At 70.5% G+C, this 55,704-nt stretch carries 54 protein-coding genes and 1 pseudogene (1 of these 55 only partly in view); 28 read left to right on the forward strand and 27 right to left on the reverse strand.

The genetic code is table 11. From position 1 onward, the window contains the following. Positions 1–164 precede the first annotated feature (164 nt). From KGA66_RS10540 to KGA66_RS10560, 5 genes are all read left to right on the forward strand, one after another. Positions 165–1,409, forward strand: a complete 1,245-nt coding sequence (locus tag KGA66_RS10540) for an extracellular solute-binding protein (protein WP_211467241.1) — start codon at positions 165–167, stop codon at positions 1,407–1,409. Positions 1,410–1,509: 100 nt separating this feature from the next. Beyond that, positions 1,510–2,754, forward strand: a complete 1,245-nt coding sequence (locus KGA66_RS10545) for an ABC transporter ATP-binding protein (RefSeq protein ID WP_211467331.1) — start codon at positions 1,510–1,512, stop codon at positions 2,752–2,754. Then, positions 2,751–3,686, forward strand: a complete 936-nt coding sequence (locus KGA66_RS10550) for an ABC transporter permease (protein ID WP_211467243.1) — start codon at positions 2,751–2,753, stop codon at positions 3,684–3,686. The genes KGA66_RS10545 and KGA66_RS10550 overlap by 4 nt, the downstream gene beginning before the upstream one ends. Further along, a complete protein-coding gene (locus KGA66_RS10555; RefSeq protein ID WP_211467245.1) occupies positions 3,683–4,576 on the forward strand; it encodes an ABC transporter permease in 894 nt (297 codons plus the stop codon). The genes KGA66_RS10550 and KGA66_RS10555 overlap by 4 nt, the downstream gene beginning before the upstream one ends. Positions 4,577–4,677: 101 nt before the next feature. Next, positions 4,678–6,120, forward strand: coding sequence for a glycoside hydrolase family 28 protein (locus tag KGA66_RS10560; protein ID WP_211467247.1), 1,443 nt, complete (start codon positions 4,678–4,680; stop codon positions 6,118–6,120). 66 nt (positions 6,121–6,186) lie between these two features. Here KGA66_RS10560 and KGA66_RS10565 read toward each other — a convergent pair whose 3' ends face one another. After that, on the reverse strand, positions 6,187–6,807 hold the full coding sequence (locus KGA66_RS10565; protein WP_312886847.1) for a LysE/ArgO family amino acid transporter: 621 nt from the start codon (positions 6,805–6,807) through the stop codon (positions 6,187–6,189). Positions 6,808–6,877: 70 nt separating this feature from the next. Between KGA66_RS10565 and KGA66_RS10570 the strand changes: the two genes are divergently transcribed. Next, a complete protein-coding gene (locus KGA66_RS10570) occupies positions 6,878–7,936 on the forward strand; it encodes a LysR family transcriptional regulator ArgP (RefSeq protein WP_246507425.1) in 1,059 nt (352 codons plus the stop codon). Positions 7,937–7,949: 13 nt separating this feature from the next. Here the strand turns inward: KGA66_RS10570 and KGA66_RS10575 are convergent, their stop codons facing one another. The 3 genes from KGA66_RS10575 to KGA66_RS10585 all read right to left on the reverse strand — a co-directional run bounded on the left by KGA66_RS10575 (position 7,950) and on the right by KGA66_RS10585 (position 10,551). After that, positions 7,950–8,621 carry a class F sortase gene (locus KGA66_RS10575; RefSeq protein WP_211467249.1) on the reverse strand — a complete coding sequence of 224 codons (672 nt, stop codon included), beginning with the start codon at positions 8,619–8,621 and terminating at the stop codon, positions 7,950–7,952. A gap of 10 nt (positions 8,622–8,631) precedes the next feature. Then, positions 8,632–9,525 carry a DUF4397 domain-containing protein gene (locus KGA66_RS10580; protein WP_211467251.1) on the reverse strand — a complete coding sequence of 298 codons (894 nt, stop codon included), beginning with the start codon at positions 9,523–9,525 and terminating at the stop codon, positions 8,632–8,634. Positions 9,526–9,651: 126 nt separating this feature from the next. Then, positions 9,652–10,551 (reverse strand): ABC transporter permease subunit, encoded by a 900-nt coding sequence (locus tag KGA66_RS10585; protein ID WP_211467252.1) that lies wholly within the window; start codon positions 10,549–10,551, stop codon positions 9,652–9,654. Between the two features lie 34 nt (positions 10,552–10,585). Here KGA66_RS10585 and KGA66_RS10590 point away from each other — a divergent pair, with 34 nt between their 5' ends. Together KGA66_RS10590 and KGA66_RS10595 are read left to right on the forward strand one after the other, a co-directional pair. Further along, on the forward strand, positions 10,586–10,834 hold the full coding sequence (locus KGA66_RS10590; RefSeq protein ID WP_211467254.1) for a histidine kinase dimerization/phosphoacceptor domain-containing protein: 249 nt from the start codon (positions 10,586–10,588) through the stop codon (positions 10,832–10,834). Positions 10,835–11,019: 185 nt separating this feature from the next. Further along, positions 11,020–11,448 carry a CBS domain-containing protein gene (locus KGA66_RS10595; RefSeq protein WP_211467256.1) on the forward strand — a complete coding sequence of 143 codons (429 nt, stop codon included), beginning with the start codon at positions 11,020–11,022 and terminating at the stop codon, positions 11,446–11,448. Positions 11,449–11,799: 351 nt separating this feature from the next. Here KGA66_RS10595 and KGA66_RS10600 read toward each other — a convergent pair whose 3' ends face one another. Together KGA66_RS10600 and KGA66_RS10605 are read right to left on the reverse strand one after the other, a co-directional pair. Beyond that, positions 11,800–15,252: a lectin gene (locus KGA66_RS10600; RefSeq protein WP_211467258.1), complete on the reverse strand. Its 3,453-nt coding sequence runs from the start codon at positions 15,250–15,252 to the stop codon at positions 11,800–11,802. A gap of 311 nt (positions 15,253–15,563) precedes the next feature. Next, positions 15,564–16,967, reverse strand: coding sequence for an amidohydrolase family protein (locus KGA66_RS10605; RefSeq protein ID WP_369015848.1), 1,404 nt, complete (start codon positions 16,965–16,967; stop codon positions 15,564–15,566). Between the two features lie 304 nt (positions 16,968–17,271). On the opposite strand from KGA66_RS10605, the gene KGA66_RS10610 reads away from it, so the two are divergent. From KGA66_RS10610 to KGA66_RS10635, 6 genes are all read left to right on the forward strand, one after another. Next, complete coding sequence (locus tag KGA66_RS10610; RefSeq protein ID WP_211467262.1) at positions 17,272–18,078, forward strand: IclR family transcriptional regulator domain-containing protein; 807 nt, start codon at positions 17,272–17,274, stop codon at positions 18,076–18,078. Between the two features lie 244 nt (positions 18,079–18,322). Further along, a complete protein-coding gene (locus KGA66_RS10615; RefSeq protein ID WP_312886848.1) occupies positions 18,323–19,501 on the forward strand; it encodes a CaiB/BaiF CoA transferase family protein in 1,179 nt (392 codons plus the stop codon). Next, positions 19,494–20,330 carry a citryl-CoA lyase gene (locus KGA66_RS10620; RefSeq protein WP_211467264.1) on the forward strand — a complete coding sequence of 279 codons (837 nt, stop codon included), beginning with the start codon at positions 19,494–19,496 and terminating at the stop codon, positions 20,328–20,330. Before KGA66_RS10615 ends, KGA66_RS10620 begins: the two co-directional genes overlap by 8 nt. Beyond that, positions 20,323–21,186 (forward strand): DODA-type extradiol aromatic ring-opening family dioxygenase, encoded by an 864-nt coding sequence (locus KGA66_RS10625; RefSeq protein WP_211467266.1) that lies wholly within the window; start codon positions 20,323–20,325, stop codon positions 21,184–21,186. Before KGA66_RS10620 ends, KGA66_RS10625 begins: the two co-directional genes overlap by 8 nt. Then, complete coding sequence (locus KGA66_RS10630) at positions 21,183–21,548, forward strand: hypothetical protein (protein ID WP_211467268.1); 366 nt, start codon at positions 21,183–21,185, stop codon at positions 21,546–21,548. Before KGA66_RS10625 ends, KGA66_RS10630 begins: the two co-directional genes overlap by 4 nt. A gap of 26 nt (positions 21,549–21,574) precedes the next feature. Then, positions 21,575–22,828 (forward strand): DUF445 domain-containing protein, encoded by a 1,254-nt coding sequence (locus KGA66_RS10635; RefSeq protein ID WP_312886849.1) that lies wholly within the window; start codon positions 21,575–21,577, stop codon positions 22,826–22,828. 35 nt (positions 22,829–22,863) lie between these two features. On the opposite strand, the gene KGA66_RS10640 is transcribed toward KGA66_RS10635, so the two are convergent. The 4 genes from KGA66_RS10640 to KGA66_RS10655 form a co-directional block, all read right to left on the reverse strand. Continuing rightward, a complete protein-coding gene (locus KGA66_RS10640; RefSeq protein WP_211467270.1) occupies positions 22,864–23,517 on the reverse strand; it encodes a DUF1345 domain-containing protein in 654 nt (217 codons plus the stop codon). A 268-nt stretch (positions 23,518–23,785) separates the two neighbouring features. After that, positions 23,786–25,615 (reverse strand): discoidin domain-containing protein, encoded by a 1,830-nt coding sequence (locus KGA66_RS10645; RefSeq protein ID WP_211467272.1) that lies wholly within the window; start codon positions 25,613–25,615, stop codon positions 23,786–23,788. Positions 25,616–26,039: 424 nt separating this feature from the next. Beyond that, on the reverse strand, positions 26,040–26,915 hold the full coding sequence (locus KGA66_RS10650) for a hypothetical protein (protein WP_211467273.1): 876 nt from the start codon (positions 26,913–26,915) through the stop codon (positions 26,040–26,042). Further along, positions 26,912–27,511: an RNA polymerase sigma factor gene (locus tag KGA66_RS10655; RefSeq protein ID WP_312886850.1), complete on the reverse strand. Its 600-nt coding sequence runs from the start codon at positions 27,509–27,511 to the stop codon at positions 26,912–26,914. The genes KGA66_RS10650 and KGA66_RS10655 overlap by 4 nt, the downstream gene beginning before the upstream one ends. Positions 27,512–27,982: 471 nt before the next feature. Here KGA66_RS10655 and KGA66_RS10660 point away from each other — a divergent pair, with 471 nt between their 5' ends. The 5 genes from KGA66_RS10660 (at position 27,983) to KGA66_RS10680 (ending at position 31,468) form a co-directional block, all read left to right on the forward strand. Then, positions 27,983–28,396, forward strand: coding sequence for a BlaI/MecI/CopY family transcriptional regulator (locus KGA66_RS10660; RefSeq protein WP_211467277.1), 414 nt, complete (start codon positions 27,983–27,985; stop codon positions 28,394–28,396). Then, complete coding sequence (locus KGA66_RS10665; protein WP_211467279.1) at positions 28,393–29,337, forward strand: M56 family metallopeptidase; 945 nt, start codon at positions 28,393–28,395, stop codon at positions 29,335–29,337. Before KGA66_RS10660 ends, KGA66_RS10665 begins: the two co-directional genes overlap by 4 nt. Positions 29,338–29,595: 258 nt before the next feature. After that, on the forward strand, positions 29,596–30,273 hold the full coding sequence (locus tag KGA66_RS10670) for a DedA family protein (RefSeq protein WP_211467281.1): 678 nt from the start codon (positions 29,596–29,598) through the stop codon (positions 30,271–30,273). Then, positions 30,273–30,842, forward strand: a complete 570-nt coding sequence (locus KGA66_RS10675) for a phosphatase PAP2 family protein (RefSeq protein ID WP_211467283.1) — start codon at positions 30,273–30,275, stop codon at positions 30,840–30,842. The genes KGA66_RS10670 and KGA66_RS10675 overlap by 1 nt, the downstream gene beginning before the upstream one ends. Positions 30,843–31,033: 191 nt before the next feature. Beyond that, complete coding sequence (locus tag KGA66_RS10680) at positions 31,034–31,468, forward strand: NUDIX hydrolase (protein ID WP_211467286.1); 435 nt, start codon at positions 31,034–31,036, stop codon at positions 31,466–31,468. Positions 31,469–31,509: 41 nt separating this feature from the next. Here the strand turns inward: KGA66_RS10680 and KGA66_RS10685 are convergent, their stop codons facing one another. After that, positions 31,510–31,854 carry a VOC family protein gene (locus KGA66_RS10685; RefSeq protein ID WP_211467288.1) on the reverse strand — a complete coding sequence of 115 codons (345 nt, stop codon included), beginning with the start codon at positions 31,852–31,854 and terminating at the stop codon, positions 31,510–31,512. A gap of 172 nt (positions 31,855–32,026) precedes the next feature. Next, a complete protein-coding gene (locus KGA66_RS10690; RefSeq protein WP_211467290.1) occupies positions 32,027–32,920 on the reverse strand; it encodes a phytanoyl-CoA dioxygenase family protein in 894 nt (297 codons plus the stop codon). A gap of 365 nt (positions 32,921–33,285) precedes the next feature. On the opposite strand from KGA66_RS10690, the gene KGA66_RS10695 reads away from it, so the two are divergent. The 3 genes from KGA66_RS10695 (at position 33,286) to KGA66_RS10705 (ending at position 37,810) form a co-directional block, all read left to right on the forward strand. Then, complete coding sequence (locus KGA66_RS10695) at positions 33,286–34,005, forward strand: acyl-CoA-like ligand-binding transcription factor (protein WP_211467292.1); 720 nt, start codon at positions 33,286–33,288, stop codon at positions 34,003–34,005. A gap of 26 nt (positions 34,006–34,031) precedes the next feature. Further along, positions 34,032–35,771, forward strand: a complete 1,740-nt coding sequence (locus tag KGA66_RS10700) for an ABC transporter ATP-binding protein (protein WP_211467294.1) — start codon at positions 34,032–34,034, stop codon at positions 35,769–35,771. Positions 35,772–35,911: 140 nt separating this feature from the next. After that, positions 35,912–37,810, forward strand: coding sequence for an ABC transporter ATP-binding protein (locus tag KGA66_RS10705; protein WP_211467337.1), 1,899 nt, complete (start codon positions 35,912–35,914; stop codon positions 37,808–37,810). A 141-nt stretch (positions 37,811–37,951) separates the two neighbouring features. Here the strand turns inward: KGA66_RS10705 and KGA66_RS10710 are convergent, their stop codons facing one another. The 3 genes from KGA66_RS10710 to KGA66_RS10720 all read right to left on the reverse strand — a co-directional run bounded on the left by KGA66_RS10710 (position 37,952) and on the right by KGA66_RS10720 (position 40,475). After that, positions 37,952–38,566 carry an antibiotic biosynthesis monooxygenase gene (locus KGA66_RS10710; protein ID WP_211467296.1) on the reverse strand — a complete coding sequence of 205 codons (615 nt, stop codon included), beginning with the start codon at positions 38,564–38,566 and terminating at the stop codon, positions 37,952–37,954. Positions 38,567–38,851: 285 nt separating this feature from the next. Beyond that, positions 38,852–39,094, reverse strand: coding sequence for a ricin-type beta-trefoil lectin domain protein (locus KGA66_RS10715; protein ID WP_211467298.1), 243 nt, complete (start codon positions 39,092–39,094; stop codon positions 38,852–38,854). A 247-nt stretch (positions 39,095–39,341) separates the two neighbouring features. Continuing rightward, a complete protein-coding gene (locus tag KGA66_RS10720; protein WP_211467300.1) occupies positions 39,342–40,475 on the reverse strand; it encodes a helix-turn-helix domain-containing protein in 1,134 nt (377 codons plus the stop codon). Between the two features lie 74 nt (positions 40,476–40,549). On the opposite strand from KGA66_RS10720, the gene KGA66_RS10725 reads away from it, so the two are divergent. From KGA66_RS10725 to KGA66_RS10740, 4 genes are read left to right on the forward strand one after another with little or no spacing between them, the layout of a single operon-like run. Beyond that, entirely contained in the window at positions 40,550–40,858 is a 309-nt protein-coding gene (locus tag KGA66_RS10725) for a hypothetical protein (protein ID WP_211467302.1), read from the forward strand. Between the two features lie 7 nt (positions 40,859–40,865). Continuing rightward, on the forward strand, positions 40,866–41,093 hold the full coding sequence (locus tag KGA66_RS10730) for a hypothetical protein (protein WP_211467304.1): 228 nt from the start codon (positions 40,866–40,868) through the stop codon (positions 41,091–41,093). 4 nt (positions 41,094–41,097) lie between these two features. Then, positions 41,098–41,340 (forward strand): hypothetical protein, encoded by a 243-nt coding sequence (locus tag KGA66_RS10735; RefSeq protein ID WP_211467306.1) that lies wholly within the window; start codon positions 41,098–41,100, stop codon positions 41,338–41,340. After that, positions 41,325–41,696: a hypothetical protein gene (locus tag KGA66_RS10740; protein ID WP_211467307.1), complete on the forward strand. Its 372-nt coding sequence runs from the start codon at positions 41,325–41,327 to the stop codon at positions 41,694–41,696. The genes KGA66_RS10735 and KGA66_RS10740 overlap by 16 nt, the downstream gene beginning before the upstream one ends. On the opposite strand, the gene KGA66_RS32450 is transcribed toward KGA66_RS10740, so the two are convergent. Further along, on the reverse strand, positions 41,671–42,312 hold the full coding sequence (locus tag KGA66_RS32450) for a hypothetical protein (protein WP_211467309.1): 642 nt from the start codon (positions 42,310–42,312) through the stop codon (positions 41,671–41,673). The genes KGA66_RS10740 and KGA66_RS32450 overlap by 26 nt on opposite strands. 193 nt (positions 42,313–42,505) lie before the next feature. Between KGA66_RS32450 and KGA66_RS10750 the strand changes: the two genes are divergently transcribed. Beyond that, complete coding sequence (locus KGA66_RS10750; RefSeq protein ID WP_211467311.1) at positions 42,506–43,762, forward strand: ROK family transcriptional regulator; 1,257 nt, start codon at positions 42,506–42,508, stop codon at positions 43,760–43,762. A 197-nt stretch (positions 43,763–43,959) separates the two neighbouring features. Here the strand turns inward: KGA66_RS10750 and KGA66_RS10755 are convergent, their stop codons facing one another. From KGA66_RS10755 to KGA66_RS10790, 9 genes and pseudogenes are all read right to left on the reverse strand, one after another. Then, on the reverse strand, positions 43,960–44,775 hold the full coding sequence (locus KGA66_RS10755) for a GNAT family N-acetyltransferase (RefSeq protein ID WP_211467313.1): 816 nt from the start codon (positions 44,773–44,775) through the stop codon (positions 43,960–43,962). A gap of 47 nt (positions 44,776–44,822) precedes the next feature. Next, positions 44,823–45,248 (reverse strand): TIGR03667 family PPOX class F420-dependent oxidoreductase, encoded by a 426-nt coding sequence (locus KGA66_RS10760; protein ID WP_211467315.1) that lies wholly within the window; start codon positions 45,246–45,248, stop codon positions 44,823–44,825. A gap of 38 nt (positions 45,249–45,286) precedes the next feature. Beyond that, positions 45,287–45,784: a MarR family winged helix-turn-helix transcriptional regulator gene (locus KGA66_RS10765; RefSeq protein WP_312886852.1), complete on the reverse strand. Its 498-nt coding sequence runs from the start codon at positions 45,782–45,784 to the stop codon at positions 45,287–45,289. Positions 45,785–45,814: 30 nt separating this feature from the next. Further along, positions 45,815–46,591: a phosphate ABC transporter ATP-binding protein PstB gene (gene pstB, locus KGA66_RS10770; protein WP_211467317.1), complete on the reverse strand. Its 777-nt coding sequence runs from the start codon at positions 46,589–46,591 to the stop codon at positions 45,815–45,817. 40 nt (positions 46,592–46,631) lie between these two features. Continuing rightward, positions 46,632–47,027: a winged helix-turn-helix domain-containing protein gene (locus tag KGA66_RS10775; RefSeq protein WP_211467319.1), complete on the reverse strand. Its 396-nt coding sequence runs from the start codon at positions 47,025–47,027 to the stop codon at positions 46,632–46,634. Beyond that, complete coding sequence (gene pstA, locus KGA66_RS32455) at positions 47,027–48,022, reverse strand: phosphate ABC transporter permease PstA (RefSeq protein WP_438822032.1); 996 nt, start codon at positions 48,020–48,022, stop codon at positions 47,027–47,029. Before pstA ends, KGA66_RS10775 begins: the two co-directional genes overlap by 1 nt. 21 nt (positions 48,023–48,043) lie before the next feature. Further along, a pseudogene (pstC, locus tag KGA66_RS32460) lies at positions 48,044–49,096 on the reverse strand (phosphate ABC transporter permease subunit PstC); the annotation flags it as partial. Positions 49,097–49,212: 116 nt separating this feature from the next. Continuing rightward, a complete protein-coding gene (gene pstS, locus KGA66_RS10785) occupies positions 49,213–50,349 on the reverse strand; it encodes a phosphate ABC transporter substrate-binding protein PstS (RefSeq protein WP_312886853.1) in 1,137 nt (378 codons plus the stop codon). 337 nt (positions 50,350–50,686) lie between these two features. Next, on the reverse strand, positions 50,687–51,241 hold the full coding sequence (locus KGA66_RS10790; protein WP_211467323.1) for a SixA phosphatase family protein: 555 nt from the start codon (positions 51,239–51,241) through the stop codon (positions 50,687–50,689). 158 nt (positions 51,242–51,399) lie between these two features. Here KGA66_RS10790 and KGA66_RS10795 point away from each other — a divergent pair, with 158 nt between their 5' ends. Continuing rightward, positions 51,400–53,739 carry a heavy metal translocating P-type ATPase gene (locus KGA66_RS10795; RefSeq protein WP_246507428.1) on the forward strand — a complete coding sequence of 780 codons (2,340 nt, stop codon included), beginning with the start codon at positions 51,400–51,402 and terminating at the stop codon, positions 53,737–53,739. A 138-nt stretch (positions 53,740–53,877) separates the two neighbouring features. Here the strand turns inward: KGA66_RS10795 and KGA66_RS10800 are convergent, their stop codons facing one another. Together KGA66_RS10800 and KGA66_RS10805 are read right to left on the reverse strand one after the other, a co-directional pair. Continuing rightward, on the reverse strand, positions 53,878–54,936 hold the full coding sequence (locus tag KGA66_RS10800; protein WP_211467325.1) for a threonine aldolase family protein: 1,059 nt from the start codon (positions 54,934–54,936) through the stop codon (positions 53,878–53,880). A gap of 85 nt (positions 54,937–55,021) precedes the next feature. After that, positions 55,022–55,704 carry the 3' end of a DUF6421 family protein gene (locus KGA66_RS10805; RefSeq protein WP_211467327.1) on the reverse strand. It continues 706 nt past the right edge of the window, so 683 of the gene's 1,389 nt are visible here — the last part of the coding sequence; its start codon lies off the right edge, out of view — the gene reads right to left on this strand; it ends in the stop codon at positions 55,022–55,024.

Raw genomic sequence — 55,704 nt, forward strand, 5'->3', positions numbered from 1 at the left:
GACCCGCACTGATCCCCGCCCCGGCGCCCTCTCCTTCCAGGCGGCCGCCGCACTCGGCCGCCCGGAAGCCACCTCCCGCTCCGACCGCACGGCTCGTTCCCGCGTCCCGCTGTGACCGTACGGCTCGTTCCCTTGTACGACGACGTAGAAGGTGTGGAAAACCGATGTCCGCTCAGCTTCCCCGAATCAGCCGCCGTACCCTGCTCGGCACCCTCGCCGCCGGCGCCACCGCCCCGGTGGTCGCCGCCTGCGGCGCCCCGAGCGGTTCCACCTCCGACAACTCCGCCTCCTCCAGCGGCAGCGCGGCGCCGTCCCTGGCCTCGACGCCCGGCAAACCGGTCACGCTCAACATCCTGGACGTGGCCGGGAACCTGGCGCTGACCAAACCGGCGATCGAGGCGTTCAAGGCCGCGCATCCCGAGATAGTCGCCGGGGTCACCTACTCCATCGGCACGGCGCCGCAACTGGCCTCGAAGATCCAGGCCCAGCAGCAGGGCGGCAACGTGCAGACACACCTGGTGCTCACCGGCACCGACGGCCTGGCCGCCGGCATCAAGCTCGGCCTGTGGCAGAACCTGAAGACCTACTACGCCCCGTTCTTCCCGAACCTGATGGGCAACTACCGGACCGGCGCCGTCGGCATGGCCGAACTGGCCCAGGACCAGGGCATCGAACTGGTGTGGTATCCCTCGGGGCCGCTGATCGAGTACAACCCGGCGAAGGTGGCCACGCCCCCCGACTCCGCGGACGCGCTGCTGGAGTGGGCCAAGGCGCACCCCGGCAAGTACCAGTACGCCAACCCGCGCAACTCAGGGCCCGGACGCACCTGGCTGATGGGGCTGCCGTACCTGCTCGGCGACTCGGAGCCGGGCGACCCGACCAACGGGTGGTCGAAGACCTGGGCGTACCTGACCGAGCTGAACAAGTACGTCTCCAGCTACCCGAGCGGCACCACCACCACGATGAAGAACCTCGCCGCCGGCACCGTGGACATGATCGCCACCACCACCGGCTGGTACATCAACCCCCGTGCGCTGGGCACCGTGCCGGCCTCGGTCAAGGTGGCCAAGTTCCAGAGCTTCAGCTGGGTCACCGACGCGCAGTACGGCGTCATCCCCAAGGGCGTGTCCGACGACGAGCTGATCGCGAACCTGCGGCTGCTGCAGTGGGTGCTGACCCCCGAGCAGCAGGCGGTCACCTTCGACAAGGGCTACTTCTATCCGGGGCCCGCGGTCAAGGACGTGCCGCTGAGCGCCGCCCCGGCCGCCTCACGGCAGGTCGTCAAGCAGTACGGCGTCCCGGAGTTCGACACCTGGATGAATCAGTACCCGATGAAGAACTCGCTGCCCGCCGACGCGCAGGTCACCGCGTTCGACCTGTGGGACAAGAACATCGGCTCGACCAAGTAGGCGATGGCGCGTGACCCGTGATCGAGCGGACCGCGGAGCGTCCACGGTACGCAGTTTGCCTGATAGAGACCGACCTGCCGAGGCGGACCTGGTGAGCACCATGACCGACACGATCGAGACCCCGCAGCCCTCCGGCGGTACCCGGGCCGAGGCCCGGGACCGCGCCGGGCACTTCAGTGAGCTGCGACTGAACGGGATAAGCCGTGCCCACGGCGCGCACGTCGCGCTGCACCCGCTCGAGCTGACCATCACCGGCGGCGAGTTCATCGCCCTGCTCGGGCCGTCCGGCTGCGGCAAGACCACGGCGCTGAGCTGCATCGCCGGGCTGCTGCCGCTCACGGCCGGCTCGATCGAGCTGGACGGCAGGCGGATCGACACGCTGCCGCCGGAGAAGCGCGGCTTCGGGATGGTCTTCCAGAACTACGCGTTGTTCCCGCACCTGACCGTGCGCGCGAACGTGGCCTTCGGCCTGAAGATGCGCAAGCGCCCGAAGTCCGAGATCAAGGCGCGGGTCGAGGAGGTGCTGCGGCTGGTGCGGCTGACCGGGCACGCGCACAAGCACCCCGGTCAGCTCTCCGGCGGCCAGCAGCAGCGCGTCGCGATCGCCCGCGCGATCGTGCTGGAACCGCCGCTGGTGCTGATGGACGAGCCGCTGTCGAACCTGGACGCCGCGCTGCGCCTGGACATGCGCGCCGAGATCCGCCGCATCCACCAGGAGTTCGGCCTCACCACGCTGTACGTCACGCACGACCAGGAGGAGGCGCTGTCCCTGGCCGACCGGCTGGTGGTGCTCGACTCCGGGCACGTGGCGCAGATCGGCACGCCGGCCGAGCTGTATGAGTCCCCTGCCAGCGCCTACGTGGCCGCGTTCATGGGATATCGCAACATCCTGAGCCTGGAGGTGGAGTCCGCGGACGCCGAAGCGGTCACCGCGGCCGGCCGCGGACTGCGCCTGCCCGGCAGGGTGAGCGCAGGCGCGCGGCTGAAGCCGGGCGACCGGGTGCAGGTGGCGATCCGGCCCGAGGACGTGCGGGTCGCCGCCGAGGACACCGGCGGCACTGGCGGCTCTGGCGGCTCTGGCGGCTCGGGTGGTTCGGGTGGCTCCGGCGCGAGCGGCGAACCGGGTCTCTTCGACGCGGTCGCCGAGGTCGTCGAGTACCACGGCCGCGGTTTCCACATCGACGCGCTCACCCCGGCCGGCGACCGGATTCACCTGCGCACGGACCGGCGGGTCGCGCCGGGTGATCCGCTGCGGCTGACCGCGCCCGCGCAGCGCGTCCTGGTCTTCCCCGGCGCCGCACCGCCGGCCGGCGCCGCGGTGTCCCGGTCCGGGGCCGCCGCATGAGTACCCTGACCGGCACGCCGGCTCCCGCGGCCGCGCCCGCACCGGACCGCACCGCGCTGCGCCACCGCCTGGCCGAGCGCGGCGTGGATCGCACGCTGCTGCTCCTGCTGCCCGGGCTCGTCGCGGTCATCGCGCTGTTCCTGTACCCGTTCATCTACGGGCTCGGACTCTCCTTCCAACCGCAGGGCGCCAACGCCGGACACGGCGTCTTCGCCTCCTACCGCGCGTTCTTCTCCGACAGGTTCGCCCGCGGCTCGATCGGCACCACCTTCGACCTGGCGCTGCCGGCCGCGCTGCTCAACGTGGGCTTCGCGGTTCCGATCTCGTACCGGATGCGCGCCCAGTTCCGCGGCAAGCGGCTGCTGCTGACCATCCTGGTGGTGCCGATCACCCTCGGCACGGTGCTGACCGCCGAAGGCATCCTGGAGTACTTCGGCCCGGTCGGCTGGTTCAACTCCACGCTCGAGTGGCTGCACCTGACCGACGGCCCGGTTACCCTGGTCGACAACTACTGGGGCGTGCTGCTCTCGCTGATCATCAGCGGGTTCCCGTTCGCGTTCCTGCTGACGCACTCCTACCTCTCCGGCATCCACCCCTCGCTGGAGAAGGCCGCCGCGACGCTCGGCGCCGGCTGGTGGCAGCGCTTCCGGCACGTGACCTTCCCGCTGCTGCTGCCCGGGCTGCTGACCACCTTCTGCCTGACCTTCGTGCTGGCCTTCACCGTCTTCCCCTCGGCCATGATGGTCGGCGACCCGGACGGCAGGACGCACGTGATCTCCATCGAGGCGTACGAGCAGGCGCTGCAGAAGTTCAACTATTCGCAGGGCTGCGCGATCGCGATGGTGATGACGGCCCTGATGTTCGCGGTGATCGGCGTCGCGATGGCGCTGCGCTCGCGCCTCTACACCGGATCCACGGGAGGTAAGGGATGAGCGCCGCGATCGTCGACCCGGGCCCGGTTCCCGCGCCGGGCACCGGACCCCGGGACACGGCGGTGCGCCGCCGAGCCGTCGCGCTGCGGCCGGGCGCGTGGCTGGTGTGGGCCGTGGTGGGCTTCTTCCTGATCAACCTGTTCGGTGTGATCGCCACGGTGGTGCTCGACTCCTTCGGCCGCACCTGGTTCGCCGGCTGGCTGCCCAAGGGATACACCGGCTCGAACTACTCGGACGCGTGGCACGAGTTCTCCCTCGGCCAGGTCATGACCGTCACCTTCGAGCTGTCCTTCCTGGTCGTCGGGATCTCGCTGGTGCTGGGCGTCCCGGCGGCGTACGCGCTGGCGCGGCGCGACTTCCCGGGCAAGAAGGCGGTGATGCTGCTGTTCGTGCTGCCGATCCTGGTGCCGCCGATCGCGTACGGCATCCCGCTGGCCACGGTGCTCTACAAGTTCCACCTGGCCGGTTCGCTGACCGGAGTGGTGCTGGCGAACCTGGTGCCCTCCGTGCCGTTCGTCGTGTACACCATGACGCCGTTCATCGAGCAGGTCGACCCGCGGCTTGAGGCGGCCGCCCGGATGTGCGGCGCCCCGACCCGCGCGGTGCTCGCCCGGATCATCGCGCCGCTGCTGCTGCCCGGCATGCTCGCGGCCGGGATCCTGGTGCTGGTGCGCACCTTCGGCATGTTCGAACTCACCTTCCTCACCGCCGGGCCGACCAGCCAGACCCTTGTGGTGAGCCTGTTCTCGGCGGTCTTCTCCGCGGGCATCCGCAGCGCGCAGTCCGTCGACGCGATGGCCGTGGTGTATACGGGCTCGATGCTGGTGCTGCTCGTTGTGGCGCTGCGTTTCGTCAACCCCACGCAGTTGGTCGCCCGCACCCGCGATTAGCCGTTGCGCGCCGAACGGCCCGCGGACAACCGAACACCGTGCCCTGAAACACCCAGTTCCACCTACCCTCATCCGCCCCGACACCGCGGAGGAACTGACTCATGTCCACTCCCTTCGACCGGCGTGCCTTCCTGCGCGCCACCGCCGCCGTCTCGGCCCTGGCCGCGGTGCCGCTGACCGGCGCGGCCGCCCGCGCCGCGACCGGGCCGTCCTGCCCGCCGACCCCCGCCCCGGACCCCGACCGGGACCTCGACCGGGCGGCCGACGCGATCGTGCGCAGTATTCGCAGACCCCGAATTCCCCGCCGCGACTTCCCGGTGACCCGTTTCGGTGCGGTCGCTGACGCGGCGGCGGACAACACCGCGGCCATGGCGGCCGCGATCGACGCGGCGGCCGCGGCGGGCGGCGGCCGGGTCGTCATCCCGGCCGGCCCCACCGGCGCCGCCTCCTACGCGACCGGCCCGATCCATCTCAGGTCCCGGATCGAACTGCACGTCGAGGCCGGCGCCACGCTGCTGTTCTCCACGGACCCGAACGCGTACCTGCCGGTGGTGTACAGCCGCTGGCAAGGCATCGAGTGCTACAACTACTCGCCGCTGATCTACGCCTACGGATGCCACGACATCGCGGTCACCGGCGGCGGCGTGCTCGACGGCCAGGCGTCCACCGCCGACTGGTGGTCCTGGAAGAAACTCGAGGACCCGGACTTCAACCAACTGGTCGCGCAGGCCGACGCCGGGGTTCCGGTCGCCCAGCGCATCTACGGCGCCGGATACCACCTGCCGCCGGCCTTCGTCGAGCCCTACAACTGTCAGCGGGTGCTGATCCAGGGCGTCACCCTGCGCAATTCGCCGTTCTGGCACCTGCACCCGAGCCTGTGCAGCGAGGTGACCATCGAGGGCGTCACGGTCAACTCCACCGGCCCGAACACCGACGGCTGCGACCCCGAGTGCTGCGACGGCGTGCTGATCGACGCGGTGACCTTCGACGTCGGCGACGACTGCATCGCGATCAAGGCCGGGCGCAACACCGACGGACGCCGGGTGGGCGTGCCCAGCCGCAACATCGTCATCCAGAACTGCTCCTTCGCCGCCGGGCACGGCGGGGTGACCATCGGCAGCGAGATGACCGGCGGTGTGAAGAACGTCTACGCCCGCGACCTGACCATGAACAGCCCGATCCTGCAGTCCGGGCACCGGCTCAAGACCAACTCGGTGCGCGGCGGCTACATCGAGAACAGCAACGTCTACCGGGTCACCGCCGGGCAGATCGGCGGCCCGGCGCTGCTGATCGACTACAACTACGGCGAGGGGAACACGGGCACGTACCCGCCGACCGTCACCGGCATCACACTCAAGCACTGGAGTGTGAACACCGCCAAGGCGGGCTGGACGGTCGCCGGCTACGCCACCGACCACATCGGCTCGCTGCTGCTGGACGACATCACCATCGCCACAATGACGGGCGCGAGCTCCTCCCAGTACGTCGACGACTTCGCACTGGTCGACGTGACGATCAACGGGCAACAGGTGACGACCCCGTGAACCGGTCGCTGACGATCGCGGCGGCCTCGTACACGATCCGCGACTACTTGGGCGACCGGCGCCCGCTCACGCTCTGGTGAGCATCGCCGTACCCAGCACGGTCATCGTCACCGCGATGACCCCGTCCAGCAGGGACCAGGCGCGCGGCCTGGCGAAGAACCGGGCCAGCCGCCGCGCGCCGAACCCCAGCACGCCGAACCACAGCGCGCTGCCGGTGGCCGCCCCGGCCGCGAAGAACCAGCGTCCTGATCCGTAGCTGTTGCCGGCCGAGCCGAGCAGCAGCACCGTGTCCAGGTACACGTGCGGGTTCAACCAGGTCAGCGCGAGACACGCGAGCACCGCGCCGCCGAGGGAGCCTGCGCCGGCTCCCTCGGACCGCGGGTTCAGCGCATCCGGCCGCCGCAGCGCGCGCAGCGCCGCGCGCAGGCCGTAGCAGATCAGGAAGACGCCGCCGACCCCCGCCACGGCGGCGACCGCGTGCGGCCACCGCCGCACCAGCGCGCCGAGCCCGCCGATGCCCGCCGCGATGAGGACCGCGTCCGAGGCGGTGCAGATCGCCACGATGACGCCGACGTGCTCGCGACGCAGCCCCTGCCGCAGCACATAGGCGTTCTGAGCGCCGATCGCCACGATCAACGACATGCCGGTCCCGAGTCCGGCCAGCCAGGCAGTCACGCTTCCAGTCACGCAGCCGATGCTAAGAACCGCCGCGGCCAACAGGCCAGCTAAAGTTTCTTACCTATCATGAGCGATTGTGATGGAAGACCTTCCGCTGGACCAGGTTCGCACGTTGCTCGCGGCCGTGGACGAGGGCACCTTCGAGGCGGCAGCCAGGGCGCTGCACGTCACGCCGTCCGCGGTCAGCCAGCGGATCAAGGCGCTCGAACAACGCACCGGGCGCGTGCTGCTGGTGCGCTCGAAACCGGTGCGGCCGACCGAGTCCGGCCTCGCCGTGGTCCGTTTCGCCCGGCAGCTCGCCGCCCTGGAGCGCGGCGCCGCCGCCGAGCTCGGGCTCCGCGGTGCGAACGGGCCGGCCATCCTGGCCATCGCGGTCAACGCCGACTCCCTGGCCACCTGGTTTCTCGAGGCGCTCGCCGAGGCGCTCGCCGGGAACCCGGCGATCTGCTTCGAGCTGCATCGCGAGGATCAGGACCACACCGACCAACTCCTGCGTCAGGGCCTGGTGATGGCCGCGGTCTCGTCATCGCCGCATCCGGTTCAGGGATGCACGGTGCGTAAGCTCGGCCGGATGCGTTACCGCGCCATGGCGACGCGGGAGTTCGCGGAACGCTGGCTGACCGGCGCGCCGCTGACGCAGGCCCTCGCCGACGCGCCGGTCGTGGTCTTCAACCGCAAGGACGAGTTGCAGGACCGCTTTCTGCGCAGCTTGGGGCCGCGCCTCACCTCCGGGCCGCGCCACCACGTGCCGGCCTCCGATGCCTTCTTCGGGGCGGTCGCCGCCGGTTTCGGCTGGGGCATGCTCCCGGACCTCCAGGTCGCCCAGCGCGGCGCCGGCGACCCAGTGCCTGTTTCGAGTTCGGATCATGATCAGCGAATCGGCTCAGCGACGAGCACGGGCGTGCGCCCGGAGCATCCTCGTACCGGGTCGTACTCGGATGGTTCGGGCGTGCGGCCAGGCGACGTCGATCAGCCGATTCGCCATGATCCGAACTCGAAACAGGCACTGGTCGAGATCGCCCCCGACCATCCGGTGGACGTGCCGCTGTACTGGCAGCAGTGGAAGCTGGGCTCCCCGGCGCTGGCCGCGGTCGGCGAAGCCGTGATCGAGACCGCCGCGCGGGTGCTGGCCCGGTGACGGCGGCCCGCGATCATTTCGACAGCGCCGCGTAGACGACCACGTTGTCGATGTAGTGGCCGTTGGCGAATGCGCCGCCGCAGGTGATCAGGCGCAGTTCGGGGTCCGGCCGCGCGCCGTACACGTCCTGGGTCGGGAACTGGTCCTTCGGGTAACGCTGCACCAGCATGACCTGGAACTGCACGCTGTGCCCCGAACTGAGCCCGACCGTGATCCGGTCGCCGGCGGTGAGCGACTTGAGGTTGAAGAACACCGCCGGACCGTTGAAGGAGTCTACGTGTCCTGCGATCACCGAGGGTCCGGGGCTGCCGGGGACCGGGCTGCCGCTGTACCAGCCGGCCTGGGTCAGGTTCGTCGGCGGCTCCAGCGCGCCGGAGGCGTCGAGCGCGAGCTGCTGCAGCGTGGTGTGCAGGTTGATCGCGGGAATGTCGAGGGACACCGGCTGCGCGTCAGTGGCGGGCGACGTGCTCGGGCCCTGGCCGCCGCCGCCCGGCGGCGAGGCGACCGGGACGATGACCGGCGTCTGCGCCCTGCCGCCCGGGGATGACGCGCCCTGCGCGATCGCCGCCGTGACGCCGACGATCGCGGTCACGCCCAGCGCGGCGGCCAGGACGCGGGGCAGCGAGGGCCGCCCGTCCTTGACGAACCAGTGGCGCGGGCGTGCGTGCTTGGGATGCCATCTCATCGCGGGCCGCTCACCTGATCCGTGCCCGCCGGTGCCGCCTGACCTGAACGGTCGCCAGGAGGCTGATCAGCGAGAACACCCACGCGAGTTCCACGGCCGGTGCCGAGTAGCCGTGTTCCTGCGCCATGCCCGCGCCCGCCGCGCCCGCCCTCGTGCCGCCGAATCCGGTGTTCACGCCGCCCTGCGGTATCGCGCTCATCCCGCTCGCGTCCGCGACCGTGACGACCTGCGGCACGCCGCCGGCGCCGTCGAGCACGAGCACGGTGTACGTGCTGTTGGGCGCGAAGGTCACGGAGACGGTCTGCGTCGACCCGCCGGGGGGTGTGACCAGCAGCGCGGCCGCACCAGAGCCAACGCTCTGATATGCGGCGATGGTCGGGAACCGCAGCCCCGGGGCGATCGCGCCGTCGCCGACCGCGATCGAGACGGTCGGGTCGTGTTGTGACGCCTCGATCGCGCGCACCGCGCTCCTCCCGGCGGGCGCGGTGAGCTGGTCGGTGAGCACCTGGAGCTTGACCACCGACGGCGGCCCGATCGCGGCGACGGTATACGCCTGTCCGGCTGTCACCGTGACCTGCGCCGTCGTCACCGGGTCCGCGCTCGCGGCGTTCCCGGCCGAGCGCATCGCGACGATGTAGTCGCCCGGCTTCACCGTCTGGTACGGCGAGACGGTCCCGTACGCCAAATGCGGCAGGACGCTCTGGCCGCTCTGCGCCCCGGGGCTGTTGGCGGGGGAGAGATAGAGGTCCACCGGCGGCATGCCGGGGGCCAGGTGCGCGAGCCTGATCCAGCCCAGCGTGGAGGTGGCGTCGGCGCTCGCGGCGGCCGGCCTGGCGGCGACCGCGGCGCAGGCGATCAGCACGGCGGCGGCGACCGCCGGGACTCTACGTATTCGGATGCGCACCGCTTGGCTCCTCGCGTGGCCGTCGGCGACCTTGCCCCCCGCCTCGCCGCGAATCCGCGGGCGCCCGACGTCTGATCGGTGCTCGGGTTCGTCGCGAGCCACGCACAGATTGTCAGTCAGCGCGACTCAAGGGAAGAGTGTGGTCAACTCTCGCCGTCCTAAGTCACCAAGACCATCCGCTTCGAACGCGGCCGCGCAGGCCGGCTCCTCGGCCGCGGCCCTCGCTTCACGCTGGTGCGCTGCGCCACGGCCGCAGTCGAAGGGGAGGGAGAGCCAGACGTCCCGGCGCCGTAACACGTATCCCGCGACGCCGAGCAGCACCGCCGGATACGCCACCAGCACCACGAACGACCACGGCCGGGTCAGGTCAGCGGGGTGCGCCTGCTGGGAGAGCAACCGCCCGATGCAGTTCGTCGGCAGGAACCTCCCGATCCGGTCGCTCCACGGCTGCGGGAACGCGGAAACCACCCCGGGCAGAATGAACCCGAGCCCGAACAGCGCCGCGATCGCCCCGGCCGTGTGCCGCAGCAGCGCCCCCAGCGCCAGGCCGATCAGGGCGACCACCGCCAGATGGAAGCCCGCCGACAGTACCGCGCGCAGTGCGCCCGGCGACCGGATCGACAGCCCGGCGCCGACCCCGTGCATGATCGCCTGCACCGGGAAGAACGCGGCGAAGGCCAGCACCTCGCCGCACAGCAGCGCGGCCGCGCCGAGCTCAATGCGCCCCCGACGACGACGCAGGAGCCTCCCGTCGACGAGGCTCGGCACGCCCTCCCGCTCGTCGTGGACGGCGCGGCGGGCGCCGTACTCGCCCTGTTGCTGGTCAGGTCGGCGCTGATGCCGGAGAGCCTGCGTGCCCTGACGCTGCCGACGGCGGCCGGTGTCGCCGCATCCGTAGTGGAGGGCCTCGCGACCGCGCTGCGCCGCCTCGCCCCGCTGTCCATGCTGGTGCTCGCGTTCGCCGCCTGCCTCGTCTCCTACCTCGGCGGCTTCCAGCGCGATCCCTTCATCGCGGTCGCTGCGCATAGCCCGCGAGCTGCACGACGTGGTGGCGCACAGCATGAGTGTGATCACCGTGCAGGCCGGGGTCGGGCGGCACGTGCTCGACCGGCAGCCGGAGCAGGCGCGCTCGGCGCTGGCCGTGATCGAGACCACCGGCAGGGAAGCCCTGCAGGAGCTGGGCCGGCTGCTCGGGGTGCTGCGCGAGGACGGCTGCGGCCCGGCGCGCGCTCCGGCACCACGCATCGCAGACCTTGACGATGTCATTCGCGCCGCGTACGAGAGCGGGCTGCTTGATCGACAGCGCTGACCGCCGCCCGCGTGCCCTCCCGCGTCCGCCGGCCCGCCCGCGTACCTGCCCCGCCCCGCCATAGCCCGGCGACCTGCGGCATTCGCCCGCTCGCCGAAAGGTCCCGGCGTGGGGACTGGCGCGGTGCCTGTTTGTGAGCGACGGTGATAGCTACCCAGGCCGGACTCCAAAGGCGGAGGAAAACCATGAGGGTCAGAGACGTATTGGCACACAAGGGTGGCGATGTGGTCACCATCGGGCCGGATGCCAGTTGCCGCGAACTGCTCGCGCTGCTGGCGCAGCACAACATCGGCGCGGTCGTGGTCTCCGCCGACGGGATCACCGTCGCCGGGATCGTCTCCGAGCGCGATGTCGTGCGCCGCCTGCACGATCTCGGCGCCGAGGTGCTCAACGCCCCGGTGGGGCGGATCGCCACGCTGCACGTGCGCACCTGCGACCCGGAAGATCCACTGGACGATCTGCGCGAGACGATGACGTTACACCGCATCCGGCACATCCCCGTGGTGTCGCAGGAGCGGCTGGTCGGGATCGTCAGCATCGGAGACGTGGTCAAGAGCACCATCAGCCAGCTCGAAGACGAACGCCAGCACCTGATCGACTACCTGCAGGGCTGAACGCATGCCGGACACCTCGCGTACTTGACCGATTTCCTTCTGTGATCGGCATCTCGTGCATTAGCGCGGAAGAACGCCACCCGGCCGCCGCGCACTCGCTAAGCTCTGTAACAGGGTTCTGCGAACCCCGCTGGCCGGTTCTTCGTGGGTGGAGCCGGGAGGTGAGGGAGGGGCGACGGGCACTGGCGGCCCGCCGTCCCTCCCGCTCGCAGGACGGCGGGCCGCGTGCGCGGACTCATGCGGACTCATGCGACGCACTTGCGGCGGATTGCGGGTCGCGGCAGTCGGCGCGGCGCCCGAAGGACCACGCCGGCCGCCGTCTCGCCCCTGGTCAGGCGGCGCTGCCGGCCGCTACGGCAGCGTCCACTTCTGGGCGTTGGTCCCGTTGCACGTCCAGATCTGCAACTGGGTTGCGGTCGTCGTGGTGGAGTTCGGATCGTCCAGGCACATGCCCGAGTTCGGGTTGTACAGGGAGCCGTCGGAGCGGGCCTGCCACTGCTGGGCGGCCGTGCCGTTGCACTGCCAGTACTGCACCTTCGTGCCGGCCGCGGTGCCCGCGTTGCTCACGTCCATGCAGCCGCCGAGGACCCGGAGCGTGCCGTCCGGTTCGACGGTCCAGTTCTGCGCGCCGGTGCCGTTGCAGGTCCAGAGCTGGACGTGGCTGCCGTTCGCGGCGGCGCTGTTGGAGTCGTCCACGCAGAGGCCGGAGGAGACCGCTGAGACGATGGGCCCGGTCGGCGCGGTCGCGCCGGCGGCTGCGAACGCGATGCTGAACACGTGCAAAGCGCCCTGGTTCGCGCTGGCGGGCAGTGTGACGCTCACGGCCGTCTTGCCCGACGCCAGCGCGACCGGAGCCGTGGCGAAGACATACGCCTTCACCTGGTCCGCCGTTCCGCTCTGGCTGTTGCGGTACGAGGTGGTCAGCGCGACCGTGTTGCCCGGCTCGGCCGACGCGCTGCCGCCGTTGAGCGTCCAGTCGGAGAAGCCCAACGGTACGGACTGGGTGCTGCCGTCGGTGTACGTGACCAGGGCCGTGCCGTTGGACGGGCCGTTGGTCGCCGCACCGAGGAACGCGATCGATCCCGAGCCGGAGACCGGGATTTGCTGGCCGACCGCCTCGTAATTGTCGGGCTTGGCGCGGTACAGCGCGGCCGGCGCCACGTTCGGCCAGGTGAAGACCGATCCCGCCGCGGTGATCGTCGAGCCCGGATTCGCCCCGGCGGCGGAAAGGGCGTTGGCCGAGTACGAATACCCGACGCCGTCGAAGTCCGCTGCGGTCGTCGCCGAGTCGCTGGAAACGCCGACATCCGTGTACTGCGGGCCGTTTCCGCCGTAGGACGGTGGCGCGGCGCTCGCGCCCGACGCCCAGCCGGTGTTGGCGGTGGTGCCGAGCGTGAAGGAGAGTGTGCCGCCCGACGTGATCGCGGACGCCGGCATGTAAGCGTTATTCCACGCCGCGCCGTTCCACGTCGCCGACTGGACGTACGGCGCGTCGTCCGCCGCGCCCTCGCCGTTGATCGTCAGGGTGTTGCCGGTCGGCAGCGTGATGACGATCTGGGTGAACAGCGGCGAGCCGAGCGCCAGGTCGGCGGTCCCGGGAGTCTCCGGGTACATGCCGATCGCGGACCAGACGTACCAGGCGCTCATGGTGCCGAGGTCGTCGTTTCCGGCCAGGCCGCCGGGCGCGTCGGTCCAGATCTGGTCCTGCACCTGCCGCACCGTCTTCTGGGTGTTGTACGGCTGCCCGGTGTAGTCGTACTCCCACGGGATGTTCAGGCTCGGCTCGTTGGTCAGGTCGGTGTACCCGTTGCCGCCGGTCAGCGAGGAGAGATCGGTGTTCAGGAACTTGTTCAGCGCCGCGTTCCCGCCCTCGGCCGCGGCCAGCCCGGCGACGTTGAACGGCACCATCGGCGTGTACTGCCACGAGTCGCCCTCGACGAAGTTCGAGTCGCTGGTCGCGTTGAACGAGCCGGTGAACGTGCCGCTCCTGTCCCGCGGCCGGATGAAGCCGCTGGCGGTGTCGAACAGGTTGCGCCAGTCCTGCGCCCGATCGGCCAGCGCGCTCTGGTCGGCGCTGTCGCCGAGCGCGCCCGCGAAGGCCGAGATCGCGAAGTCGGCGCTGTCGTACTCCAGCGTGGTCGAGGCCGGGCCGTAGAAGTTGCAGCAGCCGTACGAGCCGTCAGAGGGCAGATATCCGAGGTTTGCCAGGTAGTTCAGGCCGGGCCGTACGTTGCCGGTGCTGTCCGCCTCGGCGACCATGTCGCGCAGCGCGGTTGCGGTGTCGAAGTTGCGCGCGCCGAAGGCGTAGTAGCCGGCGATGACGGAGTCGGCCGGGTCGCCGACCATGACGTAGGTCTCCCCGTTGTCGAGCATCCACTTCGGCAGCATGCCGCCGGCGGCGTAGTCGTCCACCATCGACTGCGCGATGTCGGAGGCCGCCGATGGATCGACGAAGGCTGACAGTTGCGCCTGCGCCCGGTAGATGTCCCAGCCGGAGAAGTTCGAGTACTCGGCCGCGTGCCCCGAGCCGACGGTGTGTACGTTCCCGTCAACGCCCGGGTACTGACCGTTGGAGTCGCTGATGACGTTCGGGTGCAGCAGCGCGTGGTAGAGCGCGGTGTAGAAGACGGTCTGCTGGGCGGAGGTGCCGCCCGCGACCGCGATCCGGCCGAGCAGTGCGTCCCAGGCGCTGTGCGCGGCGGACTGGGTCGCGGCGAAGTCCCAGGTGGGGTTCTCGGCGTTGATGTTCGCCCGGGCGTCGGCGGCCGAGACGTAGGATATGCCGACCTTCGCCTGCACCACCTGGTTGCCTGTGGTGTCGAAGGTGACATATCCGTTGTTGGCGCTGGCCTGCGGCGTGGCAGCGCTCGATTTCGCAGGGTCCGATTTGCCAGCGTTCGATATCGCGGCATGCGACTTCACGGAGTTCGACCTGGCCGCGCCGGAGCCCGTGGCGACGGTCCCGTGCAGTGTCGGATGGTCGGGCCGTTCGGCGGTGTTCGGCGACGCGGTCTTACCGGAGAGTGTCGCCGCGGCCAGGTTGGGCGTGGCCGCAGCGGTGCCGTTGGCGGCGAATGAGCGGTCGAAGACCATGTCGAAGTAGAGCGTGTAGGTGGCGCTCGCCCCGCAGAAGTGCCCGGTGGTGACCTGGCCGGAGACCTCGTTCCCGCTGGCCACCGTGAACTGGGTGCTGCTGTCCCCGTTCTGGCTGCCGGTCAGCTTGAAGATCAGGTTCGCCTGGGTGGTGGCCGGGAAGGTGAACCGGGCCATGCCGGTGCGGGTGGTCGCGGTCAGCTCGGTCTTGACGCTGTTGCCGGTGGTCACGGCGTAGTAGCCGGGGTTCGCCGACTCGTCGGCGTGCGAGAAGCCGTCGGTGGCGGAGGTGTTGACGGAGCCGACGGTCGGCAGCACCGGAATGTCCCCGGCGGCTCCGCATCCGGGTCCTGATACGTGGGTGAGGCTGAACCCGGTGATCGAGGAGTCGCTGTACAGGTAGCCGCCGCCGTCGGGACGAGACGGGGTGTCCGGCGACCACTGCACCATGCCGAACGGCGCGTCGGCGCCGGGGAAGTCGTTGGCGTTGTTCGCGGTGCCGATGAACGTGTTGACGAGAGCGGCGGGATCGCTGACGAGAGTGGCGGTGCGGGGCGCGGCGGCGGCGCTCGCGGGCAGTGCTCCGGTCAGCGCCGTCGCGGCGGTGACGGCGGTGACGGCGGTGACGGCGGTGACGGCGAAGTATGTCAGGCATCTGTGAAGCTTGCTGCGGGCTGGTGGGACTGTGGGTTGGGCCGTGGGTGGGCGCATGTTGAGTCCTTCTGCTCTGACAACGTTGTCATATGAGCGATGAAAGCAGCACACTGCGAATGTTTCGCCTTGTCAAGGGCGCGGCGCGACCGAATCGCGCACGCGCGGGGGCGGCGGACTCTCCGCGCAGGCCGCTGTGACCTTTCCGGTCCTGTGAGCCCACTCAGTACAGCGGCGCCCGCAAGCCCCTGATGATCCAGACAGCAGAGCTCGCGGGCGCCGCATGCCCGCCGCACCGGACACTTCCGCGTCCCGAACGCTGTCCCCCAGCGAGCGCGTCCGGGACGCTCAGACCACGATGAGCGACGTACTTACCGCCCTTCCAGGTCCGGCCGCGTGCTGCGCGTCGCCGCGCTGCGGTACTCGGTATACGTGTACGGATTGTCCAGCACCTTGGACTCCGGGATGTCAGGGTTCATGCCCTTGAACCAGGCCTCGTCGCCGAGGCTCGCCCGCAGGTACTCGGTCGTCGCCTCGACCTCGCGGCGCACCGCGGCCAGGTCGACGCCGACCAGCCTGCGCTCGTGCTTCACCACCCGCCCGTTCACCAGCACCGAGTGCACGTCCCCGCGCTGCGCCTGGAACGCCACGTGCCCGTACGGGTTCAGCAGCGGGAACGAGACCGGTGAAGCGTCGTTCTTGATCAGCACCACGTCGGCCTTCTTCCCGGCCTCCAGGCTGCCGAGGTCGCCGTCGCGACCGAGGGTCCGCGCACCGCCGAGCGTCGCCCACTCCACCACGTGCTCGGCGCGCAGAGCGCAGTGCGTGACCGTCTCGCCCCTGAGATGCGCCTCGAAGTGCTCGCGCGCGCGGTCCGCACCGAGCGTGGTGCGCATCGCCGAGAACAGGTCGCCGCTCCACCACACGCTGGTGTCCATCGACAGCGACACCGGGATGCCGTGCGCCCGGATCGCCCAGGTGGGCGGGTAGCCCTGTCCGGCGCTCTGCTCGCTCTCCGTCGACACCGAGATCGCCCCGCCGGTCGCCGCAATCCGGTGATACGAATCAGCGGACAGTGACGCGGCGTGCACATACGTGGTCTGCGGAGTCATGTATCCGCCCTCGTACATGAGCCGGATGCTGTCGTCGCTCGTCGCGCCCCACACCCCGGCGTGCGTCGTCACCCCGACGCCCAGGTCGCGCGCCACCTCGAACGCGGGCGCCTCCGGGAACGCCGGATCGCCGGTGACGTCGAAAGCCAGCTGGAAACCGAGCATGTCGTCGCCGGTGATCCGCCGCCGCACGAAGTCGCGGAACTCCGGCGCGGCGGTCCACTGCTCCGGCGGCTGCTGGATGTTGCCGTAGGCGAGCACGTACCGGCCCGGCACCGACCGCAGAGCGTCCAGCGCGGCCTCCGCGTGCGCCACCGTCTGCAGGCCGTGCGACCAGTCCAGGACCGTGGTGACCCCGGCGTCGAGCGCCTCGATCGCGGCCAGCAGATTGCCCGCGTGAATGTCCTGCGGCCGGAAAAGCTTGCCGGACTCCAGGTAGTACCACACGAAATACTGCGTGAGAGTCCAGTCGGCGCCGTAGCCGCGCATCGCGGTCTGCCACATGTGCCGGTGCGTGTCGATCATCCCCGGCATGACGATGCCGCCGGTAGCGTCGATCACGAGCGCGTCGTGCGGCGCGTCCAACCGCGGTCCGACCGCCTCGATCCGATCGCCGACCGTCAGCACGTCGGTGTCCGCGAGCACCTGCCGCCGGGCATCCATCGCGAGCACCGTGCCGCCGCGCAGCAGCACCGGACGCCTCGGTGTCAGATCCACAGCCGTCGCGTCGCCCACGGTGTCTCCGTACACGGTGCCTCCTTCGGACTGGTGTCCGTTCAGCGGTCAACGAGGTTGCCGCTACTTTCGGTCCCGTCACCGCGCCTGTCAACACCCCGGCGCGCCCGGCCAGGTCCGCTGACCGTCCGCACAGCGGCGCTGGTCGCACGCCCAACGCTGTGGTCTACTCATGGCGTGCCCGAATCCTGTCCGACAGCCGGACAGAAGCCACCGCTACGGAGGAGACGCCATGCCACGCGACGGCGCCGGCCCCGATTTCATCGAGGCGCTGGCCCGCGGCCTCGAGGTGATCACCGCCTTCGAGCCCGGTCGGCCGGTGCTGACCCTCAGCGAGGTCGCGGCGGCCAGCGGCCTGGCCCGGCCGACCGCGCGCCGCGTCCTGCTCACCCTTCAGGAACTCGGCTACGTGCGCACCCGCGGATCAGGGTTCGCACTCACGCCGCGGGTGCTCGACCTGGGCACCGCCTACGTGCGCTCGATGGACCTGTGGGACGTGGCGCGCCCGCACATGGAGACGCTGTCCGCACGCACCGGTGAATCCTCCTCGATCGCCCAGCTCGACGGCTCGGACATCGTGTACGTGGCGCGCGTCGCGGTGCCGAAGATCGTCTCGCTCGCGGTGCAGATCGGCACCCGTTTCCCGGCGTTGCCGACCTCGCTGGGCAAGGTGCTGCTCGCGGCGCTCGGACCGCGGGAGGCGCAGGCCGTCCTGGCCGAGCCCAGCCGCTCTGGACTCACCCCGCTGTGGCGGCCCGACCCCGCCGAGCGGGAGGCCGAACTGCGGCAGGTCCGCGCGCGCGGCTGGGCGCTTACGGACGAACAGCTCACCCGCGGCATCCGCTCGGTGGCCGCGCCGCTGCGCAACGGCTCCGGCGAGGTGATCGCGGCGCTGAACGTCAACACCAACGCCGCCGAGACGCCCCTGGACGTGCTGACCGACCACCACCTGCCGCTGCTGCTGCACGCGGCCGGCGAGATCAGCGCCGACTTCGCCAGACTGGAAACCGTGCCGCACGTCACCCGAACCTTGACGTAGTGTCTCGCGCCGGAAGTCCGTCGCATGAAAATCGGTCATCCGCGCCCGCCTGGCAAGGCGCCGGAACGCTCTCATATCGGGCGTCTGCGGGTGTTTCGGCAACGCAGTCAGGCGGGATGCGGGGGCCGATTCTCACGGCGGATTTCCAGCGCGAGACACCAGCACCCGGCCGTGCAAGAATCGGCCTGACAGACGCGGTCCGGACGAATGTCCGTTCAGCGGACAGCGGCGCGGAGGTGTACTGGTGACGGCCGAGCAGACTCACGCGGCGGGCCCCCTGTCCGGCTTGCTCGTCGCCGACTTCTCCCGCGTCCTGGCCGGCCCCTACGCCACGATGCTGCTGGCCGACCTCGGTGCGGACGTGGTGAAGGTCGAAGGGCCGCACGGCGACGACACCCGCTCGTGGACGCCTCCGGTGCGCGACGCGGTGTCCACGTACTACCTCGGCATCAACCGGGGCAAGCGCTCGCTCGCCCTCGACCTTCGCGACGAGACCGACGCCGCGCTCGCCCGCGAGCTGGCCCGGCGCGCGCACGTGCTGATCGAGAACTTCAAACCCGGCGGCCTGACCAAATACGGGCTCGACTACGACGCCGTCAGCCTGCGCAACCCCGCCCTCGTCTACGCCTCGATCAGCGGATTCGGTACCGGGCCCGGCCGCGACGTACCCGGCTACGACCTGATGGTCCAGGCGGTCTCCGGACTGATGAGCCTCACCGGCGATCCCGACGGGCCGCCGTACCGGGCCGGAATCTCCGTCTTCGACGTGATGGCCGGCAACCACGCGGTCATCGGCATCCTCGCCGCGCTGCGGCACCGCGACGCCACCGGGCGCGGCCAGTTGGTCGAGGTCAACCTGCTCTCCTCCGCGCTCTCCGGCCTGGTCAACCACAGCTCGGCGTACGTCGCCGGGGGAGTCGTGCCGGTGCGCATGGGCAACGCGCACCCGAGCGTCTTCCCCTACGAGCCGCTGCCCACCGCCGACGACGATCTGATCGTCGCGGCCGCGAACGACGGCCAGTACCGCAGGCTGTGCGAGGTGCTGGGCGTGCCGCGACTGGCCGACGACCCGCGTTTCGCCCGCAACGCCGACCGCACCGCGCGCCGCGAGGAACTGCGGCCCCTGCTGGTCGAACAGCTGGCCAGGCGCGGCGCCGCCGAATGGTTCGACCTGCTCGTCCAGGCGGGAGTGCCCAGCGGCCCGATCAACACCATCAAGGGCGGTTTCGCGATGGCCGAACGCTTCGGGCTGGAGCCCGTCGTCGAGGTCGGCGCCGGCGAGCGCGCGGTGCCGACCACCCGCAACCCGCTGCGCTTCTCCGAAACCCCGCCGGTCTACCGGCTGCCTCCCCCCGAGCTCGACGAGCACGGCGCCGAGCTGCGCGCCTGGCTCGCCGCCCCGGCCGGTGACATCGATGTCTGATAACGCTCCCGGGCCGGGCGGGCCCTACCCCACCGCGCTGGGCGCATCCAGCCGGCACTCCATCACGCTGCTCGGGCAGGACCTGGCCCGCGACGTGATGGGCGAGGTCGGCTTCGGCGAACTGGCGTTCTGGCTGGCCGCCCAGCGCCGGCCGACCCGCGGCGAGACGCGCGTCTTCGAGGCCGTGCTCGCCGCGCTGGCCGATCACGGGTTCACTCCGACCGCGATCGTCACGAGGCTGACATACCTGTCCGCTCCGGACAGCGTGCAGGGCGCCCTGGCCGCCGGCCTGCTCGGCGGCGGTTCGCGCTTCCTCGGCGTGACCGAGGACTGCGGTCTCTTCCTGCACCGGGTCATCACCGCGCACGACGGGCCGCTGCCCGCCGACGACGCCGGCTGGGACGAGCTCGCCCGCGTCACCCTGCACCGGGCCCGCGCCGAAGGCCGGCGCGTCCCCGGTCTCGGACACCACGTGCACAAGGACGGCGATCCGCGCACCCCGCGCCTCTTCGAGATCGCCGCCGAGGAAGGGCAGTACGGCCCGCACCTGGCCCTGTTCGCCGCCATCGGCCGGGTCCATCCCGCCATCCTCGGCAGGACCCTGCCGCTCAACGGCGCCGGAGTGTGCGGGGCCGCGCTGGCCGATCTCGCTCTCCCGCTTCAGCTGCTGCGAGGCTTCGCGCTGCTGGCCCGCACCGCCGGGCTCATCGGGCAGCTCGCCGAGGAACTGCACCGGCCGGTCGCCGACCGCATCTTCCTGTCCGTGGACCTCAACAACCAACCGGTCCCGCCGCAGCCCCACCCCTCAGACGGAGTCCCGCATGGCTGAACTCGTCGCGGTCATCGCGTCCACACACCACCCGTTCTACTACCGGGCCAGCACCGCCACCGGCGCGGACCGGCCGCCGTTCGCCGACGAGTGGGTGCGAAAGGTCGAGGCGTTCCGCGAGACGCTGACCAAGGCCCGCCCGGACGTGCTGGTGATGGTCGGTTCGGACCATTTCCATCAGCTGTGGCTGGACAACATGCCACAGTTCCTGATCGGCAAGGCCCCCTACTACGACGCGAACTTCTACAACGAGGAACGCGAGTTCGGCCTGCCGCGCATGCTGCTGCGCGGCCAGGAGGACCTGTCCGCCTACCTGCTGCGCGAGGGCCTGGACGCCGGCTTCGATCTGGCCTTCTCCAACGAGCTGCGCATCGACCACTCGATCACCTGCCCGATCATCACGCTGCGCCCCGAGGCCGACCTGCCGATCGTCCCGGTCTACACCAACATCTTCGCCCCGCCGCTGCCGCGCCCCGGCCGTTTCGTCCAGCTCGGACGCACCATCCGCCGGCTGATCGAGTCCTGGCCCGGCGACCAGCGCGTCGCGGTCATCGGCACCGGGCACCTGTCCCTCGAACTCGGCGGGCCGCGCCAGTTCGGCCCGACCGGGCCGGACCCGGAGTTCGACCGCAGGGCGGTGCAGTGGATCGCGTCCGGTGACATCGAGGGCTGCCTCGCCGAGGTCACCCTCGACAGCCTGCACCTGCCGGGCAACGCCACCCACGGCTTCATGGACTTCATGCTGATGATGGGCGTGGCCGGCGAGGGCGCGAAGGCCGATTACGTGGACACCTACGACCTGTTCCACACCATGGAGGCGTACTTCACCTGGTATCCGAACGGAGCGCGGCCGTGAGCAAGTACCTGCTGGACAAGTTCCTCTTCACCGTCGACCGCGACGCCGAATGGGTCGAACGGTACCGCGAGGACCCGCGCGCGGCCGTCGAGCGCTGGGAGGACGAGTACGCCAACCGGATCCTCGGCTGCCACTGCGACGAGTCCTCCACCTGGCTGCGTTTCGACCAGGCCGAGCGCGAAGCCCTCGCGACCCACGACTACCCGAAGCTGTTCGAACTCGGGGCGCACCCGTTCCTGACCCTGACGCTGTTCATCGCCATGTTCGAACGCGACTACGCGGATGAACCGCTCGGCTTCCAGTCGGAGTACGCCCGCCGACTCGCGCACGTGACGCCGCCCTATCCCGACATCGCCACGTAACCGTCCACACCGGCAACAATGGCCGGGTGCGACAACTCTCACCCGCCGAGGTGATCAAACGACGCGGCGTGCGACGGATGAAGGCCGTGGCCACCGGATTCCTGCTCGCCGCCGTCGGCCTGTACGTGCTGGCCCGCTGGCAGGAAGGACACGGCGCCGGATGGGCGCAGTACCTCGGCGCCGCGGCGCAGGCGGCGATGGTGGGCGCGCTGGCGGACTGGTTCGCGGTGACCGCGCTGTTCCGCCGTCCGCTCGGGCTGCCGATCCCGCACACCGCGATCATCCCGCACCGCAAGGAGGCGCTCGGGCGCAGCCTCGGCGACTTCGTGGGCGAGAACTTCCTGTCCGAACAGGTGATCCGGGTCCGGTTGCGCGCGGTGCGCCTGTCCGATCGGCTCGGCGGCTGGCTGGCGCAGGAGAAGCACGCCGACCGGGTCACCCACGAGGCCGCCGGGGTGCTGCGCGGCGTTCTCGCGGTGCTGCGCGACGACGACCTGCAGGCGGTGCTCAGCCGCACGCTCAACCGATGGCTGAGCGAGCAGCCGGTCGGCCAGGTCGCGGGGCGGGTCCTGGCCCGCTTCGTCGCCGACGACGGTCACCGGCCGCTGGTCGACCTGCTCGCGCGCCGCGCCGTCACCTGGCTCGAGGAGCATCCCGACGCGATCGAGCGGACGGTGACCGGCGAGGCGCCCATGTGGACGCCCCGGTTCGTGGACGAGCGCGTCGCCCGGCGCATCCACAAGGAGCTGGTGCGGTTCGCGGCGGCGGTGCGCGACGAGCCGGATCACAAGGCGCGCGCCGCGATCGACGACTTCCTCGCCGACTTCGCGGTGCAGCTGGCCACGGATCCGGCCACGCTCGCGCAGGCCGAACGTTTCAAGCAGAATCTGATCAACCACCACGAGGTGCAGCGGCTGGTCGGTTCGAGCTGGCAGGCGCTGCGGTCCCTGATCGTCTCGGCGGCCGAGGACGCCGACAGCGAACTGCGTGTCCGCGCCCGCGCCGCGATCGCCGGGTTCGGCCGCCGGCTGGCCGAGGACGACCGGCTGCGCAACAAGATGGACGCGTGGGTCGAGGATGCCGCCGTGTACCTGGTCACCACGTATCGCGCCGAGATCACGGCGCTGATCACCGAGACGGTCGGCGCGTGGGACGCCCAGGAGACCTCGCGGAAGGTGGAGATCCAGGTCGGCCGGGATCTGCAGTTCATCCGGATCAACGGCACCGTGGTCGGCGCGCTCGCCGGACTGCTCATCTACGTCTTGACCCGGTTCGGTTAGGCGGTGCTGCTTCTCGGACACCGCCCGCTTGTGGCCTACTTGGCCAGTCCCGAGATGAGGTTGATCGTGGCCGCGATGATGACGGCGGCGAGCGGATAGGAGAGCAGCGCCTGCCGCAGCACCGCGCGCCGGATCTCGCTTTCCGTGACGTTGGTGTCGGAGACCTGGAACGTCATGCCGACGGTGAAGGCGAGATAGGCGAAGTCGCTGTACCGCGCATTCGCCTCCTGATTGAAGGCGATCCCGCCGACCGGGTCGGTGTAGTACAGCCGCGCGTACTTCAGCATGAAGACGGTGTGCACGAGCGCCCAGGAGACGAAGACGGACAGGAACGCCAGGCCGGCGTGGTAGTACTCGGCGTTCCCCTTCGCGTGCGCGGCGCCGAACAGCACCGCGCCCACCGCGAGCAGGCTGGCCACGGCCGCGCCGAGCACCATCAGGTCGGCCAGGTTGCGCCCGGGGTCCTCGCGCCGGGCGTGCCGCCGGGTCGCCGCGGCATCGAGCCCCCACACGCTGAGCCAGATCCAGGCGCAGAAGGTGAGCGCTGCGACGTCCCAGCCGATCAGCAGGGCGATCCGGCCCGTGCCCAGTGCCGCCGCGCCTACTCCTGCGGCCGCCCCCGCGCCCGCCGAGGCGAGTACCTGAGTGCGTGCCCGCATACCTGTTTCTTCGTCACCCTGCTCCTGCATGGAGACAGCGTTGCATTGTTCGCGCGTTAACGCGTTGCGCCACCCCGTCCGTCCGGCCGCACCGGACGGACGGACGGCCCCGACGCGAAGGCGGTGGGACAGCAGTGGTGCGGGAGAGCGCTCTCCCATGGTTGTTCGTGTGCCGCCTTCCGCTGCCCCACCGCTGTCCGGTCATGGCGGGCGCGGCGGCCGGTGAGATCGGCCGCCACGCCCGGGTGTCCGGCCCGTGTATCGAGCCCGTGTGTCGAGCCCGGGTCGAGCGGTGTGGCTACCAGCCGACCGCTACGACCATGTACTGCGGGTTGTTGACGGAGATGTCAGAGGACTGCCCCGCATCGTCGTCGTAGGGGAAGCCGTATTGCAGGCCATTGATGGCGTTCTGGTGCCAGAACTTCGCGTAGTAGTTCGCCGGAGCGGCCTGGTAGAAGTTGCCCGGGATCGACTGCTGCGCCGACGGAAGCTGCGCGACGTGCCGGTTCAGGCCCGCGCAGAGCGTGGGATTGCCGGACAGCGTGCCGCCGCAGCCGAAGATCTGCGCGGTGGTGTCGCTGGTGTCGCCGTTGGCCGCCGCGTAGCTCGTCATGTAGTTCGCGTACTGGCCGCCCGGCTGGAAGGCCGGGTCGTTGCCGGGGGAGGGGATCCCGTACGGCGCCTGGTCCGTGGCCAGCTGCTTGAACTCGGTCGGCACCGAGGACTGGAAGCGGGAGAAGGTCTGCGACCGGCTCTCCTGGAACACCGGGTAGCTCTCGCCGACCTGCTGCTGCGAGCCGTCGTGGCTGTGCACCAGCAGCGCCAGCTTCAGGCCGAACCGGTCGACCCGGGTGGTGTCCACGTTGATGAACGTCGACCCGACGGTGAACTCGATGAAGTCGTAGTACTGGCCGTTCGGCTGGCCGAGATAGAAGTACATCCGGCCGGCCGAGTTGGCGGGCATGTCGATGTACTGCTGCTGAGCGATCGACGCCGTCTGGCCGTTGAAGCTCCAGTAGACTTGGCTGTCAGGGTACTGACCGTTGGTCTGGTTGGTGATCTTGACTTCCAGTACGTGCGTGGCCGCCGGAATGGTGCTCGTGTCGCCCCAGAACGAGGCGGGCGGAGCGCCGGTACCGCCGCCCCCGCCGCCGGTGCCGGTGGGAGAGGGCGACGGCGAGGGACCGCCGGTTGAGCCGCCGCCGGTGGTGAAGACCTTGAACTCCCAGAGCGAGTATCCGTACGCGGTTGCCCGGGTGGTGCCGTACATGCGGATGTAGCGGCCTGATCCGCTCGTGTTGAGGGTCTGGGTGCCGCCGGTGCCGGTGGTGGTCGAGTAGATCGAGGTCCAGGTGGCGTTGTCGTTCGAGGTCTGAATCTGGAATGCGGTCGCGTACGCGGCCTCCCAGATCAGCGTGACACCGCAGATCGACTGAGTACCGCCGAGGTCCACCTCAAGCCACTGCGGGTCGCTGAATGCCGAGGACCAGCGGGTGCCGGTGTTGCCGTCGACGGCGGCGGAGGCCGGGTAGGAGGCGTTCTCCACGGACGACGCGGTGGCGGGCATGTTCAGCGCCGCGTCGGTGGTGCCGCAGCCGCTGCCGGTGGCGGGGGTGCCGTAGACCTGGAATTCCCAGAGGGAGTATCCGTACGGGGTGGCCCGGGTGGTGCCGTACATGCGGATGTAGCGGCCTGATCCGCTCGTGTTGAGGGTCTGGGTGCCGCCGGTGCCGGTGGTGGTCGAGTAGATCGTGGTCCAGGTGGTGTTGTCGTTCGAGGTCTGGATCTGGAAGGCGGTCGCGTATGCGGCCTCCCATTGGAGCACGACCTGGGTGATGCTCGCCGACGCGCCGAGGTCCACCTCCAGCCACTGCGGGTCGCTGAACGCTGAGGACCAGCGGGTGCCGGTGTTGCCGTCGGTGGCGTTCGACGCCGGGAAGGCGGCGCTCTCAAGCGAGGACGCGGTCGTCGCCTTGCCCTGAGACAGCAGCGTCGGTGCCGCCTCGGCCTGCATGGACGCCGCTGTCAGCAGGCCGGCGGTCGTCACGGTGACCACCGCGGCCGCTACCAGGGCTCGTAGACGGGACCTGCGGCGCGGCCGGCCCGGGGGACGTTGAACCAGAAGCATGATTCTCTCTCCGTTGAGAAGAATTGGGCGTGCGGGCAGAGCCGTCGGCGCGGGGTGCGTTCCGTCGGCGGCTTGGTGGAGGTGTGGGTAACCTCCGGACTCACGCGGCCGGCCCGGTGCCGGGCTGCCGTACGAGCAATGGTTCGGAGAGCGCTCTCCGAAAGGGTGCTCGCGGGACGCGCGGCTGTCAAGCCGAGCGTGCTGTGGGACGCGCGGCCTTGAGAGGCTCGGCGCGGGCCGGGTCAGAGTGCGCACAAAGCCGCCGCCGCTCGGATGAGCGGCGGCGGAAGATGGCGGGCCTGCGGCACTTGCCAGCGAAGGGGTCACGGCGCCGCAGGCCCTGCGAAAGCGACGCTAAGGGGTGTTCGGGCACACCTTTTGCGATCGCCTCACGCACTAACAGGGACGCTATGCCTGCGCTGCGTTACACCCCTGCGGTGGGCATGGCGCCACTGGTCGTATCGCCGTTGCCGCCGCCCCCTTTGCCTTTGCCGTGCGTCGATGTCGAGCTCGGCTGTGGGGTGGGCACGTTCTCCTGGTTCGGACCGGTGGAGGGACTGGGGCCGCCGGTCTTCTCCGCCGGCGTCGTCGCCGGGGTGGCCCCTGCGCCGCCGGACAGATTCAGCAGATCGGTGCAGTACTGGTAGACCTTTTTCTCGCTGCCCGCAGCCGCGATCAACTGCGCTTTGTCCTGCCCGCTCAGCACCTTGCGCCAGTTTCCTTCGCTGCTGACGACCTGCCCGCAAAGGCTCTGGAGAGCGGTCTGGGTTGCCGGACCGGACGGCGCGGGCGTGCCGGCCGTCTGCTCACCCGGTTCGGTACCGGAGGTCGAGCCGGCCTGGGGGCCACCCGCGGTCGCGCTCGGATCCGGCGACGCGGAGGCCGTGCTGCCGCCGCTCGGAGAGCTTTCGGGCGACGGCCCGGGCACGCCGAGCCCGCCGAGGATCTGGTGCGCGAACGACTGCATGGGTGACGGCAGGATTCCCGCGCTCGCTGCCGCGGTGCCCGCGCCGACGAAGATACCGAGCACCGCCGCGTATTGCGCGGCGAGGCGCAGGCTATGCGACCCGCCGCGTTGCAGGGCGCGTTGCCGGGCGCGCCGCGCGGGCTCCTCAGCGGAGGTCCGCGGCGCCGGGATCAACGCCTCTGCGCGCCGTTCCGCTGTCCCAAGCTCTGTCCCCGCCTCGCGAAACGCCGTGAGAACCGCCGCGAACGCCTGCTCGTTGCGCTCGTCCGCGTACGCGGGCGCGGCGGCCGCGGCGAGCACCGCGTCGAGGTTCCGGCTGCGCCGCTCGTTCACTCGGCCACCTCCTCCATCGTCGCCGTCGCATTCGAGTGCCCGGCTTCCAGCACACCCCCGTCGTCGATGACTGTGGCAAGCCTACGCAGTCCGCGCATCGCGGCGATCCGGATGGCACCCGGGCGCTTGCCCAGGACCTCCGCCGTCTGCGTCACGTCCAGACCGACGACTACACGCAGCATCACCGCTTCCGCCTGGTTGGCGGGCAACTCGGCGATGAGCCGCAGCGCCGATCGCGTGGCCAGACGTTCCACGGCCTCGCGCTCCGGATCGTCGCGAGATGGGCGCTCCGGCGCCGCGTAAAGGCCCGCCGGGTCCTCTCGGCGGCGGCCGCTGCGACGCAACTCCTCCAGTGCGCGGTTGCGGGCCACCCGGAACAGCCACACCCGGAAACCGGCCGCGTCACCGCGGAAACAGCGTATGTCCCGCGCCGCCTGTAGCCAGGTTTCCGAGGCCACGTCCTCCGCGGCCTGCCCCACGACGACCCTCAGATACCGCAGCACCGGAGGGTTGAGAAGATGCCAAAGCTCTGCCATACCGGACTCGTCGCCCGCGCGCGCGGCGTTCAGGCTTTCGTCCAGGTCGCGGCCGCTCACCTGCGTCGGCTCCTCACCCTCGTGAGCACACTGAATCGGCATGCCTCTCCCTGCCCCCGGATCATTGCACAGGAGCGCCGCGTGCCCTAGACCATACGCCGGATCTGTCTCGCCGAGACCGTCTGGCCCAGCGACGGAACAATACCCGCAATCGTGGCCGAGCCCCCACCTTAGCGGGGAATCCCGGCGCCGCTCACCACTGCGCCCGGTCCCGAATCGCGCTGCGCGTAGTGGTCGCAGCGGGGGAGAGGTCGCGGCGAGTTTGTCAGCGGCAGAGTTCGCGTGTGTCAGCGTACTGCCGGACGCGGACGCGGGACGGCCACGATAGCCGGCGTAACGGTCGCGCCCGCCGTGCTGATCGGCTGAGGGACTGGTCGGCTGAGGGATCGGGCCCGCGCCCGCCCGCACGTGGCACACTGAAGCGAACGGCGGCGCGTGCCGCGCAGGGAGGTTCGGCGGATGCTGTCGGCGGTGGGTTCGTCCGATGTGCCGCGCAGGGCGCGCGGTGCCCTCGAAGCGGCGATCATGGACGTGCTGTGGCAGGCCGGCCGGCCGCTGAGCCCCGGCCAGGTGCGCGAACTTCTCGCCGCGTCCGGCGACGCCACGGCCCGGCAACTGTCGTACAGCACCGTGGTGACGATCCTGACCCGGCTGCACGTGAAGAAGGTGCTGGCGCGCAAGCGCGTCGGGCGTTCCTTCCACTACGCCCCGCTCGCCGACGAGGCCGGGCTTGAGGCGCGCCGGCTGACCGCGCTGCTGGACGGTTCCGCGGACCGCGAGGCCGTGCTCTCCCGTTTCGTCGCGGACCTCTCCGACAGCGACGAGGAACTGCTGCGGCGCCTGCTCGGCTCCGCGGGCGGCCGACCGGGCGGCGATGCCCGGTGACCCTCCCGCTCGTCGTCTGCCTCACGGTGCTCTTCCCGCTGGCGTCGATGTTCCTCGCGCGCCCGATCGCGGCGCGGACGGATCCGCGCTGGGGGACCTGGCTGCTGACCGGCGCCGCGGTGGCGTTGGCGGCGTGCAGCGGGTTGGCACTCACTCTCGTCACGTTCGCCGCGCTCGTGCGCGTGCCCTTCGTCGCGGCGCTCGGACGCTGGTCGCCGGCCGTGATCGACCGCGGCGACACGACGAGCGCGGTCCTGGCGATCGTCACCGGTCTGCTGCTCGGCATGGCGCTCACCGCGGCCGCGCGATTCGCGCTGCGGCGCGGCCGGGCGCTGGCCGAGGCGTTCCGGCACGCCCGCGGACTGCCTGGACGCGGACAGGTGGTGGTCACCTCGGACGCCGCGGCGGACGCGTACACGGTGCCCGGGCGGCCGGGCCGGATCGTAGTTTCGACGGGAATGCTCGACTCGCTCGACGATGTCGGCCGGGTGGCGCTGCTCGCGCACGAACGCGCCCACCTGTCCGGCCAGCACTACGCGTTCACCAGCGCCGCGCGCCTCGCCGCCGCGACGAACCCGCTGCTGCGGCCGCTCGCCGAGGCGGTCGAGTTCACGGTCGAACGCTGGGCGGACGAGTGCGCGGCGCGCGTGGTGGGCGACCGGCGTCTGGTCGCGGAGACGATCGCACGCGCGGCCGTGGCCGCCAAGCACGGCGGGCGGCGCAGGTGGTCGGCCGCCATGCTAGGCGCGGTGTTCCCGCGCCCGGACGGCGGGCCGGGACCGGTGCCGCGCCGGGTGGCCGCGCTGCTGGCCCCGCCTCCGCGGCGGCGCTGGATCCTGCAGGCCGCGGTGGTCGCGATCGCGCTGGCGGCGGGGGTACTGGCCGTCGAAGCCGCGCGTGACATGCACGAACTGCTGGAGACCGCGCGGTACCCGCGGTAGCGCCGAGCGGATGCGCGCGCGGCGCTCGCCCTTTTGCCGTCGCGTGGCGATTACCCTGCGACGAGACCCTGACACTCCGGTGCCGCTTCGGCGAACGCCTGTCGCCGCGCTCATCTACAATCTCGTAGAAGTTCTACTTGTTCGCCGCTGCAGACGGCCCGGCCGGCCCGGACGGCCTCGACGCGGGTAACCCGGCGACAAAGGCGATGCAGACGGCGTGTTGCCCTTCGGGGCGGCGTGGAGAAAGAGGAAGAGTTCGTGTCCGACTCGATCGTGCTCGCCGCCCATGTGGCGCTCAATCCGCTGGACTCGACCTCGTGGCTGGCCAGCCTCGGCGCCTTCGGCGTGTTCCTGGCGCTGTTCGCGGAGACCGGCCTGCTGATCGGCTTCTTCCTGCCGGGTGACTCGCTGCTGTTCACCGCGGGGCTGCTGTGCACCTCGGGAACCCACGTCGTCCACCTCTCGCTGCCGACGGTGCTCGTGGCCGCGGCGGCGGGGGCGCTGCTCGGCGCGCAGTGCGGGTTCTGGCTCGGGCGGCGCGGCGGGCGGCCGCTGCTGGCGCGCAGCCGCAACCGGCATCTGCGCGAGGGGATGGTCCGGGCCGAGGTCATCCTCGGACGGTACGGCTACGGCAAGGCGATCGTGCTGGCCCGGTTCATCCCGGTGGTGCGCACCGTGCTCAATCCGCTGGCCGGCGCGCTGGAGGTGCCGACCCGGGTGTTCACGTTCTGGCAGGTGGCCGGCGGGCTGGTGTGGTCGCTCGGAGTGACGCTGGCCGGGTACGGGCTCGGCTCCAGCGTCCCGAGCATCGACAAGTACCTGCTGCCGATCATCGCCCTGATCGTGGTGGTCTCGCTGCTGCCGCTCGCGCTGGAACTGCTGCGCCGGCGCCGGTCCGGTTCCGGGCCGGACCCGACCGTGCCGGAGGACTGCTGATGAGCGGCGCCGGAGTCGACGGCGGCTGGTACCTGGACGTCACCACGTGGGCCAGGGACAGCCGTTGGCTCAACAACCCCATGGACCTGTACACGACGCTCAGCCTCGGTGTCATGGTTCTGATGCTGTTGTTCGCCTGGTGGCGCGGCCGCGGCGGGACGGACAACCCGCTGGTGCGGCTGGGCGCGGTGGCGGTCGGCATCGCGGTGGCGATCGGCGCCGACGAGGTGATCAAGGCTCTGATTCATGAGCGGCGCCCGTGCCTGAGTCTGCCGCAGGCGTACACGGTGGTGGCCTGCCCCGGCCCGACGGACTACTCGTTCCCCTCCAACCACACCGCGCTGGCCGGGGCCCTGGTGGCGGCGCTTTTCTGCTTCAGCCGGCGGCTCGGCGTGATCGGGCTGGCGCTCGCGTTGATCGAGGGTTTCTCGCGCGTCTACCTCGGCCAGCACTACCCGCACGACGTGCTGGCCGGCCTGCTGCTCGGGCTGGTCGTGACCGCGCTCGTCGCGCGGACGCTCAGCCCGCTGACAGTGCACTGGCTCGCTCGCCGCGAGCAGACGAACTAGGACCTGTTTCGAGTTCGGCTCATGATCCGAACTCGAAACAGGCCCCAACGGGACGCCGGTGTCCCGCGTGGTCTGAGCGGTAACACTGAGTTAGTGTCCTTAGATTCACCGTGTCACCGTGTCACCGCGAACGGCAGGGCTGTGCGCCCAGCCGGATCGCTTGCCCATCGACGGACAGGAGCGGTCCAGCCATGCCCGAAAAGGTCGTCAGGGACAAGGTGCTCGTCTACGTCGTGCGCGACGGGCGCCTGCTGGTCTTCCGGCACACGGAATACAGCTACGAGGAAGTCGGCATCCAGGTTCCCGCCGGCAGCATCCGGGCGGGCGAGTCCCCCGGGGACGCCGCCCTGCGGGAGGCACGGGAGGAGACCGGGCTGCACGACTTCAAGATCGTGAAGAAGCTCGGTGAAACCGACTACGACATCAGCCCGTACCGGTTCGAGATCCAGCACCGCCACGTCTTCCACCTGGAACCGGCCGAGGAGACGCCCGAGCGGTGGGCCAGTCGGGAGGAGCACGACGGCCAGCAGGAGCCGACGCACTTCGAGTGCTTCTGGATTCCGCTGGAAGCGGCCCACATCCTCCAATCCGGCCAGGGCGCCCTGCTCGGCCGCCTGTACGACTGACCGCAAGCGGCAGACACGCCCTCACGGCCTCGGCGGGTGGATCAGCCCGCGTCCTGCACGAGCCCGATCGGGTTGCCGTCCGGGTCCTGGACCGAGGCGACCAGCCTGCCGCCGCCGACGTCCCTGACCTCGTCCACGGTCCGGGCCCCGGACTCCAGCAGCGCGGCCAGGCTCGCCTTGATGTCGTCGACATGCACGTACGGCAGCGGTCCGGCGGCCTTGACGCTGTTCTTCGGCACGAGGCCGATGTCCTGGCCGGCGACCTTGAAGCCGACATAGTAGGGCGCGTCGGCGATGGGATCGGCACCCAGCAGCGTGCTGAAGAGTTCCTTCGCCTTCTCCATGTCCTCGGCCGGGTAGATGATCGTCTGGATACCCTTACTCACTGCGGTCTCCTCAGGCAGGCGGCTTGTCGGGCGTTCTCAACGTAACGCCGCCGGGTTCCGGACCGCTTCTCGAAACCTGACCGATCGGCGCCGGGCGTCCGCCCGGGCGCGGCGCGACCCCGGGCGGGCGTGGGGCCGGTCCGGGGTCGCCGCCCTGGGGCGTGGTCAGCCGTCAGGGCTTGAGCGGTGGGTACGCGGGGTCGAGCAGGTCGTTGGCCTTGAGGAAGACGTGCAGCGGCGTGGTCTGCGGGTAGTGACCCCACTGGTGGTCGCCGGGCACCTGGCCCGCGCTGGCCAGCCGCGCGCCGAGTAGTTGGCGCTGCACCGGGTTGAACCGCGCGCAAGCCGCGGAATCGAGCAACTCGTCGTTCTCGTCCCGGCCGTAGGACCAGCGGTGTGAGTAGGCGAAGAAGATGCCCTTGCGGGTGATGTCCGAGTAGTTGTCGGTGCGGGTGTGCCAGAGACGGCGATCGAAGAACACCGCGTCACCCGGCGCGGCGCACACCTCGACCGCGCCTTCCGGCTCCGGCCAGCGCACGTCGCGGCGCGGCGGACCGTCGATCCAGTTGCGCACGTGGCTGCCGGGCACCACCTTGAAGTTACCGCGCCCGGTTTCGGAGACGTCCGAAAGCCAGTAGGCGATCTTGACCGAAAGCCGCGGGCGCGGGTCGCTCTCCAACTCGCGGTTCTGCCGGCCGCCGTCCTGGTGCCACTCGAAGCGGTACGGCTTCTCGACCCGGATCGGCGGGTGCACGTCCAGATGCGAGTGGTAGATGTGCACGTTCCAGCCGAGGACCGACCAGACCAGCGGGAAGGTGTTCGGGTGGTCGATCAGGCCGACCGTCTCGGGGCAGGAGGCGACCGCGCTCAGCTTGTGCATCGAGCCTTCCGGCGAGAGCCGCCCGGCCCGCGCCTGCTCCGCGTACACGCGGTCCAGAGCCTGCTCGTAGTGATGGACCTCGGACTCGTTGAGCGCCCCCCTGATCACGAGATAGCCATCCCGTTCGAACTGCTCGCGCAGTTCCTTGCACATCGGCGTCACCGCCGCCTGGTTCTCGGCCGCCATGGCCCCCTCCGTTGCTTCCCGCCGTTTCGCCGCTGCCCCCACACGGAGACGCCGACCGGCTGATCTGCTCACCCGCCCCGGGCGAAGCGAGAGCCGGCAACTGTAAGGACGCTCCAGGCCGGGCGCGAGGACTCGGCGCAACGGACACGAAAATGTTCGCGATGATCATCCCTGCTCGGCCGAGGGCCCGCCCGGACCCGCCGGAGTCTGTCTGAGCAGGCGGATTGCCGGTCAAAGTCAGGCGGCGGGCGGCACTCGCGCCGAGGCGCCACCACGTATCAGCCTGCTTGGAAAGCCCGTGTGGCAGCCGGTTTGCGCGGCATGCATTATTGCGTGGCGCGCAAGTTCCCGCTACGGTCGGCGCCATGCAGAGCAACGGCGGGGAAACGGATCACCCCGGCTGCGCCGGGCTGCGCGAGCGCAAGAAGCGCGCGACCCGCGAGGCGTTGAGCGAAGCCGCGGTCAAACTGGCCGTCGCGCGCGGATTCGAGAACCTGCGCGTGGAGGACATCGCCGAGGCCGCCGGCGTCTCCCCGCGCACCTTCAACAACTACTTCCCGAGCCGGGAGGCGGCGATCTGCGCCGCCCGCGTCGCGCAGATGAAGCTGTTCGCGGGCGCGGTGCGGGCCAGGCCGCCGCAGGAACCGCTGATCGACGCGATCATCAACGCCGTGCGGGTCGATCCGCGCGAGCCGGACCGCGCCGAGCTGCGCATGATCCACGGTGCGCCCACACTGCTCGCGGAGTTCCTGCGCACCGTGGCCGACACCGAGGCGCCGCTGATCGAGGCCATCGCGCAGCGCACCGGCACCCGCCCTGACGAAATGCTGCCGCGCGTCGCCGCGACGGCGGTCTTCGGGGCGTTGCGCGTCGCGATGCAGCAGTGGCTCGGCGCCGCGGACCCGCCGCCGTACCACGTGCTGCTGTGCGACGCCTTAAACCAGTTGCGCGAGTTGTCGGCCTCAGCACAGGCTACTGATCCGCAGCGCGTGCCCGAGCCCGTGTCAGAGCCCGCGCCGACCACTGTCAGCCCTGTCAGCGGCGCGTCAGCCCGGCCGGTCACCATGTCTGATCGAGCAGCCTGACCCGACCCCGAACCGAGAGTGCCCGAGTGCTGATCAAGACTTTGCGCGCCTTCCTGCGCCCCTATCCCAGACCGCTGGCGCTGATCGTCGTGCTCCAGCTCGCGTCGACGATCGCGACCCTGTACCTGCCCACCCTGAACGCCGACCTGATCGACAACGGCGTGGTCAAGGGCGACACGGGCTACATCATGCGCGTCGGGGCACTGATGCTGGCCATCGCGCTCGGCCAGATCTGCTGCTCGATCGGCGCGGTGTACTTCAGCGCCCGCACCGCGATGGCCGTCGGCCGCGACCTGCGCGCCGCGGTGTTCACCAGGGTGCAGGTGTTCTCCAGCCGCGAGGTGGGCCGCTTCGGCGCCCCCTCGCTGATCACCCGGACCACCAACGACGTGCAGCAGGTCCAGATGCTCACGCTGATGTCCTTCACGCTGATGGTCGCCGCACCGATCATGTGCGTCGGCGGGATCATCATGGCGCTGAACCAGGACGTGCCGCTCTCCTCGCTGCTGCTGGTGGTCGTCCCGGTGCTGGCGGTCGCGGTCTCGCTGATCATCTCCCGGATGCGCCCGCTGTTCCGGTCCATGCAGACCCGGATCGACAGCGTCAACCGCATCCTGCGCGAGCAGATCAGCGGCATCCGCGTGGTACGCGCCTTCGTGCGCGACGGCGCCGAGCGCAGCCGCTTCGACGAGGCCAACACCGGGCTGCGCGAGGTCTCCCTCGGCGTCGGCCGGCTGATGTCGATGATGTTCCCGACCGTGATGCTGGTGATGAACCTCTCCAGCGTGGCCGTGATGTGGTTCGGCGGGCACCGGATCGCCGGCGGCGGCATGCAGATCGGCGCCCTCACCGCGTTTCTCAGTTACCTGATGCAGATCCTGATGTCGGTGATGATGGCGACCTTCATGTTCATGATGGTGCCGCGCGCCGAGGTCTCCGCGGAACGGATCAACGAGGTGCTGGACACCGACAGCAGCGTCGTGCTCAGCGCGTCCCCGACGGCGATCGGCGACCGGCGCGGGCACCTGGAACTGCGCGGCGTCGAGTTCCACTACCCCGGAGCCGAGGAGCCGGTGCTCAAGGGCATCGACCTGGTCGCCCGGCCCGGTGAGGTCACCGCGGTGATCGGCGGCACCGGAAGCGGCAAGACCACGCTGCTGAACCTGATCCCGCGACTGTCCGACGCGACCGCCGGCGTGGTGCGCGTCGACGGGATCGACGTGCGCGAACTCGACCCGGCCGCGCTGTCCGAGGCGGTGGCCCTGGTTCCGCAGAAGCCTTATCTGTTCTCCGGCACCGTGGCCTCGAACCTGCGCTACGGCAAGCCGGACGCCACCGACGAAGAGCTCTGGTACGCGCTGGAGGTGGCGCAGGCCCGGGACTTCGTGGAGGCGATGCCGGAGGGCCTGAACGCACCGATCTCGCAGGGCGGTACGAACGTCTCCGGCGGCCAGCGCCAGCGCCTGGCGATCGCCCGCGCGCTGGTGCGCCGCCCGGACATCTACCTCTTCGACGACTCTTTCTCAGCTCTCGACTACGCGACCGACGCGGCACTGCGCTCCGCGCTGGCACACGAGACCGCGCACGCGACGGTCGTGATCGTGGCGCAGCGGGTCAACACCATCCGGCACGCGGACCGGATCATCGTGCTCGACGAGGGCCGCGTCGTCGGCGTCGGCACGCACCGCGAGTTGATGCAGGACGTGGACGGAACCTACCGGGAGATCGTGCTCTCCCAGCTCACCGAGCAGGAGGCGGCGGCGTGAGCCAGCAGACGGGGAACGGGGCCGCCGCATCGGCGGCCGCGAACGGCAAGGCCCCGGGCGGCGGCGCGGTCGAGCGCGCCGTGCCCAAGCGCGGACCCGGGCCGGCGCCGGGCGGATTCCGTGGCGGGCCCGCGGCGTTCATGGGCGGCAGGTCCACCGAGAAGTCCCTGGATTTCAAGAACTCCGGACTGCGGCTGCTGCGCACCATGCGGCCGGAACGGGCGCTGATCGTGGTCGCCGTCCTGCTCGGCATCGGTTCGGTCGGCCTGAGCGTGCTCGGGCCGCGGGTGCTGGGCCGCGCCACCGACCTGATCTTCGCCGGGGTCGTCGGCAAGCAGATCCCGCCCGGGGTCACCCAGGCCCAGATGGTCGCCCGGCTGCGGGCCCAGGGCCAGAACAACCTGGCGGAACTGATCGGTTCCATGCACCTGACGCCCGGCAAGGGCATCGACTTCACGCACGTCGGGCAGGTGCTCGGCGGGGTCGCGCTGATCTATGTCGGCGCCTCGCTGCTGATGTGGCTTCAGGGCCGGCTGACCACGACGATCGTGCAGCGCGCGATCTACCGGCTGCGCGAGCGGTCCGAGGCCAAGCTGGCCCGGCTGCCGCTGAGCTACTTCGACCAGCAGCCGCGCGGCGAGGTGCTCAGCCGGGTCACCAACGACATCGACAACATCGCGCAGAGCATGCAGCAGACCCTCAGCCAGGTGATCATCTCGCTGCTGACCATCGTCGGCGTGCTGGGCATGATGCTCTGGATCTCCCCGCTGCTGGCGGTGATCGCGCTGGTGACGGTGCCGATCTCGGTCACCGTCGCGGCCCGGCTCGGCAAGCGGGCGCAGCCGCAGTTCATCAAGCAGTGGGCGACGACCGGCAAGCTCAACGGCCACATCGAGGAGATGTACACCGGGCACGCGCTGGTGAAGGTCTTCGGGCGGGGCGAGGAGGCGCAGCAGCGGTTCGACGAGCACAACGAGGAACTGTTCCAGTCCAGCTACCGCGCGCAGTTCGTCTCGGGCCTGATCCAGCCGGCGATGTTCTTCATCGGGAACGTCAACTACGTGCTCGTCGCGGTGGTCGGCGCGCTGCGCGTGGCGTCCGGGGCGCTGTCCATCGGCGACGTGCAGGCGTTCATCCAGTACTCGCGGCAGTTCACCCAGCCGCTGACGCAGGTGGCCAGCATGGCGAACCTGATGCAGTCGGGGGTCGCGTCGGCGGAGCGGATCTTCGCCCTGCTCGACGCGCAGGAGCAGAGCCCGGAGCCGACCGCGGTGCACCTGCCGGTGCAGGTGGAGGGCAGGGTGCGCTTCGAGCACGTCTCCTTCCGCTACCAGCCGGACGAGCCGCTGATCGAGGACCTGTCGCTGAGCGTGGAGCCGGGCCACACGGTGGCGATCGTCGGCCCGACCGGCGCGGGCAAGACCACGCTCGTCAACCTGCTGATGCGCTTCTACGAGGTGACCGGCGGGCGGATCACGCTGGACGGCATCGACATCGCGGACGTCTCGCGGGAGGATCTGCGTTCGAAGACCGGCATGGTGCTCCAGGACGCGTGGCTGTTCGGCGGCACGATCGCCGAGAACATCGCGTATGGCGCGCAGGGCGCCTCGATGGACCGGATCGTCGAGGCGGCGAGGGCCACGCACGTGGACCGTTTCGTCAGGACCCTGCCGGACGGCTACGAGACCGTGCTCGACGACGAGGGCGGGAACGTCAGCGCCGGCGAGAAGCAGCTGATCACGATCGCGCGGGCGTTCCTCGCGGAGCCGGCGATCCTGATCCTGGACGAGGCGACCAGCTCGGTGGACACCCGCACCGAGGTGCTGATCCAGCGGGCGATGAACAAGCTGCGCGCGGGCCGCACGAGCTTCGTCATCGCGCACCGGCTCTCCACCATCCGCGACGCCGACCTGATCCTGGTGATGGAGGCGGGCAGCATCGTCGAGCACGGCACACATGAGGAACTGCTGGCGGCGGACGGCGCGTACGCACGGCTGTACGCGGCGCAGTTCGCGCAGGCCGTGGCCGAGGTGGACTGAGTATCTGTCCGACGCGACCCGGCCCGGCCGGCTCGACCGGACCCGGCTCGGCGTACAACCGGCCGTGGCCTGCCCGCACTCGGGCAGGCCACGGCCGGGCGCGTCCGTGACACGGCAGCCGGGCCGGCCGCCGCAGCCGGGTCAGCCTTCGCCGACCGATTCCGTCATGACCACCTCGAACTCCTCGACGCTGCGCACGGTCGAGTGCGCCTTGCCCACGGCGTCGTCGCGCAGGAGCGCGGCGGAGCCGCGCGACCGGCCCAGAGCCTCCCGATCCTGGTAGAGCACGGCCACCGTGGAGCGGCCCTTCGCGCGGTTCATGAACATCGCGATGCCGACGACTCCCGGCATCGCCTTCAACCGCTCCATGACCAACCCGCGCATGGTCTCGGCGCCCAGGTCCGCGTCCATCGGGTCGAACTCCAGGCGGGTCAGGCGCATGCAGGCGCCGGCAGAGAGCCGTCCGGGCCGCTGTGCGGCGATCACCTCCCAGTCGTCGATCGTCATCGTCGTGGCGAACGGGCGCAGCAACTGCGCGCGCCGGGTGCGCAGCGCCTCGTCGCTGTCCTGCCTGGCCTTCTCGCTCTCCCACCACGTGCCGATCGAGAGCTTGCCCTGCTCCCGGTCCGCGAACAGTCCCATGCCCCGGTATCCGGGCTGCTCGGACAGCATGGCGCGACCCTCACTGCGGAGCGCTTCGATTGCCGCGTCCAGCTTCTGCGGATCGCCCACCGCGTAAACAGTTCGCACGAACATGGCGCCTCCTGATGATGTGCGGCGCTCTGCCGGCAGAGCGCCGACGAGACCCCGCCGAGACCCCGTGAATGCACGGCGGATGGACAGGACGCAGTCTTGTCAACGCCATAATGGGCGACAATAGGCTGTTCAGGTGGCGCCGCGGACACTTTCAGTCACGTGACCCGCCGCGCCGGACGCCCGCGACGTGTGCTCGGGTGCCGCGCGGCCGAGTCGAGATCGATCGGCCGCGCGGCACCCGAGGTGTTCACCGTGCGGCGCGGCAGGCCACGGGCTCCGCACCGATCACGGCAGGCTCCACTGCTGGTTCGCGCCGCCCGCGCAGTCCCAGATCTGCACCTGCGTGCCGGAACCGCCCCAGCCGGTGTCGTCGAGGCACCTGCCGGACTGCGGATTCAGATACTCGCCGTTGGACTGGTGCACCCAGACCTGCGCGCAATGCCTGGTCGGATGTAGTTCTAAGGGTTTTGCTGTTCGCCCGGCGTCCGGGCTGGTGGCGTAGGTGATGGGGCGATGGGCCGCGCCCATGAGCGGGGCTGAGGTCGGGGGTATCTCCTCAGCGGCAGTCTGCGACTTGCCGTGCGGCGGGCGGCCCTGTCAGGACACGCGGTCCCGTCTTGTCAGGGCCGCCCGTTGTCCGGCACCCTGCGGGGCCGCTGAGGAGATGCACCGACCGACCCACCGACCACCCACCTACCGGCGGCCGACAAGTACGCCTGCGCCGCTACACATCTCCGAGTGCGGCAGCTGGCGCAGTCATCGTCCCGAGATTCCGTCAGGCGGGAAGCAGACCTTCGATTGCGGCAATCCGGTCCTCCACTCGCTGAGAGCGGACTGATTCTGCGAATCCTCCTACGACCTCCATGCTTGCGCGCGCTTGATCGATTTCGCCCACTTGCGCATACGCTTCCGCGAGCCATGACCAGTAAAGGGCTGATTCCCTCTCGCTCTGCTCTGGATAGCGAGATAGCACTGGCACCAACAGCGTCTCGGCCGTGGTCGGGTCGCCGAGTTCGACGGCGCAACGTGCCCGCATCGTGTCTACCTCGTCACGGGTAAGCCAGTACACCCATTCGGGTTCGTCGTCTCCCGGTGTGCGTGACTCGTATGTGTCATCGACCTTGTCGAGCGTGCGCGCTGCGAGTTCCCGTTCGCCGCTGCGGGCGGCGGCCCAGGCCACGCGTTCGAGAAGGAGTGCTCGAACGGCGGGCGGTGAGTCGTGCGCGCCTCGCTCGGCTGACCTGGCGAGCAACAGGGCACCCGACGGCTTGGCGACGTTCGCCATTTGATAGCTCAGCGAGGATAGAAGGTTGCCCGCCAACCCTCGGTTTCCTGCCTGATCGGCAGCATTGACACCGGAGAGGTAGGAGCGCTGCGCCTGCGCGTACAGCCCGGCGTCTGAGGCGACCCAACCTGCGAGCTGGGCCAACTCGCCGTATGCAGTAAGCATGCGTCGCCCAACAGTGTCGGTGTACGAAGCGTTTCTGATCAGCGCGCCGGTTTCGCGTAGTTCTCTCGTGACGACCGGCGCAAGGTTTTTCCCGGCTAGCTGGTCGTCCAGGTGCCGAAGCTCGATTACGCGGCGTTCGAGCTGGTCAGCGAGCCCAGTACCAACATGACGACCAGCGTGGACCTCGATCACTTGCGGTGGCTCGGAGACCAACCACTCATGCGCAAGTCGTAACGGATCGCTCATCGGGTCTTGAAGCTCGTCCGGGCTGACACGTAGTGCTGCCGAAAGGTGGCGAATGGAGTACGGGCGCGGTTCGCGCTTGCCGGACTCCCACCGGCTGACAGTCTCACGAGTGACAGTATCGCGACCGGACAGACGGCACAGTTCGGCGGCTAGCTCGGCCTGGCTTAATCCACGCTCTAGCCTGAGCTCTCGGATACGGTCCCCGATCGTCACCTTCTGAGTATGCCTTCTGATTGGCCACCTATCGGCCACTCCCATTGACGAAGCCGCGCGTCTGTACTTGAACTGTGACGAACAGCATCGTTCAGAGTACAGCTAGTGACCTGAGCGCTTCCGCGCTGCCGGCGGCTGCTGCGCGCGCGCAGCGTCTCACGAAGGTGCGGTTGCGGGTGTGGGGGTTCACGCGCGATGACGCGGCTCATGCGGAGATCAAGGCGCGGCGGATGCGGGGGGCGCGGTTCTGGGAGATCACGGAAGTGATCGCGACCAGCGGTGGTGTGTCTCCGATCCCGTCTCGTGATCCGATGGCAGTCAGCCAGGCTGCTGATTATGACCGGGCGTGGGCGGTGTATCTGGCGGGTTCGGATGCTGGCTGAACCGGTGATGTCGCCGGCGTCGGTGGGCGCGTCGTGTCTGGGGCTGCTTGCTGGCGGCGGGCTGTTGCTCGGGTCGGCGCGGCAGACGGACGAAGCGCGGGCGCTGGTGCCGGTGTGGGAGTTGCGCCTGGTCGAGTGCCGGTGTGAGCGGTACCGGTGTTCGGGTGTGCGGAGGGTGTGGGTGCGCCGGTTGGTCCCGATCGAGGAGGGCGACGAGGGATGCGTGTTCGGCTGATGATATGGCCGCTGGCGGCGGCGGTGGTGCTGGCTCCGGTGATGTTCGGGGCGGCGGGCTGTGCGTGTGGTGCGGGCGCTGCTGCGGCTTCCTCGAGACGCAGCCGTACCCGCCGCACGGTTCGGCGGTCGTCGATGCGAAGAACAAGCGCTACCTGCCAAGCGGCGGGATATTCCGGATCGATGGCAGTGTGAAGCGTCCCAACGGTCAAGAAGAGGTGTTCTACTTCCAATGCAAGCTCGCCTGACCTTCATTCTCGACCGGCTCAACGCGGATCTGTCCGGCGTCGGTCTCGGGAGCGTGAGCGTGGTCGACGACCCTGGTGCGGGCTGGGGCGAGGGGCTGACGGTCTTCGAGTTCCAGGGACGTCAGACCTCTGCGAACCCGCGCGAGGTAGAGGCGGCGGTAGCGCTGCTGGCCTCCACGTTCCAAGACGACGTGATCGACGAGCGCCACGGCGCGTGGCCGGAAGTCAACGGCAAACCGCTGTGGGCCTCGGCAGACTCCGGGGTCGCCTGCTGGTATCTGGACGGTAAGCCGTGGTGTGCGGTCGGGCAGCTCGCGGGCGCGCTGGCGGTCAATGCGCCGGACTCGGCTGAGTAGGCGCGCGAGCGGACCGCGCCGCAGGCTGGGCGCGCGGCGTCAACGTCACCCGGCGCGGGGCTACTCCGCAGGGAGGTCCACCCGTTTCGGGATCGAAGGTCCATGAGGTTTCCATCCTGGAGCCGATGACGGGGCCTGCGCCGCGTGGCCCGTAGGTGGGTGTCCGGGCACGTCTCCCCGAGCCTGGATGCCTGTGCGGCGTTGCCGGGCGTGGCTTCGGGTGCCTGCGGCGCGCTGCGTGCTTGGTCATCACGGCGTTGCGGGTGGCGCCGGACAGCACGCCGCTGCTGCCGAGCAGGCAGCCGGCGGTGTCGGTCATCGACGCGCCCGCGCCGGTGAACTGCTGGTACCGGGTGTTCTCGTCGACGGTCACGGTGACGCCGCCGCTGCCGGAACCGGAGGCGAACGAGAGCGGTGACTGCTGCTGAAGGCCGCGCACGACGTTGCGGCCGCCGGAGTCGTTCGTCGTGGTCAGCCAGAGGTTCACGGCTTCGCCCGCGGCGTGCGCGGGGGTGGCCAGCAGCAGGCCGCCGGCCGTGAGCGCGCCGACTGCGGCGGTGACGATCAGGCTGCGCGGACCGGCCACGCGGCCGGGCGGTAGGTTCGGTGGGGCCATGGACGCTCTCGCCTTCTGGCCGCTGCGCCGGGCGGCCCGCCAGGTGCGGGTGGGATTAGGGTTCGCTGTGTCGCGTCTCGCCCGTCGAAAGCCGTGCGGTGAACGGGCGAACCGACTTATTTCGCGTTGTGATTTAACTCGTGCGGAATAATCCCGTCAAGGGATGCCGGCTGGATAGGCGGAAAGGGGACCGATGGCCGAGCGCGTCATGCGGACCGTGCGCGACCTACGGCGGTCGAACCGCTCGCTGCTGCTGCGGCGGCTGTACTTCGACGGCCCGCTCAGCCGCCAGGACCTGATCGACACCACCACGCTGAGCGCGGCCTCGGTCAGCAACGTCGTCGGCGATCTGATCGGCGACGGGCTGGTCGCCGAGGTCGGTTCGGTCGGCTCGGAGGGCGGGCGGCCGCGCATCCTGCTTCAGGTGGACTGCCCGCGCTGGCACGCCATCGGGGTGGACGTGGGTGAGACGCGGGTCCTGGTCGAGTTGTTCACGCTCGATCTGGCGGTGCTCGCCCGCGAGGAGTACCCGCTGCCGGACGGCTGCCGCGACGTGGCTGCCGTGGTGGACCGCATCGACTCCGGGCTGCGCGGCGTGCTCGCGGCCGGCGCGGTGCGCCAGGAGACGATCATCGGAGTCGGCGTCGGGGTGCCGGGAGTCGTGGCGCATAGCCCCGAACTCGGCGCGGTCGTGCACGGGCAGACGATCGGCTGGGACGCGGTGCCCTTGGAGCGGCTGCTGCGCGAGGCCGGCGGGGTGCGCGCGCACCTGCCGCTGTACATCGACAACGGCGCGACCACGCTCGGGCAGGCGGAGATGTGGTTCGGGGCCGGCCGCGGCGCCCGGGACGCCGTCATAGCGCTGATCGGGTCCGGTGTCGGCGCGTGCGTCGTGGTGGACGGTGCGCCGTACCGGGGGACCGGACGCAGTGCGGGCGAGTGGGGGCACACGACGGTGCAGGTCGGCGGCCGCTCGTGCCGCTGCGGCGCGCGCGGCTGCCTGGAGGCGTACGTCGGCGCGGAGGCGGTGATCGAGCGCTTTCGCGAGGTCGGGCCCGCCGGCTCGCCGTCCGGGCCGCCCGCCGAGGCGAGCGAGGAGGGCGCGCTCGCGGCGATCCTGGCGGCGCAGGAGCGCGGCGAGCCGGCTGCCGCGGCGGTGCTGGAGGAGACGGCCGTTTACCTCGGTGTCGGCGTCGCGAACCTGATCAACCTGTTCAATCCGGAGCGGATAGCGCTCGGCGGCTGGGCCGGGCTGCTGCTCGGCGCGCGCCTGCTGCCGCGCGTACGTGAGGTCGCCCGCGAGTACGCGCTGCGGCACGCGTTCGCCAACGTCGAGCTGAGTCTGTGTCAGCTCGGCCCGGACGCCGTCGCCCGCGGCGCTGCGACACTGCCGGTGGCCGGTTTCCTCGCCGCGGGCAGCCGCCCGCCAAGGAATCAGAGCGCGTCCTAGCGTCCCGCGCCGGAAATCCGTCGCATGACTCTGCTCGACCTGGCTGCGCACGTCCGGTCATCCGCGCCCGGCTGGCAAGGCGCCGGAACACCCTCGCGGTGCTCAATCAACGCAGTGGGTCGTCTGTGGGCGTTTCGGCAACGCGGCCAGGCGGGATGCGGGGGCCGATTTTCACGGCGGATTTCCGGCGCAGGACACTAGCGGGCGTTCGGCAGCGGCGTCCAGACGTACGGGGTCGTGGTCGTCACGGCGTGCAAGCCGAGGCGCCGCAGGATCGGCCTGCTGTTCTCCGAGGCGTCCACCTGCACGTACTTCACGCCGTGTGCGGCCGCCACTTGCGCGCGTCGCGCCACCAGCGCGCGGTAGACGCCGCGCCGGCGCCACCGCGCGAGGGTCGAGCCGCCCCAGAAGCCTGCGAAGCCCGTGCCTTCGCGCAGCGTCAGCCAGGCGGCGCAGACCACCTGCGGTCCGGTCGGCGTCTGCGCCTCGGCGGCGAAGACCAGGAATCCGCCCGCCGCGGTGGCGATGCTTCGGGCCAGGTGGTCGGCGAGGTAGCTGCGGTCCTCGTTCCACACTTCGGTGTGCATGGCGGCGATCCGGCGCAGGTCCTCGTACTCGGTGACCTGACGTAGCGTCACGCCCGGCGGCGGCGGCGCCGGCTCGGCAGCGAGCGCCGCGGCCTCGCCGATGAGCACCGTCTCGCGTTCCTCGGGCTCGAACCCGGCTGCGGTCAGCCGGTCGATCAGGTCGTCCGGCAGGTCGTGGCCGCGGGTCTTCCACTCCACGGCCTGGCCGCGCGCCGCGAAGTAGTCGCGCTGCCGGGCGATCAGCGCGTCGAGCGCGGCGCCGCGCACGCCGGGGTCGCGGGGCGTCTCGACGAAGCCGCGGTGCTGGCCGATCGTGCGCAGCAGCGCGCCGTCCCACTCGTACTCGACTCCGGATGGCGCGGGGTCGGGGATGCGGGCGCGGGTGTTCGCGTCGTAGGCGGCGAGCAGTTCCCCGAAATCAGTCACATGCGACAGCGTAGGAGCGGCCGCAACCGGGTTTCGCCGGCCGGCGATCAGACGAACACTCGCGACGCAGTGATGACCACGGCCGCTCGGTACCGGGCGGCGAACCGTTCCGGGGTTTCAAAGAGCGCTGCGATGCGCTCGGCGTACTTGGCCAGGTAGGCGGGGTTCTTCTCGGCGCCCGGCTCGTCGCCGCTCGCCCGGGCGACGCCCTGGAGGCGCACGACGTTGCGGCCGAGGTCGCACACGTCCAGCGCGAGGCTCACCTTCGGGTTCTGCGCGATGTTGCGCAGCTTGGCCGCCTGCGGCGTGCTGTAGAGCAGGATCGTGTCGTCTTCGCGTAGCAGGAACCAGACGGGCACGGTCACCGGCTGCCCGTCCGGGCGCACCGTGGTCAGCCAGGCCATGAGATTGTGGCGCAGCCGGGCTTCGGCCCGCTCGCGGTCCGCGGCCGGTAGATATGCGGTCGACTCCACGGTGTTCGGCTCCTTCTCGCGTCGATCAGGAGCAGACGCTACCGGCAGGGTCCGACACCGCCGCTGCGGCTGCCCTCCCGCGGCTGCTCGGCCAGCCGGTCCACCAGCAGCGACAGGGCGGGCAGCGCGGTCTCGATCGCGGCGCGCTCCCGCGGATCGAGTTCGCTCAGCGCGGCGGCGATCCGCTCGCGGTGCGCGCCGTGCCAGTCCGCCAACTGCCGCCGGCCGTGCTCGCTCAGTTCCACCACCGCGACCCGCCGGTCCGCCGGATCCGTGCCGCGCTCCACCAGCCCCACGGCCATCATCTGGCTGATCAGCCCGCTGACGGTGGAGGGAGCCAGCCGCAGCCGCACGGCCAGGTCGCCGACGCGCGCGGGAGCCGACTCGGCCAGCGACTGAAGCAGTTCGACCTGCGCCATGGGCAGCGACTCCCACGGGTAGTCCGCCCGGATGCTCGCGCGCAGCACCCGGCGCAACCGCGCGACCACGTCGGTGAGTGCGTACGCGTCGGCAGGTACGTGCGGAGCGGCGGCCACGCCGCAACTCTACCCGGGGCCGCGCCGTGCTCAGCCGAAGCGGCCGGTGATGTAGTCCTCGGTGGCGCGCTGCGAGGGGTTGGCGAAGATCCGCGCGGTGTCGTCGATCTCGATCAGCTTGCCCGGCTGCCCGGTGCCGGCGATGTTGAAGAACGCGGTGCGGTCGGACACGCGGGCGGCCTGCTGCATGTTGTGCGTCACGATCACGATCGTGTACTCGGCCTTCAGTTGCGCGATCAGGTCCTCGATGGCGAGGGTGGAGATCGGGTCGAGGGCGGAGCAGGGCTCGTCCATCAGCAGCACGTCCGGGGAGACCGCGATGGCCCGCGCGATGCACAGGCGCTGCTGCTGGCCGCCGGACAGGCCCGCGCCAGGCTTGCGCAGGCGGTCCTTGACCTCCTCCCACAGGTTCGCGCCCCGCAGCGAGTGCTCCACCAGGTCGTCCATGTCGCCCTTGTGTTTCAGGCCGTTGAGGCGCAGTCCGGCGGCGACGTTCTCGTAGATGGACATGGTGGGGAAGGGGTTGGGCCGCTGGAAGACCATGCCGACCGTGCGGCGCACCGCGACCGGGTCGATCCCCTGGCCGTAGAGATCCACGTCGTCGAGCAGAACCTTGCCTTCGACCCGCGCGCCGGGGATCACCTCGTGCATGCGGTTGAGGGTGCGCAGCACCGTGGACTTGCCGCAGCCGGACGGGCCGATGAACGCGGTCACCGTGCGCGGCTCGACCGTCAGGCTGATGTCGTCGATCGCCTTGAAGCCGCCGTAGTACGCGGACATCCCGGAGACGTCGATCCGCTTGGCCATCGTGAGTTTCTTCCTTCTCGCTTCCGGAAATTTCGGTCCGCTAGTCGGCGATGTCGAACACGTAACCCAGGCCGCGCACCGTGCGCATCCTGGCGTAGGCGTCCGGGTCGACCTCCAGGTGCCGGCGCAGCCGCCGGATGTGGACGTCGAGCGTCTTGTTGCGATCGGGGTAATCCTCGCCCCACACCGCGTCCAGCAGCTGCCTGCGGGTGAGCAGCCGGCCGGCGTTCTGCATCAGCACGGCCAGCAGCTCGAACTCCTTGGGAGCCATGTGCACGCCGCGCCCGGCGATCCGCACCGCCATCCCGTCGAGGTTCAGCTCGACCGAGCCGACGGTCAGCAGGCGCAGCCGGCCCAGGGTCTGCGGCGCCACGGCGACATATGCGGCGTGAGTGCTGTGCGCCGATGGGGAGGGACGCGTCGTGCCAGTGGTCATCAGGCCCGCCCGGGCTTTTTCCACCAGGCCAGCAGCCTCGCGGCGAGATTCAGGATCATGATGATCAGGATCAGGGTCAGCGCCCCGGCCCAGGCCCGGTCGATCGCGGGCTGGTACGGCTGCGTGGCCTCGTTGTAGATGAAGAACGGCAGCGAGCCCTGCGCGCCGCTGAACGGGTTCTGGTTGATCGAGGAGGTGAACCCGACCACCAGCAGCACCGGCGCGGTCTCGCCCATGATGCGCGCGACACCCAGCATGACGCCGGTGACGATGCCCGGCAGCGCGGTGGGCACGACCACCCGAAGCACGGTGCGCCACTTCGGCACGCCCAGCGCGTAGGACGCCTCGCGCAGCGCGTGCGGCACCAGCTTGAGCATCTCCTCGCTGGATCGGATCACCAGCGGCAGCATCAGGATCATCAGCGCCAGCGACCCGGCGAACCCGGAGTCCTTGAATCCGAACGCCAGGATCCACAGCGACAGGATGAACAGGCCGGCCACGATCGAGGGCAGACCCATCATCACGTCCACGATGAAGGTCACCGAGCGCGCCAGCCAGCCGCTTCCGTACTCCACCAGGTAGATCGCGACCATCACGCCGATCGGCACCGCGATCAGCGCGGCGAGCCCGGCCTGCTCCAGCGTGCCGAGGATCGCGTGGTAGGCGCCGCCACCCGGGTCCGATTCGGCGATGTTACGCATCGAGTGGTAAAGGAAGTTGCCGCCGAAGCCCCTCGCCCCGTTGCTGATCACCAGCACCAGGATCGAGGCCAGCGGCAGCACCGCCAGCAGGAAGGCCGCCGCCACCGAGCCGCTCGCGGCCAGGTTGGTCAGCCGGCGCCGCGGCGCGACCGAGCTGAGCGAACGCGTTGCGAAGCCGGGGTCCTGGTGCGCGTCGCGCGGGTTGATCGCGTGGTGGTGGTACACGTCGACCGGGCTGGCCACCGGAGCCGCGGCGCCGGCGGCGCTCTGGTCGGCGTCGGTGCCGGCCGCCATGCCGTCGTCGCTGATGACGCCGCGTCGCGCGATCCACCGGGCCAGGTAGTTGACCAGCAGTGTCATCACGAACAGCACCAGGCCGGAGGCGATCAGCGCGCCGCGGCCGACGTCGAAGGCGTTCTTGAACTGGATCGCGATGTTCGCCGCGATGGTGTTGCCGCCCGGCTCCAGGAAGTGCGTGAAGAACGTGCCGGTCTGCGAGAGCACCATCGCCACCGCGATCGTCTCGCCCAGCGCCCGGCCGAAACCGAGCACGATCGCGCTGATCACGCCGGAGCGGCCGTAGGGCAGCACCGCCAGGCGGATCATCTCCCACTTGGTGGCGCCCAGCGCGTAGGCGGCCTCCATGTTCTCGCGCGGGGTCTGCAGGAACACCTCGCGGGAGATCGCGGCCACGATCGGCAGGATCATGATCGCCAGCACGATGCCGGCCGCGAACACGGATCGCGGCGCGGGCGCGCCGTCGTAGTGGAAGATCGGGATCCAGCCGAGCACGGCGGAGACGATCCGGGAGACCCCGCCCATGTGCGGGACCAGGAAGATGATGCCCCACAGGCCGTAGACCACCGAGGGCACCGCCGCCAGCAGGTCCACCACGTACCCGAGCACCTGCGCGAGCCGGCGCGGGGCGTACTGGCTGATGAACAGGGCCGCGCCCACCGCGATCGGGGCGCCGATCGCCAGCGCGAACAGCGAGGTGACCAGGGTTCCCCAGGCCACCAGCGCGACGCCCCACACCGAGGGGTCGTCGTCCGGGTTCCACTCGAACGCGGCCAGGAAGTTCACCGAGTCCGCGCTGATCGCGTGGATGGCCTGGCTGATCAGGAACGCCACGATCGCGCCCATCAGCACCAGCAGGAACAGCGCGCTGCCGCGCGCGCCCCCGGCGAAAAGGCCGTCGCCGCGCCGGGAACGGCCGGTCAGTGCGGCGGCCGGGCCGCGCCGGAAACGTCCTGGACCGGAGGGGCGGGCCGTGCTCGAAACTTGCTCCGGGGCGCTCAGGTCGGCCCGGTCCGGACCGGGGCCGCTCGGGCCGGAGGTGTCGGTAACGGCCGGACGCTCGCCGCTCATCGTTCTCCTGACAGATACGGGCGTGGGGGATGCAACGACGCCGGGGCCCGCGCGCGCGGTCCGGCTCACGGACCGTGTGCCCACCGGTCACCGCCGGCGGGCACACGGTCAGCGGCTTACTTGATCGAGTCGATCAGGGTCTTGACCTGGGACTGGATGTTGGTCGGCAGCTGCACGTAACCCGCACCCGGCAGTTCGGTCTGCGCGGTGGTGCTCACACCGTAGTCCAGGAAGCTCTTGATGAGCGCCAGCTGCGAGGAGTTGTTGCCCGAGCCGCAGGCGATCTCGTAGGTGACCAGCACCGCCGGGTAGGCGCTGGGGTCCGAGTACGAGTAGTCGAACGCCAGCTGCATGCCGTTGTCGTTCTGGTTGACCTTCGCCTTGGCGATGAACGCGGAGGCGTTCGCGGTGGTCGCCTCGACGAACTGGCCCTGGGCGTTGCCGACCTTCGCGGTCTGCAGGCTGTTGGCGGTGGCGTAGGAGATCTCGTCGTAGGCGATGCCGCCCGAGGTGGTCTTGACCGCCTGGGCCACGCCCGCCGAGCCGTTCTCACCCTGGCCGCCGGAGCCCGGCCACGCCTTGTTGGCCTTCGCCGGGAAGTCCGCGGCGTCGGTCTGGTTCAGGTAGTTCGAGAAGTTGTACGAGGTGCCGGACTTGTCCGCGCGGTGGAACGTGGTGATCTTCGTGCTCGGCAGCGAGACGCCCGGGTTGTCCTTGGTGATCGCCGGGTCGTTCCAGGTGGTGATCTTGCCGTTGAAGATCTTCGCCAGCGTCTGCGCGGAGAGGTTCAGCGGGCTGGTCACGCCGGAGACGTTGTAGATCACCGCGATCGCGCCGGGAACCAGCGGGATGTCGATCGCGTTGTTGCCCGAGCCGCAGCGCGCGTCGGCCTTGGGCACGTCGGTGGTCGCCATCGGGAAGTCGGAGCCGGCGAAGTCCACCTGGTTCTGCTGGAACGAGGTCAGACCCGCGCCCGAGCCGCTCGGGTTGTAGTTGATCGTCGCGCCCGAGCACGCGCCCTGGTAGTCCTTGGTCCACTTGTCGATCGCGTTCTTCTGCGCGCTCGATCCGGCCAGGGTCAGGGTGCCGCTGGCGCAGGAGATGCCCGAAGCCGAGGAGGCCGAAGAGGAGCCGGAGGCGGCTGCCGAGGAGCCGCTCGCCGTCGGGCTGTTGTTGTTGGAACCGCACGCGGCGAGCGTGGCGGTGGCGATGAGCCCGGCGCCGGCGACGGCGACGTACCGCTGGAGCTTCACGGGGAAGTCCCTTCCGTTCGAGCCGGATCCGCGCCCCGCGAACCGGGGCCGGCCTCCGGCCGGTCATGAGCCTGTTTCGTGCTGACGACTGCGAACGTAAAGAGCCGAAGTGAATCGATGAGCCGGGGAAGGTGAACGCCGGGTATACAGTGCGGGACTTTTGGGAGGACTCCCCGGGCGTCCGGTTTGGGCGGGTTATACGTGCTCTGGCCTGCGGGAAGATCGCAGTCGGCACGGTCGGTTGCGAAGGTGTTCACCGAAACGTCACCCGTCCTGGCACAGTGTCCCACGCTCCCGGCCGCGCCGCCGAGCGTCGGGGCCAAGCCGCGGAGCGTGGTCACTCCTCGTGCTCCCCGGCCGCGCCGCGCGGGACCGCGAACTCGGTCAGCAGCGCGTTGCCGGGCAGCAGCCGCGACCAGGCGCCCTCGACCCGGAACAGCGCGACGCCCGAGGTCGGGTACTTGTCCAGGATGCGTTCCAGCGGCTCGCCGGAGTCCTCGTGGGCCAGGGCTACCGCGAGGCTCTGCATGCCGGGGTTGTGACCGACCAGGACCAGGCCGCGCACCCGCGGCGGCGTCTCGCGCAGCACGGTCAGCAGCGTGGCCGCCGTGGCGGCGTAGACGCGGCCGTCGTAGACCGGCTGTGGCGGGGCGTCGAGCTCACCGGCGACCAACTCCCAGGTCTCGCGGGTGCGACGGGCGGGCGAGCACACGACACGGTCGAGTGTGAAGCCGTCGAGCCGCAGTGCGGTCTCGCGCAGCCACCTGCCGACGGCGGGGGCGTCGCGGCGGCCTCGATCGGCCAGCGGGCGCAGCCGGTCCTCGACCTGAGGCCAAGCGGCCTTCGCGTGACGCATGATGAGCAGGTGCCTCGTGGTGACGGGTTCGGTCACCAGTCCAGCTTGGCAGAGTGCGTGCTTTGGTGCATGCGCGACGGTTCGCGACCGCCCGCTCAGGCCCGCGGTCATACCCGCCCGGGGTACCGTCTCATACCCTCCGGGGGTATCATCGAGACAGGGAGCGGCGCGGACGCGGCGGCAGTGAGGCGACCATGAGCACGACGGACACGACGGACACGACGGACATGGCGGGCGCGACACGGGCGCAGGACCCGGTCGTCAGCTTGCGCACGGACCTGGACATCGGCGGGATGACCTGCGCCTCCTGCGCCGCGCGCGTCGAACGCAAGTTGAACAAGCTCGACGGCGTCACCGCGAGCGTCAACTACGCCACCGAGCAGGCCAGCGTCCAGTACCCCGCCACGCTGAGCGAGCAGGACCTGATCGCAGTCGTCGAGGCGGCCGGGTACACGGCGGCGGTGCCCGAGCCGCTCGTCGGACTCGCCGGGCCCGGCGACGAGGACGCCGCTGCGGGCCAGGATGCCGCGGGCGCGGCGCCGGACACGCGGGACACGGCGGCCGATCCCGCCGCCGCGCTGCTCCAGCGCCTGGTCATCTCGGCGGTGCTGGCGCTGCCGGTGCTGCTGATGGCCATGATTCCGGCATTGCAGCTGCGCAACTGGCAGTGGCTGTCGCTGACCCTCGCCGCGCCGGTCGTGATCTGGGGCGGCTGGCCGTTCCACCGCGCCGCGTACACGAACCTGCGGCACGGCGCGGCCACGATGGACACGCTGATCTCGCTCGGCACGCTCGCCGCCTTCGGCTGGTCGCTCTACGCGCTGTTCTTCGGCGACGCCGGCCACGAGGGCATGCGAATGCCGTTCGAGTTGGTCGCCAGTGGCTCGGGAACCGGCGCGATCTACCTCGAGGTGGCCTCGGCGGTGGTGGTCTTCATCCTCACCGGGCGGTACTTCGAGGCGCGCGCGAAGCGCAGGTCCGGCGCGGCTCTCAGGGCACTGCTGCACCTCGGCGCGAAGGACGTGGCGGTGTTGCGCGACGGGCGCGAGACGCGCGTGCCCATCGGCCGGCTCGCGCTCGGGGACCTGTTCGTCGTGCGCCCGGGGGAGAAGGTGGCGACCGACGGCGAGGTCGTCGAGGGACGCTGCGCGATCGATGCCAGCCTGCTGACAGGGGAGTCGGTCCCGGTGCAGGTCGGTCCGGGCGACGCGGTGACCGGCGCGACCGTCAACGCGGGCGGGCGGATCGTGGTGCGCGCGACGCGGATCGGCGCGCAGACGCAGTTGGCGCAGATCGCCCAGCTGGTGGTGCAGGCGCAGACCGGGAAGGCCGCGGTGCAGCGGCTGGCGGACCGGGTCTCAGCGGTCTTCGTCCCGGTCGTCGTCGTGCTGGCGGTGGCGACGCTGATCGGCTGGCTGGCCGCCGGAGAGGGCACCGCCCGCGCCTTCACGGCCGCGGTCGCCGTGCTCATCATCGCCTGCCCGTGCGCGCTCGGGCTCGCGACGCCCACCGCGCTGCTGGTCGGAACCGGGCGCGGCGCGCAACTCGGCATTCTGATCAAGGGCCCGCAGGTGCTGGAGTCCACCCGCCGGGTCGACACGATCGTGCTGGACAAGACCGGGACGGTGACCACCGGCGCGATGACGCTGCTGCGGACCGTCCCGGCGGCGGGAGAGCGGGAGGAGCTCATCCTCCGGTACGCCGGAGCCGTCGAATCAGCCTCCGAGCATCCGATCGCGGGCGCGGTGGCGAAGGCCGCGGCCGAACGGCTCGGCGACCTGCCCGCGGTACAGCGGTTCCGCAACACCGACGGTCTCGGCGTGCAAGGGGTCGTCGACGGGCGCGAGGTCGTGGTGGGGCGGCCGCGGATGCTGGCCGAGGAGGGCATCGCCGTTCCCGCGGAACTGGAGCAGGCGCACGCGGCCGCCGAGCAGCAGGGCGCGACCGCCGTCGCGGTGGCCTGGGACGGCCGGGCCCGGGCGGTCCTCGTGGTCGGCGACGTGGTCAAACCCGGGTCGGCGCAGGCGATAGCCCGGCTGCGCGACCTCGGGCTCACGCCGATGCTGCTGACCGGCGACAACGCTCGCGCGGCGCGCCGTATCGCCGAGCAGGTGGGTATCGCGCCCGGGGACGTGTTCGCCGAGGTGCTGCCCGTCGAGAAGGTCGAGCAGGTCAAGCGGTTGCAGGCGGCGGGCAAGGTGGTGGCGATGGTCGGCGACGGGGTGAACGACGCGGCGGCGCTCGCGCAGGCGGATCTCGGCCTGGCGATGGGCACCGGCGCGGACGCGGCGATCGAGGCGGCGGATCTGACGCTGGTGGGCGGGGATCCGCGCGCGCTGGCCGACGCGATCCGGCTCTCGCGGCGCACTCTGGCCACCATCAAGGGCAACCTGTTCTGGGCGTTCGCCTACAACGTCGCGGCGCTCCCGCTGGCGGCGGCCGGTCTTCTCAACCCCCTGATCGCCGGCGCGGCCATGGCCGGCTCGTCGCTGTTCGTGGTCTCCAACAGCCTGCGCCTGCGCCGGTTCAGCTGACCGGCGCACGGGTCGCCGGGGAGCGGGGGCCGATGAGCAACGTGTGCGCCTGTAAGTAAGGTGTCTGTAAGTAAGGGCCGGAGTAATGCGCGTAAGGGGCCTGCGAGCGAGGGGCCTGGCAGCGGCCGGGGGCCGGGGTCAGCCCTCGCGCAGTTCCTGCGCCACCGCGGCGGCGAACGCGTCGATGTCGGCCTCGGTCGTGTCGAAGGCCGCCATCCAGCGCGCCTCGCCGGTCTGCTCGTTCCACGTGTAGAACCGGAAACGCTTCTGCAGCCGCGCGGTGGCGTCCCGCGGCAGGATCACGAAGACCGCGTTCGACTCGACCTGCTGCGTGATCTGCACGCCCGCTAGCCCGCGTACCGCGTCGGCGAGGCGCCGGGCCATGGCGTTCGCGTGCGCCGCGTTGCGCAGCCACAGGTCGCCGCCGAGCAGCGCCTCGAACTGCACCGAGACGAAGCGCATCTTCGAGGCCAGCTGCATCGCCGCCTTGCGCAGGAAGAGCATGCCGCGCACGGCGTCCGGGTTGAGCACCACGACCGCCTCGCCCAGCAGCATCCCGTTCTTCGTGCCGCCGAAGGACAGCACGTCGACGCCCGCCTCCGTGGTGAACGCGCGCAGCGGCAGGCCGAGCGTCGCGGCGGCGTTCGCCAGCCGCGCCCCGTCCACGTGGACCTTCATTCCGTGGCCGTGCGCCAGTTCGCAGATCGCCGCGATCTGCTCCGGCGTGTAACAGGTGCCCAGTTCGGTGGTCTGCGCGATCGAGACGACCCGGGGCTGGGCCCGGTGCTCGTCGCCCCAGCCCCAGGCGTGCCGGGCGATCAGCTCCGGTGTCAGCTTTCCGTCCGGCGCGGGAAGTGTCAGTAGCTTGAGACCGGCGACCTTCTCCGGGGCGCCGCACTCGTCCACGTTGATGTGCGCCGTCTCCGCGCAGATCACCGACTCCCAGCGCTCCGTCATCGCCTGGAGTCCCACGACGTTCGCACCGGTGCCGTTGAAGACCGGATACGCCGTCGCCTGCTCGCCGAAGTGCCCGCGGAACACCTCCTGCAGGTGCTCGGTGTACGCGTCCTCGCCGTAACTGACCTGGTGGCCGCCGTTGGCGACGGCGAGCGCGGCGAGGATCTCGGGGTGCACGCCGGCGTAGTTGTCGCTGGCGAAGCCCCGGGACTGCGGGTCGTGGCGTCGTGGGACGGTCATGTCGGTGCGCTCACTGCTCCTGGTTTCGTGCGCCGCCGCGTGTCGTCGCGCGGCGGACTCGGCATACCACCATAGGCACCATAGGTCAGCGTGTCGTCTGCCCGGTGATCCCCTTCGTGGAGGCCACCACGCCGCGCAGCTTCTTCTCCAGTGCCTCGTAGAACATGCTGAGCGGGAACTCGTCCGGCAGCACCTTGTCCACCAGTGCCCTGGGCGGACCGTCCAGCGGCAGCGCCTCCACCCACGGCCTGCTGAGCCCGAGCGCCCACGCCGACGCCGGGTTCGGCGTCACATATTCGGCCACCAGCTCGTATGCGGCGATCCAGTGCGCGGTCTTCGGGCGGTCGATGCCGTCGCGGTAGAGCTTCTCGACCCGCTCGCACAGCGCGACCACCGCCGCGGCCACCCGCGGCCAGTCGATGGTCAGCCGGTTGTCCGTCCAGCGCAGCACGTCGTTCTTGTGCAGGTACGCGAACAGCAGCTGGCCGCCGAGCCCGTCGTAGTTGCGCACCCGGTTGCCGGTGATCGGGAAGCGGAACAGCCGGTCGAACAGGATCGCGTGCTGCACCGCGCGCGCCTGCGGCAGACCCTCGCCTTCCAGGCGGACCGCCTCGCGGAACGCGTTCAGGTCACAGCGCAACTCCTCCAGCGAGTACAGCCAGTACGGCATCCGCTGCTTGATCATGAACGGGTCGAACGGCAGGTCGCCGTGGCTGTGCGTGCGGTCGTGGATCAGATCCCACAGCACGAACGCGTCCTGCGCGTGCT

It is taken from the genome of Actinocrinis puniceicyclus, assembly GCF_018283645.1.
Classification (GTDB): Bacteria; Actinomycetota; Actinomycetes; order Streptomycetales; family Catenulisporaceae; genus Actinocrinis; species Actinocrinis puniceicyclus.

What these genes read in the sequence shown, in the direction of transcription:
- KGA66_RS10540 (WP_211467241.1), top strand. Translation starts at nt 165, where the DNA reads ATGTCCGCTCAGCTTCCCCGAATCAGCCGCCGTACCCTGCTCGGCACC.
- KGA66_RS10545 (WP_211467331.1), top strand. Translation starts at nt 1,510, where the DNA reads ATGACCGACACGATCGAGACCCCGCAGCCCTCCGGCGGTACCCGGGCC.
- KGA66_RS10550 (WP_211467243.1), top strand. Translation starts at nt 2,751, where the DNA reads ATGAGTACCCTGACCGGCACGCCGGCTCCCGCGGCCGCGCCCGCACCG.
- KGA66_RS10555 (WP_211467245.1), top strand. Translation starts at nt 3,683, where the DNA reads ATGAGCGCCGCGATCGTCGACCCGGGCCCGGTTCCCGCGCCGGGCACC.
- KGA66_RS10560 (WP_211467247.1), top strand. Translation starts at nt 4,678, where the DNA reads ATGTCCACTCCCTTCGACCGGCGTGCCTTCCTGCGCGCCACCGCCGCC.
- KGA66_RS10570 (WP_246507425.1), top strand. Translation starts at nt 6,878, where the DNA reads ATGGAAGACCTTCCGCTGGACCAGGTTCGCACGTTGCTCGCGGCCGTG.
- KGA66_RS10575 (WP_211467249.1), bottom strand. Translation starts at nt 8,621, where the DNA reads ATGAGATGGCATCCCAAGCACGCACGCCCGCGCCACTGGTTCGTCAAG.
- KGA66_RS10585 (WP_211467252.1), bottom strand. Translation starts at nt 10,551, where the DNA reads ATGCGCAGCGACCGCGATGAAGGGATCGCGCTGGAAGCCGCCGAGGTA.
- KGA66_RS10590 (WP_211467254.1), top strand. Translation starts at nt 10,586, where the DNA reads ATGAGTGTGATCACCGTGCAGGCCGGGGTCGGGCGGCACGTGCTCGAC.
- KGA66_RS10595 (WP_211467256.1), top strand. Translation starts at nt 11,020, where the DNA reads ATGAGGGTCAGAGACGTATTGGCACACAAGGGTGGCGATGTGGTCACC.
- KGA66_RS10600 (WP_211467258.1), bottom strand. Translation starts at nt 15,252, where the DNA reads ATGCGCCCACCCACGGCCCAACCCACAGTCCCACCAGCCCGCAGCAAG.
- KGA66_RS10605 (WP_369015848.1), bottom strand. Translation starts at nt 16,967, where the DNA reads ATGGATGCCCGGCGGCAGGTGCTCGCGGACACCGACGTGCTGACGGTC.
- KGA66_RS10610 (WP_211467262.1), top strand. Translation starts at nt 17,272, where the DNA reads ATGCCACGCGACGGCGCCGGCCCCGATTTCATCGAGGCGCTGGCCCGC.
- KGA66_RS10620 (WP_211467264.1), top strand. Translation starts at nt 19,494, where the DNA reads ATGTCTGATAACGCTCCCGGGCCGGGCGGGCCCTACCCCACCGCGCTG.
- KGA66_RS10625 (WP_211467266.1), top strand. Translation starts at nt 20,323, where the DNA reads ATGGCTGAACTCGTCGCGGTCATCGCGTCCACACACCACCCGTTCTAC.
- KGA66_RS10640 (WP_211467270.1), bottom strand. Translation starts at nt 23,517, where the DNA reads ATGCAGGAGCAGGGTGACGAAGAAACAGGTATGCGGGCACGCACTCAG.
- KGA66_RS10645 (WP_211467272.1), bottom strand. Translation starts at nt 25,615, where the DNA reads ATGCTTCTGGTTCAACGTCCCCCGGGCCGGCCGCGCCGCAGGTCCCGT.
- KGA66_RS10675 (WP_211467283.1), top strand. Translation starts at nt 30,273, where the DNA reads ATGAGCGGCGCCGGAGTCGACGGCGGCTGGTACCTGGACGTCACCACG.
- KGA66_RS10680 (WP_211467286.1), top strand. Translation starts at nt 31,034, where the DNA reads ATGCCCGAAAAGGTCGTCAGGGACAAGGTGCTCGTCTACGTCGTGCGC.
- KGA66_RS10690 (WP_211467290.1), bottom strand. Translation starts at nt 32,920, where the DNA reads ATGGCGGCCGAGAACCAGGCGGCGGTGACGCCGATGTGCAAGGAACTG.
- KGA66_RS10695 (WP_211467292.1), top strand. Translation starts at nt 33,286, where the DNA reads ATGCAGAGCAACGGCGGGGAAACGGATCACCCCGGCTGCGCCGGGCTG.
- KGA66_RS10705 (WP_211467337.1), top strand. Translation starts at nt 35,912, where the DNA reads ATGGGCGGCAGGTCCACCGAGAAGTCCCTGGATTTCAAGAACTCCGGA.
- KGA66_RS10710 (WP_211467296.1), bottom strand. Translation starts at nt 38,566, where the DNA reads ATGTTCGTGCGAACTGTTTACGCGGTGGGCGATCCGCAGAAGCTGGAC.
- KGA66_RS10715 (WP_211467298.1), bottom strand. Translation starts at nt 39,094, where the DNA reads ATGGGCGCGGCCCATCGCCCCATCACCTACGCCACCAGCCCGGACGCC.
- KGA66_RS10730 (WP_211467304.1), top strand. Translation starts at nt 40,866, where the DNA reads ATGTCGCCGGCGTCGGTGGGCGCGTCGTGTCTGGGGCTGCTTGCTGGC.
- KGA66_RS10735 (WP_211467306.1), top strand. Translation starts at nt 41,098, where the DNA reads ATGGCCGCTGGCGGCGGCGGTGGTGCTGGCTCCGGTGATGTTCGGGGC.
- KGA66_RS10740 (WP_211467307.1), top strand. Translation starts at nt 41,325, where the DNA reads ATGCAAGCTCGCCTGACCTTCATTCTCGACCGGCTCAACGCGGATCTG.
- KGA66_RS32450 (WP_211467309.1), bottom strand. Translation starts at nt 42,312, where the DNA reads ATGGCCCCACCGAACCTACCGCCCGGCCGCGTGGCCGGTCCGCGCAGC.
- KGA66_RS10750 (WP_211467311.1), top strand. Translation starts at nt 42,506, where the DNA reads ATGGCCGAGCGCGTCATGCGGACCGTGCGCGACCTACGGCGGTCGAAC.
- pstB (WP_211467317.1), bottom strand. Translation starts at nt 46,591, where the DNA reads ATGGCCAAGCGGATCGACGTCTCCGGGATGTCCGCGTACTACGGCGGC.
- KGA66_RS10775 (WP_211467319.1), bottom strand. Translation starts at nt 47,027, where the DNA reads ATGACCACTGGCACGACGCGTCCCTCCCCATCGGCGCACAGCACTCAC.
- pstA (WP_438822032.1), bottom strand. Translation starts at nt 48,022, where the DNA reads ATGGCGGCCGGCACCGACGCCGACCAGAGCGCCGCCGGCGCCGCGGCT.
- KGA66_RS10795 (WP_246507428.1), top strand. Translation starts at nt 51,400, where the DNA reads ATGAGCACGACGGACACGACGGACACGACGGACATGGCGGGCGCGACA.
- KGA66_RS10800 (WP_211467325.1), bottom strand. Translation starts at nt 54,936, where the DNA reads ATGACCGTCCCACGACGCCACGACCCGCAGTCCCGGGGCTTCGCCAGC.